This window comes from Pseudomonas sp. MF6747 (assembly GCF_963890955.1).
Classification (GTDB): Bacteria; Pseudomonadota; Gammaproteobacteria; order Pseudomonadales; family Pseudomonadaceae; genus Aquipseudomonas.
In genome coordinates this window covers 57672-114053 of sequence record NZ_CAWPSZ010000005.1, presented here as the reverse complement: position 1 = coordinate 114053, position 56382 = coordinate 57672, and the positions used below count along the sequence as shown (strand labels likewise).

54 protein-coding genes (2 of these 54 running past the window's edge) are annotated in these 56382 nt (G+C 61.6%); 26 read left to right on the top strand and 28 right to left on the bottom strand.

Going from position 1 to position 56382, the window contains the following annotated elements:
• The 3 genes from AACW30_RS06790 to rlmF all read left to right on the top strand — a co-directional run.
• Positions 1–156, top strand: the 3' portion of a protein-coding gene (locus AACW30_RS06790) for a DNA polymerase III subunit chi (protein WP_200624617.1). The gene continues 231 nt to the left of window position 1, outside the view; 156 of the gene's 387 nt are visible here — the last part of the coding sequence; its start codon lies beyond the left edge, outside the window; its stop codon occupies positions 154–156.
• A gap of 210 nt (positions 157–366) precedes the next feature.
• Positions 367–3213 carry a valine--tRNA ligase gene (locus AACW30_RS06785; protein WP_200624560.1) on the top strand — a complete coding sequence of 949 codons (2847 nt, stop codon included), beginning with the start codon at positions 367–369 and terminating at the stop codon, positions 3211–3213.
• 238 nt (positions 3214–3451) lie between these two features.
• A complete protein-coding gene (gene rlmF, locus AACW30_RS06780) occupies positions 3452–4471 on the top strand; it encodes a 23S rRNA (adenine(1618)-N(6))-methyltransferase RlmF (RefSeq protein ID WP_179678145.1) in 1020 nt (339 codons plus the stop codon).
• A 116-nt stretch (positions 4472–4587) separates the two neighbouring features.
• On the opposite strand, the gene AACW30_RS06775 is transcribed toward rlmF, so the two are convergent.
• On the bottom strand, positions 4588–4869 hold the full coding sequence (locus tag AACW30_RS06775; protein ID WP_003188840.1) for an HU family DNA-binding protein: 282 nt from the start codon (positions 4867–4869) through the stop codon (positions 4588–4590).
• Positions 4870–5263: 394 nt separating this feature from the next.
• Between AACW30_RS06775 and yejK the strand changes: the two genes are divergently transcribed.
• Both yejK and AACW30_RS06765 read left to right on the top strand, forming a co-directional pair.
• Positions 5264–6268, top strand: a complete 1005-nt coding sequence (gene yejK, locus AACW30_RS06770) for a nucleoid-associated protein YejK (protein WP_106579474.1) — start codon at positions 5264–5266, stop codon at positions 6266–6268.
• Positions 6268–6618, top strand: coding sequence for a glutaredoxin family protein (locus AACW30_RS06765; protein ID WP_119738521.1), 351 nt, complete (start codon positions 6268–6270; stop codon positions 6616–6618). The genes yejK and AACW30_RS06765 overlap by 1 nt, the downstream gene beginning before the upstream one ends.
• Before the next feature lie 138 nt (positions 6619–6756).
• Here AACW30_RS06765 and AACW30_RS06760 read toward each other — a convergent pair whose 3' ends face one another.
• The 6 genes from AACW30_RS06760 to AACW30_RS06735 all read right to left on the bottom strand — a co-directional run bounded on the left by AACW30_RS06760 (position 6757) and on the right by AACW30_RS06735 (position 13043).
• Entirely contained in the window at positions 6757–8997 is a 2241-nt protein-coding gene (locus tag AACW30_RS06760) for a TonB-dependent receptor (protein WP_106579476.1), read from the bottom strand.
• A gap of 285 nt (positions 8998–9282) precedes the next feature.
• Positions 9283–10260, bottom strand: a complete 978-nt coding sequence (locus AACW30_RS06755; RefSeq protein WP_200624559.1) for a FecR family protein — start codon at positions 10258–10260, stop codon at positions 9283–9285.
• Complete coding sequence (locus AACW30_RS06750) at positions 10257–10835, bottom strand: RNA polymerase sigma factor (protein ID WP_119738517.1); 579 nt, start codon at positions 10833–10835, stop codon at positions 10257–10259. The genes AACW30_RS06755 and AACW30_RS06750 overlap by 4 nt, the downstream gene beginning before the upstream one ends.
• A gap of 7 nt (positions 10836–10842) precedes the next feature.
• Positions 10843–11169: a DUF3325 domain-containing protein gene (locus tag AACW30_RS06745; protein WP_200624558.1), complete on the bottom strand. Its 327-nt coding sequence runs from the start codon at positions 11167–11169 to the stop codon at positions 10843–10845.
• On the bottom strand, positions 11170–12744 hold the full coding sequence (locus AACW30_RS06740; protein ID WP_200624557.1) for a PepSY-associated TM helix domain-containing protein: 1575 nt from the start codon (positions 12742–12744) through the stop codon (positions 11170–11172). It abuts the gene before it with no gap.
• The gene (locus tag AACW30_RS06735; RefSeq protein WP_200624556.1) at positions 12741–13043 is read right to left on the bottom strand and encodes a DUF3649 domain-containing protein; all 303 of its coding nucleotides are present in this window, start codon (positions 13041–13043) and stop codon (positions 12741–12743) included. Before AACW30_RS06735 ends, AACW30_RS06740 begins: the two co-directional genes overlap by 4 nt.
• 170 nt (positions 13044–13213) lie before the next feature.
• On the opposite strand from AACW30_RS06735, the gene AACW30_RS06730 reads away from it, so the two are divergent.
• The 3 genes from AACW30_RS06730 (at position 13214) to fecA (ending at position 17066) form a co-directional block, all read left to right on the top strand.
• Positions 13214–13702: a sigma-70 family RNA polymerase sigma factor gene (locus AACW30_RS06730; protein ID WP_106579482.1), complete on the top strand. Its 489-nt coding sequence runs from the start codon at positions 13214–13216 to the stop codon at positions 13700–13702.
• On the top strand, positions 13699–14640 hold the full coding sequence (locus AACW30_RS06725) for a FecR domain-containing protein (RefSeq protein WP_200624555.1): 942 nt from the start codon (positions 13699–13701) through the stop codon (positions 14638–14640). The genes AACW30_RS06730 and AACW30_RS06725 overlap by 4 nt, the downstream gene beginning before the upstream one ends.
• Positions 14641–14729: 89 nt before the next feature.
• A complete protein-coding gene (gene fecA / locus AACW30_RS06720; protein ID WP_200624554.1) occupies positions 14730–17066 on the top strand; it encodes a TonB-dependent Fe(3+) dicitrate receptor FecA in 2337 nt (778 codons plus the stop codon).
• A gap of 1142 nt (positions 17067–18208) precedes the next feature.
• Here the strand turns inward: fecA and AACW30_RS06715 are convergent.
• Positions 18209–19081 (bottom strand): LysR family transcriptional regulator, encoded by an 873-nt coding sequence (locus AACW30_RS06715; protein WP_200624553.1) that lies wholly within the window; start codon positions 19079–19081, stop codon positions 18209–18211.
• 105 nt (positions 19082–19186) lie between these two features.
• Here AACW30_RS06715 and AACW30_RS06710 point away from each other — a divergent pair, with 105 nt between their 5' ends.
• Positions 19187–20698 (top strand): MFS transporter, encoded by a 1512-nt coding sequence (locus AACW30_RS06710; RefSeq protein WP_200624552.1) that lies wholly within the window; start codon positions 19187–19189, stop codon positions 20696–20698.
• 58 nt (positions 20699–20756) lie between these two features.
• On the opposite strand, the gene AACW30_RS06705 is transcribed toward AACW30_RS06710, so the two are convergent.
• Positions 20757–21167 carry an HPF/RaiA family ribosome-associated protein gene (locus AACW30_RS06705; RefSeq protein ID WP_106579487.1) on the bottom strand — a complete coding sequence of 137 codons (411 nt, stop codon included), beginning with the start codon at positions 21165–21167 and terminating at the stop codon, positions 20757–20759.
• A gap of 213 nt (positions 21168–21380) precedes the next feature.
• A complete protein-coding gene (locus AACW30_RS06700; protein WP_179678153.1) occupies positions 21381–22328 on the bottom strand; it encodes a LysR substrate-binding domain-containing protein in 948 nt (315 codons plus the stop codon).
• A gap of 137 nt (positions 22329–22465) precedes the next feature.
• Between AACW30_RS06700 and AACW30_RS06695 the strand changes: the two genes are divergently transcribed.
• From AACW30_RS06695 to AACW30_RS06685, 3 genes are all read left to right on the top strand, one after another.
• Positions 22466–23842: an L-serine ammonia-lyase gene (locus tag AACW30_RS06695; protein ID WP_119738496.1), complete on the top strand. Its 1377-nt coding sequence runs from the start codon at positions 22466–22468 to the stop codon at positions 23840–23842.
• A gap of 62 nt (positions 23843–23904) precedes the next feature.
• Positions 23905–25197 (top strand): serine/threonine transporter, encoded by a 1293-nt coding sequence (locus tag AACW30_RS06690; RefSeq protein ID WP_119738494.1) that lies wholly within the window; start codon positions 23905–23907, stop codon positions 25195–25197.
• Between the two features lie 298 nt (positions 25198–25495).
• Positions 25496–25810: a DUF3509 domain-containing protein gene (locus AACW30_RS06685; protein ID WP_106579491.1), complete on the top strand. Its 315-nt coding sequence runs from the start codon at positions 25496–25498 to the stop codon at positions 25808–25810.
• Here AACW30_RS06685 and AACW30_RS06680 read toward each other — a convergent pair.
• Positions 25807–26295: a phosphate-starvation-inducible protein PsiE gene (locus tag AACW30_RS06680; RefSeq protein ID WP_200624551.1), complete on the bottom strand. Its 489-nt coding sequence runs from the start codon at positions 26293–26295 to the stop codon at positions 25807–25809. The two genes, AACW30_RS06685 and AACW30_RS06680, sit on opposite strands and share 4 nt — an antisense overlap.
• A 302-nt stretch (positions 26296–26597) precedes the next feature.
• Here AACW30_RS06680 and AACW30_RS06675 point away from each other — a divergent pair, with 302 nt between their 5' ends.
• Positions 26598–26858 carry a YebG family protein gene (locus AACW30_RS06675; RefSeq protein WP_016974596.1) on the top strand — a complete coding sequence of 87 codons (261 nt, stop codon included), beginning with the start codon at positions 26598–26600 and terminating at the stop codon, positions 26856–26858.
• 54 nt (positions 26859–26912) lie between these two features.
• Here the strand turns inward: AACW30_RS06675 and AACW30_RS06670 are convergent, their stop codons facing one another.
• Positions 26913–27932 carry a Glu/Leu/Phe/Val dehydrogenase family protein gene (locus tag AACW30_RS06670; RefSeq protein ID WP_200624550.1) on the bottom strand — a complete coding sequence of 340 codons (1020 nt, stop codon included), beginning with the start codon at positions 27930–27932 and terminating at the stop codon, positions 26913–26915.
• Positions 27933–28117: 185 nt separating this feature from the next.
• Between AACW30_RS06670 and AACW30_RS06665 the strand changes: the two genes are divergently transcribed.
• Entirely contained in the window at positions 28118–28921 is an 804-nt protein-coding gene (locus AACW30_RS06665; RefSeq protein ID WP_200624549.1) for a SirB1 family protein, read from the top strand.
• Between the two features lie 215 nt (positions 28922–29136).
• Here the strand turns inward: AACW30_RS06665 and AACW30_RS06660 are convergent, their stop codons facing one another.
• From AACW30_RS06660 to hmgA, 4 genes are all read right to left on the bottom strand, one after another.
• Positions 29137–30507 carry an MFS transporter gene (locus AACW30_RS06660; RefSeq protein WP_200624548.1) on the bottom strand — a complete coding sequence of 457 codons (1371 nt, stop codon included), beginning with the start codon at positions 30505–30507 and terminating at the stop codon, positions 29137–29139.
• A 136-nt stretch (positions 30508–30643) separates the two neighbouring features.
• The gene (maiA, locus tag AACW30_RS06655) at positions 30644–31288 is read right to left on the bottom strand and encodes a maleylacetoacetate isomerase (RefSeq protein ID WP_169368279.1); all 645 of its coding nucleotides are present in this window, start codon (positions 31286–31288) and stop codon (positions 30644–30646) included.
• A 12-nt stretch (positions 31289–31300) separates the two neighbouring features.
• Positions 31301–32587 carry a fumarylacetoacetase gene (gene fahA / locus AACW30_RS06650; RefSeq protein WP_169368278.1) on the bottom strand — a complete coding sequence of 429 codons (1287 nt, stop codon included), beginning with the start codon at positions 32585–32587 and terminating at the stop codon, positions 31301–31303.
• 3 nt (positions 32588–32590) lie between these two features.
• Positions 32591–33874 (bottom strand): homogentisate 1,2-dioxygenase, encoded by a 1284-nt coding sequence (gene hmgA / locus AACW30_RS06645; protein ID WP_200624547.1) that lies wholly within the window; start codon positions 33872–33874, stop codon positions 32591–32593.
• Positions 33875–33995: 121 nt separating this feature from the next.
• Between hmgA and AACW30_RS06640 the strand changes: the two genes are divergently transcribed.
• The gene (locus AACW30_RS06640) at positions 33996–34775 is read left to right on the top strand and encodes an IclR family transcriptional regulator (protein WP_106579499.1); all 780 of its coding nucleotides are present in this window, start codon (positions 33996–33998) and stop codon (positions 34773–34775) included.
• A 1-nt stretch (position 34776) separates the two neighbouring features.
• On the opposite strand, the gene dacB is transcribed toward AACW30_RS06640, so the two are convergent.
• From dacB to AACW30_RS06605, 7 genes are all read right to left on the bottom strand, one after another.
• Positions 34777–36234, bottom strand: coding sequence for a D-alanyl-D-alanine carboxypeptidase/D-alanyl-D-alanine endopeptidase (gene dacB / locus AACW30_RS06635; RefSeq protein WP_200624546.1), 1458 nt, complete (start codon positions 36232–36234; stop codon positions 34777–34779).
• A 291-nt stretch (positions 36235–36525) separates the two neighbouring features.
• Entirely contained in the window at positions 36526–38946 is a 2421-nt protein-coding gene (locus AACW30_RS06630) for a TonB-dependent siderophore receptor (protein ID WP_200624545.1), read from the bottom strand.
• A 109-nt stretch (positions 38947–39055) separates the two neighbouring features.
• A complete protein-coding gene (locus AACW30_RS06625; protein ID WP_119738472.1) occupies positions 39056–39991 on the bottom strand; it encodes a glutathione S-transferase family protein in 936 nt (311 codons plus the stop codon).
• A gap of 75 nt (positions 39992–40066) precedes the next feature.
• Positions 40067–40342 carry a GIY-YIG nuclease family protein gene (locus tag AACW30_RS06620; RefSeq protein WP_025855645.1) on the bottom strand — a complete coding sequence of 92 codons (276 nt, stop codon included), beginning with the start codon at positions 40340–40342 and terminating at the stop codon, positions 40067–40069.
• Positions 40343–40378: 36 nt separating this feature from the next.
• Positions 40379–40849, bottom strand: coding sequence for a nuclear transport factor 2 family protein (locus tag AACW30_RS06615; protein ID WP_106579503.1), 471 nt, complete (start codon positions 40847–40849; stop codon positions 40379–40381).
• Between the two features lie 91 nt (positions 40850–40940).
• Positions 40941–41576, bottom strand: a complete 636-nt coding sequence (locus tag AACW30_RS06610) for a response regulator transcription factor (RefSeq protein WP_106579504.1) — start codon at positions 41574–41576, stop codon at positions 40941–40943.
• A 205-nt stretch (positions 41577–41781) separates the two neighbouring features.
• Positions 41782–42612 carry a response regulator gene (locus AACW30_RS06605; RefSeq protein WP_234452621.1) on the bottom strand — a complete coding sequence of 277 codons (831 nt, stop codon included), beginning with the start codon at positions 42610–42612 and terminating at the stop codon, positions 41782–41784.
• Between the two features lie 398 nt (positions 42613–43010).
• On the opposite strand from AACW30_RS06605, the gene AACW30_RS06600 reads away from it, so the two are divergent.
• From AACW30_RS06600 to AACW30_RS06560, 9 genes are all read left to right on the top strand, one after another.
• Positions 43011–43640 (top strand): DUF1120 domain-containing protein, encoded by a 630-nt coding sequence (locus tag AACW30_RS06600; RefSeq protein WP_106579505.1) that lies wholly within the window; start codon positions 43011–43013, stop codon positions 43638–43640.
• A 73-nt stretch (positions 43641–43713) separates the two neighbouring features.
• Entirely contained in the window at positions 43714–44337 is a 624-nt protein-coding gene (locus tag AACW30_RS06595; RefSeq protein ID WP_119738468.1) for a DUF1120 domain-containing protein, read from the top strand.
• A gap of 46 nt (positions 44338–44383) precedes the next feature.
• Positions 44384–45004 (top strand): DUF1120 domain-containing protein, encoded by a 621-nt coding sequence (locus tag AACW30_RS06590; RefSeq protein WP_200624544.1) that lies wholly within the window; start codon positions 44384–44386, stop codon positions 45002–45004.
• 36 nt (positions 45005–45040) lie between these two features.
• Complete coding sequence (locus tag AACW30_RS06585; RefSeq protein WP_200624543.1) at positions 45041–45667, top strand: DUF1120 domain-containing protein; 627 nt, start codon at positions 45041–45043, stop codon at positions 45665–45667.
• Positions 45668–45695: 28 nt separating this feature from the next.
• Positions 45696–46394 carry a fimbria/pilus chaperone family protein gene (locus AACW30_RS06580; protein WP_442793520.1) on the top strand — a complete coding sequence of 233 codons (699 nt, stop codon included), beginning with the start codon at positions 45696–45698 and terminating at the stop codon, positions 46392–46394.
• Between the two features lie 125 nt (positions 46395–46519).
• Complete coding sequence (locus AACW30_RS06575) at positions 46520–48967, top strand: fimbria/pilus outer membrane usher protein (protein WP_325167566.1); 2448 nt, start codon at positions 46520–46522, stop codon at positions 48965–48967.
• Positions 48968–48975: 8 nt separating this feature from the next.
• A complete protein-coding gene (locus AACW30_RS06570; protein ID WP_200624541.1) occupies positions 48976–50103 on the top strand; it encodes a DUF1120 domain-containing protein in 1128 nt (375 codons plus the stop codon).
• 17 nt (positions 50104–50120) lie between these two features.
• A complete protein-coding gene (locus AACW30_RS06565) occupies positions 50121–50765 on the top strand; it encodes a DUF1120 domain-containing protein (RefSeq protein ID WP_179678163.1) in 645 nt (214 codons plus the stop codon).
• Positions 50766–50800: 35 nt separating this feature from the next.
• A complete protein-coding gene (locus AACW30_RS06560) occupies positions 50801–51421 on the top strand; it encodes a DUF1120 domain-containing protein (protein ID WP_200624540.1) in 621 nt (206 codons plus the stop codon).
• Between the two features lie 83 nt (positions 51422–51504).
• Here AACW30_RS06560 and AACW30_RS06555 read toward each other — a convergent pair whose 3' ends face one another.
• Positions 51505–52770 carry a CynX/NimT family MFS transporter gene (locus AACW30_RS06555; protein WP_200624539.1) on the bottom strand — a complete coding sequence of 422 codons (1266 nt, stop codon included), beginning with the start codon at positions 52768–52770 and terminating at the stop codon, positions 51505–51507.
• Positions 52760–53419, bottom strand: a complete 660-nt coding sequence (locus tag AACW30_RS06550) for a FadR/GntR family transcriptional regulator (protein ID WP_200624538.1) — start codon at positions 53417–53419, stop codon at positions 52760–52762. The genes AACW30_RS06555 and AACW30_RS06550 overlap by 11 nt, the downstream gene beginning before the upstream one ends.
• Positions 53420–53578: 159 nt before the next feature.
• Here AACW30_RS06550 and AACW30_RS06545 point away from each other — a divergent pair, with 159 nt between their 5' ends.
• The gene (locus AACW30_RS06545) at positions 53579–53890 is read left to right on the top strand and encodes a type II toxin-antitoxin system MqsR family toxin (RefSeq protein ID WP_200624537.1); all 312 of its coding nucleotides are present in this window, start codon (positions 53579–53581) and stop codon (positions 53888–53890) included.
• Positions 53887–54375 (top strand): type II toxin-antitoxin system MqsA family antitoxin, encoded by a 489-nt coding sequence (locus tag AACW30_RS06540; protein ID WP_200624536.1) that lies wholly within the window; start codon positions 53887–53889, stop codon positions 54373–54375. The genes AACW30_RS06545 and AACW30_RS06540 overlap by 4 nt, the downstream gene beginning before the upstream one ends.
• Positions 54376–54426: 51 nt before the next feature.
• Here the strand turns inward: AACW30_RS06540 and AACW30_RS06535 are convergent, their stop codons facing one another.
• The 3 genes in view from AACW30_RS06535 to AACW30_RS06525 are tightly spaced (at most 11 nt apart) and all read right to left on the bottom strand, a layout consistent with a single transcriptional unit that may run on beyond the window.
• Complete coding sequence (locus AACW30_RS06535) at positions 54427–55191, bottom strand: amino acid ABC transporter ATP-binding protein (protein ID WP_003171943.1); 765 nt, start codon at positions 55189–55191, stop codon at positions 54427–54429.
• Between the two features lie 11 nt (positions 55192–55202).
• Entirely contained in the window at positions 55203–56300 is a 1098-nt protein-coding gene (locus AACW30_RS06530; RefSeq protein ID WP_106579517.1) for an amino acid ABC transporter permease, read from the bottom strand.
• A 10-nt stretch (positions 56301–56310) separates the two neighbouring features.
• Positions 56311–56382: the final stretch of an amino acid ABC transporter permease gene (locus tag AACW30_RS06525; RefSeq protein ID WP_106579518.1), read on the bottom strand. The gene runs 1110 nt beyond the window's last position; the window shows 72 of its 1182 coding nt (coding positions 1111–1182); its start codon lies off the right edge, out of view; its stop codon occupies positions 56311–56313.

The following is a 56382-nucleotide window of genomic DNA, read 5'->3' as shown; positions in this document are numbered from 1 at the left end:
GACGCCTTGCTGCTGCATCTGGACAATGAGTTGCGCGCCGCTGCGCAGTTGATCATGCAGGATGTGATCGACGACTTTGCTCCGCATATCGAAACCGAGATCAAACGCCGCCTGGATGCGCGCATGGAGCGGTTGCTCAGCCAATATCAGTCCTGAGCCACACCTGGCTCTACCGTGGGAGGGGGCTTGCCCCCGATAGCGCGGGTCAGCCAGCTTATCCGTTACTGACCCACTGCTATCGGGGCAAGCCCCCTCTGACATTTGCTTGGCGTACGCCTCAAGCCTGTCTTCGCCTCGCCCTGCGCCCTATCCCCCGTTATACTTGCCGGCTTTCCTGAATTAATGCCAACTAGGGTCCCGCCGCGCATGGATAAGACCTACCAGCCGCACGCTATTGAAACTTCCTGGTACGAGACCTGGGAGTCCGAGAATTATTTCGCTCCGCAAGGCGCGGGTGATTCCTACACCATCATGATTCCGCCACCGAACGTCACTGGCAGCCTGCACATGGGCCATGGCTTCAACAATGCGATCATGGATGCGTTGATCCGTTTCCGCCGCATGCAGGGCCGCAACACCCTGTGGCAACCGGGCACCGACCACGCCGGTATCGCCACCCAGATGCTGGTGGAACGCCAACTCGAAGCCACCGGCCAGAACCGTCATGACCTGGGTCGCGAGAAATTCCTGGAAAAAATCTGGGAATGGAAAGACCAGTCCGGCGGCAACATCAGCCGTCAGATCCGTCGCCTGGGGTCGTCCGTAGACTGGAGCCGTGAGCGCTTCACCATGGACGACGGCCTGTCGGAAGCCGTGAAAGAAGCCTTCGTGCGCCTGCACGAAGACGGCCTGATCTACCGCGGCAAGCGTCTGGTCAACTGGGACACCAAGCTGCACACGGCGATTTCCGACCTCGAAGTGGAAAACCACGACGAGAAAGGCTTCCTGTGGAACCTCAAGTACCCGCTGGCCGATGGCGCCAAGACCGCCGAAGGCAACGACTACCTGATCGTCGCCACCACTCGTCCGGAAACCATGCTGGGCGACGCCGCCGTCGCGGTTAACCCGAACGACGAGCGCTACCAGGCGCTGATCGGCAAGTTCGTCGAACTGCCGCTGGTGGGTCGTCGCATCCCGATCATCGCGGATGATTACTGCGACCCTGAATTCGGCACCGGCTGCGTGAAAATCACCCCGGCCCACGATTTCAACGACTACGAAGTCGGCAAGCGCCACAACCTGCCGCTGCTGAACATCTTCGATAAAAACGCCGCTGTCCTGCCGGCCTGCCAGGTATTCAACCTCGACGGCACGCTGAACGAGAGCATCGACGGCAAGATCCCGGCCGAATACGCCGGTCTCGACCGTTTTGAAGCGCGCAAGCAGATCGTGGCGGCCTTCGACGCTGCCGGTTTGCTGGTGAGCGTTGACGACCACGCACTGAAAGTCCCGAAAGGCGACCGCTCCGGCACCGTCATCGAGCCGTGGCTGACCGACCAGTGGTACGTGTCCACCAAGCCTTTGGCTGAACCTGCGATTGCCGCCGTGGAAGACGGCCGTATCCAGTTCGTGCCCAAGCAGTACGAAAACATGTACTTCTCGTGGATGCGTGACATCCAGGATTGGTGCATCAGCCGTCAGCTGTGGTGGGGCCACCGGATTCCGGCCTGGTACGACGAGTCGGGCAAGGTCTACGTTGGCCGCGACGAAGCCGAAGTACGCGCCAAGCACAACCTCGGCCCGGACGTGGCGCTGCAACAGGACAACGACGTACTGGACACCTGGTTCAGCTCGGGCCTGTGGACATTCTCCACACTCGGCTGGCCGCAACAGACCGAGTTCCTGAAAAAATTCCACTCCACCGACGTGCTGGTCACCGGCTTCGACATCATTTTCTTCTGGGTTGCCCGGATGATCATGCTCACCATGCATTTGGTGAAGAACGAAGACGGCACGCCGCAAGTGCCGTTCAAGACCGTGTACGTGCACGGCCTGGTGCGTGATGGCCAGGGCCAGAAGATGTCCAAGTCCAAGGGTAACGTCCTGGACCCGCTGGACATCATCGATGGCATCGACCTGGAAACCCTGGTGCAGAAACGCACCTCGGGCCTGATGCAGCCGAAACTGGCGAAGAAGATCGAGAAGCAGACCCGCGACGAGTTCGCCGACGGCATTGCCAGCTATGGCACTGACGCCCTGCGCTTCACCTTCTGCTCGCTGGCGTCCACCGGTCGCGACATCAAGTTCGACATGGGCCGCGTCGAAGGCTATCGCAACTTCTGCAACAAGATCTGGAACGCCGCGCGCTACGTGCTGGATAAAGGCGAAGACTGCGGCCAGAACGGCGAAGCCTATGAGCTGAGCCTGGCTGATCGCTGGATCATCTCGCAGTTGCAGCGCACTGAAGCCGAAGTGACCCGCCAACTCGACCAGTTCCGTTTCGACCTGGCCGCACAAGCCTTGTACGAGTTCATCTGGAACCAGTATTGCGACTGGTACCTGGAACTGTCCAAGCCTGTGCTGTGGGACGAAAACGCGCCGATCGAACGTCAGCGTGGCACCCGTCGCACCCTGGTGCGCGTGCTTGAAGTGGCCCTGCGCCTGGCGCACCCGTTCATGCCGTTCATCACCGAAGAAATCTGGCAGCGCCTCGCGCCGCTGGCCGGTATCGAAGGCAAGACCATCATGTTGCAGCCTTGGCCGGTGGCCAACGAAGCGCGCATTGATGAGGCGGCCGAAAACGATATCGAATGGCTCAAGACCTTGATGCTCGGCACGCGCAACATCCGCGCCGAGATGAACATCGGGCCGGGCAAGCCATTGGCGGTGTTCGTGAAGAATGCCAGCGCCGAAGATCAGCGTCGCCTCACCGAGAACGACGCGCTGCTCAAGAAACTGGCAAAACTGGAGTCGATCACCGTATTGGCTGATGGCGCCGAAGCACCGCTGTCCGCGACTGCGTTGGTCGGCGACATGGAAGTGCTGGTACCGATGGCTGGCCTGATCGACAAGGGCGCGGAACTGGCCCGTCTCGACAAGGAAATTGGCCGCCTGCAAGGCGAAGTGCAGCGAGTGGGCGGCAAGCTGTCCAACGCGGCGTTCGTCGACAAGGCGCCAGCTGAAGTGATCGACAAAGAACGCGCCAAGCTGGCCGAGGCTGAACAGGCCTTGGGCAAGCTGGCGGAGCAACATGCGCGGATTTCCAGCCTGTAAGGTGAACCCCGTGTAAAAAAAGAGGCCTTCGGGCCTCTTTTTTTTGCCGGGAATTTTCCAATCCTTGCTGGCGATCCAGTCAATTTGGGGGGGGGGCTTGCCCCCGATGGCGGTGTATCAGTCTGAATATTTTTGACTCTCACACCGCAATCGGGGGCAAGCCCCCTCCCACATTTGCCCGAGAGGGTCTCAGGATGTGTGACAATGCCCACCACTTTGAGCCAACACCAGAATCAACATGACCGCCCCCAGCACACCTAAACCGTCGCGCAAGAAGCCTAAATCCGCCGCCCCGGCCAAACCCGTGGCACCGCGCAAAGAGGCAACCCTGCACCCGCGCAACCGCCACACAGGCCGTTACGACTTCCCGGCGCTGATCAAGACCACGCCGGAACTGGCGCAATTTGTGATCATCAACCCGTACGGCAAAGAGAGCATCGACTTTGCCAGCCCGGACGCAGTGCGGGTGTTCAACCGGGCGCTGTTGAAGGCGTTCTATGGCATCCAGCATTGGGACATTCCGGCGGACTACCTGTGCCCGCCGGTGCCGGGGCGCGCCGATTACGTGCACTTCCTGGCCGACCTGCTGGCCAGCGTCAACGACGGCAAGATCCCGCGCGGTTCAATCGTCAAGGTGCTGGACATCGGCATGGGCGCCAACTGCGTCTACCCGTTGATTGGGTATATGGAGTACCGCTGGAACTTCCTCGGCTCCGAAGTCGACCCTATTGCGGTGTCCGCCGCCAAGGCCATCGTACAGTCCAATGACCTGAGCAAAGTTATCCAACTGCGTCAGCAACCCAACCCCAAGCAGATCCTGCTGGGCCTGCTGGAGCCGGGCGAACGCTTTGACCTGACCATGTGCAACCCGCCATTCCACGCGTCCATGGAAGAGGCTACCAAAGGCAGCGAGCGTAAGTGGCGCGCCCTGGGCAAGGCCGACCCCAAGCGCAAGTTGCCGGTCCTGAACTTCGGTGGCCAGTCGGCGGAGCTGTGGTGTGAGGGCGGTGAAGCGCGCTTCGTCACGCAGCTTATCGCCGAAAGTGCGCACTTTGCCCACAAGGTGCTGTGGTTCAGCACCCTGGTGTCAAAAGCGTCGAACTTGCCCGCGATCCAGACAGCCCTCAAAAAAGCCGGCGTCCTTGAAAGCCAGGTGGTGGAAATGTCCCAGGGCCAGAAGCAAAGCCGCTTCGTGGCCTGGACCTTCCAGACCAAGAACGAGCAGCAGATCTGGCGTCAGCGCTGGGTGCGCGACTGAACCAGTGGCGAGGGCGCTTGCTCCCTCGCCCCGGCTGAACCGCCACTGCAGTCAAATCGCAGGCAACAAAAAACCGTGCCCGGATTGCTCCGGAGCACGGTTTTTTTTGCTGCGTCTTACTTGTTAACAGCGTCGGTCAGGCCTTTGGCCACAACCAGCTTGATAACTTTCTTGGCAGCGATTTCGATGGCAGCGCCAGTCGAAGGGTTACGGCCAGTACGGGCTGGACGCTCAGTCACTTTCAGTTTGCCAACGCCTGGCAGAGTGATTTCGCCGCCGTTTTCCAGCTGATCAGCAACAACTTGGCTCAGTTGGTCCAGCAGAGCGCGCACGGTAGTTTTCGGTGCGTCTACTGCTTCAGCCAGGTCAGCGATCAGTTGGTCTTTAGTAATAGCCATTGTGGTGTTCCTTCCCTATCAAATTCATATGGATTGCAGAGTGCAGTGTCAGCCGTCGAGCCTGACCGTCAAGGCCTGGCACCCCCGGCCATAACCACGGGATCGGGGTTATAGATGCTTGAAACGGGGATTGGTTCGACCTGACAGATGCTGAATGCACGCTTAACGCCGAGTCTTGGCGTAAGACGGGGCAAAACTAGCACAGAGACGGGGAAATATCCGCCTCAACATACCCATTTGGTCAGCTTTATCGCTCTAAACCGTGAAAAAAAGGCATATAGCCCGTGGGAGGTCGCCCAAAACAGCCTTCCAAGCGCGTCATGGCCAATGGGTGCGGTACACTGGCGACTTTTTGGGGAGGCTTACCGCTCCCCTTCAACCAGCCGAGAAGCCTATGCCGATCCGTCACTGCATCGTCCACCTGATCGACAAAAAACCCGACGGCACACCCGCAGTTCTGCATGCCCGCGATTCGGAGCTTGCCGAGTCGGCCGCCATCGAGAACATGCTTGCCGACCTCAACGAGAGCTACAACGCCAAACAAGGCAAGGCCTGGGGTTTCTTCCACGCCGAGTCCGGCGCGCACCCGTTCAGCGGCTGGTTGAAGGAATATTTCGACGGCAGTCAGGATTTCACCCGTTTCAGCCGCACGGCGGTCGAGCACCTGCAAAAGCTGATGGAGGAGTCCAACCTGTCCACCGGCGGCCACGTGTTGTTTGCCCACTACCAGCAAGGCATGACCGACTACCTGGCGATCGCCCTGCTGCACCACAGCGAAGGCGTGGCGGTGACCGATGAGCTGGACGTGACCCCCTCGCGCCACCTGGACCTGGGCCAACTGCACCTGGCGGCGCGAATCAACGTGTCCGAGTGGCAGAACAACAAGCAATCCAAGCAGTACATCTCGTTTATCAAGGGCAAAAACGGCAAGAAGGTCTCGGAATACTTCCGCGACTTTATCGGCTGCCAGGAAGGCGTCGACGGCCCGGGCGAAACCCGTACCCTGCTCAAGGCGTTCAGCGACTTTGTCGAGAGCGAAGACCTGCCCGACGAATCTGCCCGCGAAAAGACCAAAACCCTGGTGGACTACGCCAGCAGCCAGGCCAAACTCGGCGAGCCCATGGGCCTGGAAGAACTTTCGGGATTGATCGATGAAGATCGGCCGAAAGCGTTCTACGACCATATCCGCAACAAGGATTACGGCCTGTCGCCGGAAATCCCGGCAGACAAACGCACTCTCAACCAGTTCCGCCGCTTCACCGGTCGCGCCGAAGGCTTGTCCATCAGTTTTGAAGCGCACCTGTTGGGCGACAAGATCGAGTACGACGAAGCCGCCGGCACTTTGATCATCAAAGGCCTGCCGACCCAACTGACTGACCAGCTCAAGCGCCGTAACTGATGCTCGGCGGGGTCTTCAAGAAAGTCCTGTTGGTGTTGCTGGTCGTGGTGGTGATCCAGAACTGGGGCAAGATCGAGCGGCTGTTCAACCCCTCGCAGGTGGTTTCGGAGCAAGTGCGCACATCGGCGCGTGTGGTGCTGTATTCCACCGAGTGGTGTGGCTACTGCAAGCAGATCCGACGTTTTCTGGACCAGAAAGGCATTCCGTACCAGGCGCTGGACATTGAGAAGGATGCCCAGGCGCGCACAACCTATGAGGCATTGGGCGGTGGCGGGATTCCGTTTGTGGACGTGAACGGCACGCTGATTCGCGAGTTCAACCCTGAAGCGATCATGGCCGCGTTGAAATAGCTGATCTGCAAAACACTGCAGAACTAATGTGGGGACGGGCTTGCTCGCGAAAGCGGAGTGTCAGTTGTTACCTGTATTGACTGATCCACCGCCTTCGCGGGCAAGCCTGCTCCCACATTTTGCTCTGCGCAGCCTGAATTAGAAGTTGGCTTCCAGCGACACCATCGCCGTGCGCTCTTCCCCCACGTTGTAAAACGCCGTACTTGGCGCCAGGCCGTTAACCGGTACCGAGTTGAACGCCACAGTGCGCGCCGAGCTCAGGTATTCCTTGTCGAATACGTTGAGCATCGAAAACCGCAGGGTCGCCGACTTGATGACTTTCTTGTCCACCGGCAAGTAAATACCGGCGTTCAAGTCAAACACGGTGCGGCCTTCAATTTTTTCCTTGTTGGTCAAATCGCCATAAAAACTGCCGACGTATTTGCCTGCCGCGTTGGCGTAGAAACGCGAGTCGTCATAACCGAACACCAGGTTGAACATGTTTTCCGGCACGTTGGCCAATTGCTTGCCCGAGGTCGGCAACAGCACATTCTTGCTGAGCAAATCGTCTTGCTGCTCGGACTTTGTGTAGGTGTACGAGGCGTAGTAGTTGAAGTTATGCGGCAACAAACCGCTCCACTCCAGTTCCAGGCCTTTGTTATCCACGCTGCCGACGTTGAGCACCATGTAGTCGCCGGCAGAGTCGGTGGTCGACACCTGGCGATCCTTGAAGCTGATGTAGAACAGAGTCGCGCTCAACGCCATGTCATCTTCGGTGTAGCGCCAGCCCAGTTCCTGGTTCCAGCTCAACTCAGACTTGAGGCTGACCGAGTCGCCCTTGTTGTACAGCACGTAGTTGGGCGGCGTGCGCATGTTGCGGGTGACGTTGTAGAAGGTCTGGTTGCTTTCGTCGACCTGGTACTTGGCGCTGAAACTCGGCAGGAACTGGTGATAACGGGTGTTACGTTTTTCTGGCTTGTCGTACAGGCTGCCCAAGTTGTTACCGTCACGCTCGACGTATTGGTATGCCACGCCTCCGACAAAACTCAGGTCCGGCGTGGCCTGCCAGCTGTCCTGCACCCAGAGTTTCTGCGACGGGGTGACGGTGTAATAGTGGCGGCCCTGGACTGTCGCGCCGTTCTTGTCGACGACCTGCCCGCCGCTGTTGTAATCGCCCCACACATCATCGGGCGCGCCTTCGCGGTTGATGCCGATAAACGGCTGGGTCTGGCGCTGGCGTGCGCGTTCATACCAGTAGCCATAGTCCAGGCTGTGTTCTTCGTTGATGTCCCATTTCATTTTCGCGGTGACGCCAGGGCGCCAGGTTTCGGTCCACGATGGCCGGTAATAGTTGGCCGATTGCAGGTTGCTCAGGTTGTAGTTGCCGGCTTTATCAGACTTCGGCCCCAGGTTCGATGCGGTCTGGCCGCTGAAGCTGCCACCGTTGGCCCAGTAGTAATAGGGTGTGACCGTCAGCGCCAGGTTGTCCTGCAACTGCCAGCGCTGGGTGAGCGTGGCGTTGACGCTTTCGAACGGGTTGCGATTGAGCTTGTAGGACGACGACAGCAAGCCCGACTTGTACACCGGCGTTTGCGAGTAGTCCTTGCGGCGTCCGTCAGTCTCGAACTGCGACTTGCTCAAGGTGTTGTAGTTGTAGTTTTCCTGGTTGTTGTACTTCACTGTCGCCAGGGTCGAGTTGCCATTGCCGTCTTCGAACAGGCTGCTCCACTCGACTTTGTCACTGCGCAGCGTGCCTTTGCCGCGCCACTTGTCACCCTCCAGGTGAGAGGCCGACACCCAGCTCTTGAGGCCGCCAAAATCGCCCGTGTTCACCCGCACGAACGTCTTGCGCAGGTCATTGGCACCGACGATCTGTTTGGCGAACAGCCCGGACTCTTTGGTCGGGCGAATAGTGATCATGCCGATGTTGCCGCCACTGGAGCCGATATGCGGGCCATCCGCCTCGGAGGAGCCCTGGGTGGCAAATACTTCGGCGAGGTTTTCCGGGTCGCCGAGTTGGTTTGAATACACGCTGTAGTTGCCCGAGTCGTTGATCGGCACGCCGTCAACGGACACCCCGACCTGGTCCGAGCTCATGCCCCGCATGGTGAAGTTGGTGCCGCTGGTGCCGCTGGCGTCGTCGCTGGATACGTTGATGCCCGGCGTGTATTTAAGCTTGTCGATGGCGTTGGCGGTCGCGGACATTTCGTCCATGGCTTCCTTGGTTACCGTCGACCGCGCCTTGGCACTTTCTTCGCGAATCATGTGCCCATTGCCCAGGGTTTGTTTGCCGGCAACATTCACCGAACCGACATCCTGAGTGGTGTCTGCCAAAACCAGCGGCGCAAAGCTACCTAGGCCCGATGCTAAAAGCAGGGCAGAGAGTGTGTTGATCGTCACGAGTAGATCCCTTACGTGCATCTATCTGTTGTTATGGAGGGAGGTACTGGCTGTCAGAACCGGGTGAACGGCGACGCCAATCTTCCTGACCACCTGCTCAGGAATCCGGGGATCATCCTCGGCCCGTGTAACGGTTTGGTGACAAGTTTTGGCAATTGGGATGAAGGTTAAATGAACGATCTACAGGCACCGGGATACCTGGCCTACAGCGCCCTGTAAAAAACCGGCAAGAGGAATTTTTTGAAAAAATCGTCACGCTGAAAGTGACGATCGAAGCATTCGTGTCTAGCGCAATACAATCATGCGACCCAGCACAGCGTGTTGTTCAAAACCCAGAACGGCCTGCAAGGCACTCAAAACTGCCAACGGATCCTTGCTTGGGAAACTGCCACTGACGCGCCTGGCGCCCATCTCGTCGTTGAGCAGAAGGATCCGGCCCGGGTAGTAACGGCCAAGGTCCCTGACCACATCCGCCAACGGCACCTTGTAGTAGTTGAGCCAGCCATCGCGCCATGCCAGACGTGATTCGCTGTCGACCGTGTGCAGGGGATCGGCCACACCGTCGGCGTAGGCCACTTGCTGGCCTGCCGTAAGAATTTGCTGTTGGCCCTGGCGTGACGGTGTGACACCCACGCGGCCGGACAGCACCGTCACCTGAGCGCCGGCCGGTTGCAGGCGCACTTCAAACTGCGTGCCGAGCACTCGCGCTTCGCCACTGCCAGCCGCCACCACAAAGGGCTGGCCGGTGTGGGTCACGCTGAAAAACCCCGCCCCGCGGCGCAACTGAATGTGGCGCTCGCCGTGGCTGAAGTCGACGGCAATGGCGCTGTCGGCATCCAGAGTGACTTGGGATTGATCGGCCAGGGTCACGGTCTGCACCTGCCCCGGCGCCGTCACGTAATCAGCACCGAAGTCATCGACCCAGCGCGACGGCTGCCAGCCGGCGCCCATCGACACCATCACCAGCAGGCACGCGGCCGCGGCCAGGGCGCCGGACCAACGCACCGCACGCGAGCGCTTCGAGGGGTTCATCGCGTTGAGGTAGCCCTGCAAGGCCAAGGCCTCTTCGTCCGCCAGTTTGCGTGCCGGCACCTCGCTCAATTCCCACACCACCTGGGCCTGAGCATAGGCCTCGACATGCGCGGGGTCGGCACGCAACCAGCGGCTGAACGTGGCCTGGTCACCGCTGCTGGGCTGGTCATGCAACAAGCTCAACCATTCGAGTGCGGCCTGCTCCTGGGCGGGCGTGGGGGTGACGTTCACGGTGCTTTCCCTGGCGTGCGTGGGGACGAGGGTTCGCGAAGGCTGGCTTTGCAGGCTTCGAGGGCACGCATCATATGTTTTTCCACGGCACTTTGGGACAGCCCCATGGCCTGGGCAATTTGCGCATATTTGCGGCCGTGGATGCGGTTGAGCAGGAAAATCTGCCGAGTGCGCTCCGGCAGGCTGCGCAGGGCGGCTTCTACATGGCGCAGGTCATTGCCCGCTTCAAACGCCGCCTGGGGCTCGGAACCCTGGTTGTCTTGCTGCTCTGGCAACCAGCCCTCACTGCTGCGCACCCGGGCGCCTTCGCTGCGCAAGTGATCAATGGCGATGTTGCCGGCGCAGCGCAACAAGTAGGTGCTGAGTTCTTCGACCTGCACCAGCGGCCGGCGCCAGAAGCGCAGGAACAGGTCCTGCACCAGGTCGGCCGCCGTCGCCCGGCAGCCTACGCGTCGGCTGACCAGCGCTTCCATCTGCGAGCGCTGCGACAAAAACACCTGCAGGAAATGCGCACGCCCACCGGCCGCATCGGTGTGCTGGCTGTCCTGGGATTCCGGTGGAGGGCTGATCATCATGGGAAGCTCAGAGTAAGGCGAACGCCGCAACAGGGCTGGCCAGCAGGCCGACGCCCGCCAGAATCAAGGCCAGCCTTGGCCGATACGGCAACAGCAACACCAGCAACAGTGCGCTGAGCATCAAAACGGCGCACCACTCCACCAACCCCTGCGCCCAATTCGAGGCCGCCACGGCCGGCCACATCGACAGCGCCAGCAGCAGCCAACCGGCCACACGCAACGTGAGGCGTCGGGGTGGTGAGGGTTTGCTGTGCAGCAGTTCACCGTGATGGCGGTCGGTGGACAGGCACAGCGCGGTAAACCCGGCGTAGCACATCAACAGGGCGAGCAGCATTCAGTTCGCCTCCTGTTTGAGCGTCAGTCCACGTGCGCGTTCGGCCTTGAGCTGCGGCGCCGCGCGGCGCTGCATCTTCCAGGCCGCCCAGGTCAGGAACAGGCCGCTGGCCAGGCACGTCAGGTCGAAACCGGCCATGGCCCAATCACCGCTGGCCAGTGACACGCCCAAGTGCTGCGAGGTGGTCAATGCGTTGAGCAGTGGAATGGCCACAAACAGCAAGGCGCCAAGGCTCAGTTGCTCAACCCAGCCCTGGCGGCCTCGCCGCAGCACGGCATGCAACAGGCTCAGGCCCCAGGCAATAAAGAAGGTTTGCACCTCCCAGTCGGACCGCTCGGCGAAGCTCACCGGCAACAACCGGTTGGCCCAGAAAAACGCCGCGATGGCGATCATCAGCCCGGCCATACTGGCCATGTTCAGCACTTCAACCAGCCGCAGTTCAAACGGCATCGCAGCAGTTTTGGCGTGCTTGAGCTGGCGCTTGCCGAGCCAAATCACAAGGCCCGTGCCGATCATCGCCGTGCCCGCCAGCCCGCAGATAAAGTACAACCAACGCAGCACCGGGCCGGCGAAATGGCCCATGTGCAAGCCGTAGAAACTGCCGCCAATTGCCGCCGGCAACGACTGTTCACCGCTGACCCGCAACAACTCGCCGGTGGTGCCGTTGAACGACACGCTGCTGCCGAAATCGTGCACCACACGGTCGGCACCTGCGCGGACCACATTGACCGAGGCGTTCACATCGCCAGGGTTGTTGACCACCAAACGACCAACATGCCCACCCGCCCATTGCTGGCGCGCCTGCTCGTACATCGGCCCTAACGGCAGCAATACACCCGGCTGGCCGAGCGGCGGCGCGTTGTTGGTATTGGGGAACACTTCATTGAAAAACGCACGGCTGTCGTCGCCGTAGGAAGCCACGATCGGCGCGGGCATCACCATGCTCATGAAGATCACCAGACTGCTGTAGGTGATCATCAAGTGAAATGGCAGCACCAGCACGCCCACCGCGTTATGCCCGTCGAGCCAGGAGCGCTGGCCTTTGCGTGGGCGGAAGGTGAAGAAGTCCTTGAAGATTTTCTTGTGGGTGATGATGCCGGTGATCAGTGCGACAAACATCACCATCGCGGCGATGGTCGACAGCCAGCGCCCCCACGGGTAAGGCATCTGCAGCTGAAAGTGGAAGCGATAGAAGAACTCGCCGCCCATGCTTTCACGCGCCTGCACGGGCTGGCTGGTGACGGGATCGAGGACTTTCTGGATGAAGTTGCCGCGTTTGCCGGGGTCGACCTTGTCTTGCCACATCACCGACAGGCCGGGATCGCGGCTGTCCGGCAGGGTGATAAACCAGCGCGCGGCATTGGGCGCCTGTTGCTGCAGATAGGTTTGGGCGGCGGCGAGGCTACGCGCGTCATCCAACGGATAAGCCTGCACTTCGGGCTGCATCCAATGGGTAATTTCGTCCTTGAAATAGGACAAGGTCCCTGTCAGGAAAATCGCAAACAGCAGCCAGCCAAAGATCAGTCCAGCCCAGGTGTGCAACCAGGCCATCGCCTGGCGAAAGCCCTCTTTCATGTGCGCGTCATCCACAAACCGATGCCCGCCAGCGTGGCAAACACCGCACTCGGCAACATCACGCCAAACCAGGCTCGCCCTGCCGTGCGGCAGGCAAAACACCAGATTACCGCCAACAGGTAGAACACAAACGAACTCATCATCCCCGTGATCACCGCGTCGGCGCGGGACGCAGGCATCCACAACGCCAGGCAGACGGCTGCCAGGGACGCCATCAGGTAACCGCCGACCACGGCAGCCAGCACGCGCGAAGTTACGGCGAGGCGATAGACAACGGGAAGTGAGGGTTTGCTTTTCATGCGGGAGGCGCCAGGGTCATCAGCGCGCAATATTAATGATAAATATTCTCATAAGCAAAAGAGAACGGATGAATCACCGGTCCTGGCGGATTGCCGAACCTCGTCACGCGTCCTACAATGCGAACAATTCTTGTTCTCTAAAGCATGCCGATGCTCACGGAGTGATTGCGTTGCAGCCGTCCACCCTCGTTGAAGTTCTGTACAACGACCATCACCACTGGCTTACCGGCTGGTTGCGACGCAAACTCGGCTGCCCGGAAAGCGCGGCCGACCTGGCCCAGGACACTTTCATCCGTGTGCTTACCGCGCGGGACGCGCCAACGCTGATCGAACCCCGCGCGTTCCTCACCACCGTGGCCAAGCGCGTGCTGTTCAACTTCTATCGCCGTCAGGACCTGGAACGCGCCTACCTCGACGCACTGGCGCAGATGCCCGAACACGTAGCGCCGTCGGAAGAAGAACGCGCAATCATCCTGCAGACCTTGCTGGAGCTCGACCAACTGCTCGACGGCCTGCCCGTACAGGTCAAACGCGCCTTCCTGCTGGCCCAGCTCGACGGCCTGACCTACGCGCAAATCGGCGCCGAGCTGGGTATCTCCATCGCCACTGTCAAACGCCACCTGAATAAAGCCGCCATGCGCTGCTACTTCGCCCTATGAACTTCTCCACGCAAGTCGCCGAACAAGCCGTGCACTGGCTGATGGAAATGCAGCAAGGCGCACTCAACCCGCGCCAGCAAGCGGCCTGGCAGCAATGGCTGGACGCCCACAGCGAACATCAACGCGCGTGGGACCACATCCAGCGCGTCAACCAACGCCTGCGCGGCATGCCCTCACCCTTGGCGCACGCCGCCTTGAACGCGCCGAAATCCAGCAGCCGGCGCCAGGCCCTCAAACTGCTGCTGATCCTCGGCGCCGGTTCGGCCGCGGCCTGGAGCCTGCGCCAGCAACATATTCTGCCGCCGCTGAGCGCCGACTACCGCAGCCCCGTGGGCCAACGACGCAAGGTGCAGCTGGCCGATGGCAGCCAGTTGCAGCTCAACACCGGCAGCGCTGTGGATGTGCATTTTGACGGCAGTCAACGGTTGGTGCGCTTGCTCGAAGGCGAGATCTTGCTGACCGCACGCCCCGGCGATACGCCGCTGCACGTGCTGACCGGCCAAGGCCTGCTCAGCAGCCAGGCGGCGCGGCTGAACGTGCGTCAGTTCAACGACCACACGCAACTGGCAGTTTTCGATGGCCATGTCGAGGTAATGCCCAACCACTACAGCGGCCTGCCGCTGACCGTCGAGGCCTCGCGCCAAGTCAATTTCACCCGCAAAGGCTGGGACACCCCGCGCCCGACCGACACCAACAGCGGCGCCTGGGCCGACGGCATGCTGGTGGCCGCGCACATGCGCCTGGACGATTTCCTCGCCGAGTTGGGTCGCTATCGCCGAGGCCAGATCAATTGCGACCCGCAAGTGGCCAACCTGCTGCTGTCCGGCAGTTACCCGCTGGATGACAGCGAACGCATCCTCGACCTGTTGGAGGTCAGCCTGCCGGTGAAAGTACGGCGTTTTACCCGCTACTGGGTGACCGTCCAGGCACGCGCGTAAATTATTTTAAAAAATATGAGCCGTTTTCCACACCTCGCGTGACAGAGAAGGAAAGCCACCTTGATCCTACCTTCTCAGGACCGCCCTTCATGCCCCAGCAACCGACGCTTCTTGCCCGCACCTTGCGCCAATTCCTACTGGGCGCCAGCCTGAGTCTTACCGCACTGCCCTCTGTAATGGCCGCGGATGCCAAGCCTTACCACATCGCCCCAGCAACCCTGGAAGCCGCGCTGAACCAATTTGGTCGCGAGGCCGGCGTGCTGATTTCGTTCGGCTCCCAGGTCACAGCGGGTATGCAGAGTCGGGGTTTGTCGGGCAATTACAGCGCCGACGAAGGCTTGCAAAAACTCTTGGAAGGCACCGGCCTGCAAGCGCGCGCCGAGGGCGATAACGCCTACAGCCTGCAACCGGCCAGCGCCCCGGCCACTCTCCAATTGCAAACGTCAAACGTGGTCGGCGACTGGCTCGGCGATGCGGCGCAAACCAACGTGTTCGAACACCCTGGCGCGCGTGATGTGATCCGCCGCGACGAGTTCGAGCGCCAGGGTGCCACCCAGGCGCGTGACGTGCTAAACCGCATTCCCGGCGTCAACGCCCCGGAAAACAACGGCACCGGCAGCCACGACATGGCGCTGAACTTCGGCATCCGTGGGCTCAACCCGCGCCTCGCCTCGCGCTCCACCGTCTTGATGGATGGCATCCCGGTGCCCTTCGCGCCGTATGGCCAACCGCAGCTGTCCTTTGCCCCAATCAGCATGGGTAACATGGACGCCGTGGACGTGGTACGCGGCGGCGGCGCGGTACGTTACGGCCCGCAAAACGTCGGTGGCATCGTCAACTTCGTGACCCGCGCAATCCCGGACGCCCCCACCGTCAAAGGCGGCTTGCAGACCGAGACCAGCCCGTCCTCCAGCCATGATGGCTTCAAAACCACCGGCAACCTGCTGGCAGGCGGGACGGCTGACAATGGCCTGGGCGGCGCCATTTTGTATTCCGGCACCCGTGGCGGCGACTGGCGCGAAAACAGCAACACGCGCATTGACGACTTGATCCTCAAAGGCAAATACCAGTTGGACGACGCCAACAGCTTCAACGCCATGGCGCAGTACTACGAAGGCCAGGCCGATATGCCCGGTGGTTTGAACGTCAAGGACTACAAGGCCGACCCATACCAGTCCACCCGCCCCTACGACAAATTCTGGGGCCGCCGTACGATGTTCAACGCCGGTTACCGCTACCAGGAAGATCGCCGCGAATTCACCGCCAACACCTTCTTCACCACCACGTTGCGTAATGGCTATCTGGATCAAGGCAACATCCTTTCGCTGTCGCCGCGCGAATATTGGGTACGCGGCCTCGAAACCCGCTTCGCCCAAGGCTTCGACCTTGGCCCCACCAGCCACGAAGTGGGCATCGGCTACCGCTACATCAACGAAGCCGGGCACGAGTTGCGCTACCGCACGCCGATCAGCGCCAGCCAGCAACTGCCCGACACCAACAGCCGCAACGACCGCGACACGCGTGGCGCCACCGAGGCCAACGCGTTTTTCGTCGATGACCGCATCGATATCGGCAAGTGGACCATCACCCCAGGCATCCGCTACGAGATGATCGAGTCCCAGCAGACCAACAACCTGACCAACGTCAAGTACAAGGGCGACTACAACACCGCGCTGCCGGCGTTGAACGTGCTTTACCACCTGACCGAAGACTGGAACCTCTACGCCAACACCGAAGGCTCGTTCGGCAGCGTGCAGTACAGCCAGATGCCGAACCGCGTGACCAGCGGCGAAGTGAAACCGGAAAAAGCCCGCACCTGGGAACTCGGCACGCGTTATGACAACGGCACCCTGCGTGCGGAAATCGGCGCGTTCCTGATCAACTTCGACAACCAGTACGACAGCAACCAGACCAACGACTCGGTGATCGCCCGCGGCGAAACGCGCCATCAAGGCATCGAGTCGAGCCTCAACTACGCCCTCGACGGGCTAAGCCCGGCGCTGGCCGGTTTTGACGTGTATGCCACCTACGCCTACGTCGACGCGACCATCCGCGAAGACGGCCCGAACAAGGGTAATCGCGTGCCCTTCTCCTCCAAGCACAAAGGCACCGTGGGCGTCGGTTACACCGAAGGTCGCTGGAAACTCAACCTGGATAGCAGCTACCAGAGCAGCCAGTTCGCCGACAACGCCAACACCCAGGCGGAAAGTGCCGACGGCAGTACCGGACGCATCCCAGGCTACATGCTGTTCAGCAGCCGCGCGGCGTACGACTTCGGCCCACAGCTGTCGGATTTGAACGTGGCAGTCGGCGTGAAAAATATCCTCAACAAGCAGTACTACACCCGCTCGTTCGACGATAACAACAAAGGTAAATACGTCGGTGAGCCGCGCACGGTGTATGTGCAGACGTCCATCGCGTTCTGATTGCCTGAGTCATAAAAGCACCGGCCAAGGACTGGGATCTTACAAACGACGCAACCCGCTGTGGGAGCTGTCGAGCCCCGACGAGGCTGCGAAGGCGGCGGCACAGGCGCTATCCAGGTGCCTGACCCACCGCTTTCGCAGCCTCGCTGAAGCTCGACAGCTCCCACAGGGGATAGCTTTTTGTCAGTCAAACCTCGGTTCACAAAAGTATCTCGCACGTACAAATATTGCCCGCAATAGAGACCAACTGTGGGAGCTGTCGAGCCCTGGCGAGGCTGCGAAGGCGGCGGCACAGGTGCTATCCAAGGTGCCTGACCCACCGCTTTCGCAGCCTCGCTAAAGCTCGACAGCTCCCACAGGGGATCGGGTTTGTCAGTCAAACCCCGGCTCACAAAAGCATCGCGACAAGTACACATCTCGCCCGCAATCGAGATCAACTGTGGGAGCTGTCGAGCCCCGGCGAGGCTGCGAAGGCGGCGGTACAGGCGCTATCCAGGTGCCTGACCCACCGCTTTCGCAGCCTCGCTGAAGCTCGACAGCTCCCACAGGGGATAGCTTTTTGTCAGTCAAACCTCGGCTCACAAAAGCATCGCGACGCGTACACATCTCGCCCGCAATAGAGATCAACTGTGGGAGCTGTCGAGCCCCGGCGAGGCTGCGAAGGCGGCGGTACAGGCGCTATCCAGGTGCCTGACCCACCGCTTTCGCAGCCTCGCTAAAGCTCGACAGCTCCCACAGGGGATCGGGTTTGTCAGTCAAACCTCGGTTCACAACAGCATCGCGACAAGTACACCTCTCGCCCGCAATAGAGATCAACTGTGGGAGCTGTCGAGCCCCGGCGAGGCTGCGAAGGCGGCGGCACAGGCGCTATCCAAGTTGCCTGACCCACCGCTTTCGCAGCCTCGCTAAAGCTCGACAGCTCCCACAGGGGATCGGGTTTGTCAGTCAAACCTCGGCTCACAAAAGCATCGCGACAAGTACAAATCTCGCCCGCAATAGAGATCAACTGTGGGAGCTGTCGAGCCCCGGCGAGGCTGCGAAGGCGGGGGTACTGGCGCTATACAAGGTGCCTGACCCACCGATTGTCGCAGCCTCGCTAAAGCTCGACAGCTCCCACATGGGATCGGGGTTGTTGGTCAGGGTCAGCTACCCGCCAGGCAACCTGGGGTGCCGGCGACCAGGGCATCGATTGCGCAACGCGTCTTCGCCGGCATGTGTGCAGCCGTGGGCCAAATCACATGGATCGGCGCAGGCTGGTCGCGGTGGCTCGGGAGTACCGCTTGCAGTTGGCCGCGCAGCACATAGTGCGCAATCAACCAACTCGGCAACCAGGCCAGGCCCACGCCGGCGATAGCGGCATCGGCCACGGCCTGGAGGTCGTCCAGCACCAACGGCGATGTCATCCCCGAGCGATACAAATTGTTGCAACGGTAGGCAATGCCTCGGTGGCTGGCGAGGTCATCAATACACTCAATTGGCCCGACACGTTGCAAGTACGCCGGTGAGGCGGCCAACCCCACGGACTGCTCGCCCAAACGGCGTGCGCTCAGGCGGTCGGTGTCCGGCAGCGGGCCAATGCGCACGGCCACGTCGAAGCCTTCCTGTGCCAGGTCTATCAGCCGGTCAGAGAACGAGATCTCGATCTCTAATTGTGGATAACGGTCCATCAAGCCCCACAAAGCAGGCGCCGCGTAGTGGTGACCAAACGCCAGCGGCAGGCTCGCCCTTAACCGCCCACGCGGCTGTTGCCGGCCACTCTCCAGCACCGACTCGGCGGCTTCCAACTCGGCCAGTGCGCGCAAGCAATGCTCGTAGTACGCCTGCCCGTCTTCGGTCAGACGCTGGCGGCGGGTGGAACGCTGCAACAGGCAGGTGCCCAGGCGGGCTTCCAGTCGCGCCAAACCTTTACCCACCGCAGAGCGCGTGAGGTTGAGCCGTTCGGCGGCCTCGGTCAGGTTGCCGCTTTCGACGATCTGCAGAAAGAGTTCAACGCCATCAAAACGCGGAGTGGTCATGATTCTATTGTCGCCCTTGATTCCCTTATCAAAGGAAAACTTATCACGAATAAGGAAATCTGTTCCCGCGAGAATAGGGTTTCACTCAACCGTAAGGAACACCCCATGCCGCCCGCCGCCGCTGTATCGGCCGTCAGCGCTCCGCGCACCGCCAGAGATAGCCTTGCCCTCACCGCCGTCTGCCTCGTCGCCCTGATGTTCGGCCTGGAAATCTCCAGCGTGCCGGTTATCCTTCCCACCCTGGAACAGCAACTGGGCACAGGTTTTCAGGATGCCCAATGGATCATGAATGCTTACACCCTGGCCTGCACCAGCGTGTTGATGGCAGCCGGCACACTGGCTGATCGCTTTGGCCGGCGACGCATGCTGGTGCTGTGCTTATGGGTGTTTGGCCTGGCCTCGCTGGCATGTGGCCTGGCAAACAATGCTTCCACGCTGATCGCAGCGCGTTTTGTTCAGGGCGTGGGCGCGGGCGCGATGATGATCTGCCAGTTCGCGATTCTTTCGCACCAGTTCCGTGAACCCACGACGCGTGCGCGTGCCTTCGCGATTTGGGGCGTGATCGCGGGCGTGGGCCTTGGCTTCGGGCCGATGGTGGGGGCGTTGATTCTGGCAATCGCGGACTGGCGCTGGGTGTTCCTGGTACATGCGCCGCTGACATTGTTGACCTTGGTACTGCTGCGTATCAGCGTGCAAGAGTCGCGCGACCCGGCCGGCCATCGTCTGGATATTGCGGGCATGCTGACCCTGACACTGTCGGTGTTCGCCCTGGTCTACTTCATCACTCAGGGCAGCGAGCATGGTTTCGGCTCACCGGCCATGCTGGGCTGGGCGGGCTTGTCGCTGATGGCGCTGCTGCTGTTCATCGCTGTCGAGCGCCGCAGCGCTCACCCGATGTTCGATTTCTCGGTGTTTCGTATTCAGCGCTTCAACGGCGCCTTGATGGGTTCGATTGGCATGAACTTCAGCTTCTGGCCGTTCATGATCTACCTGCCGCTCTACTTCCAGGCGGGCCTGGGCTACGACACCATGACCACCGGCGGCGCCCTGCTCGCCTACACCTTGCCCACCTTGCTGGTGCCGCCGCTGGCTGAACGCCTGGCTCTGCGCTATGGCGCCGACCGCATCATCCCTTTGGGCCTGGGCATGATGAGTGCGGGTTTTATGGCCATGGCGGCGGCCAATGGCGCCGAACATCCGAGCGTCGTACTCGTGCTTTTCAGCTGCGTGACGGCTGGCGTGGGGCTGGCACTGACCAATTCACCGACCACCAACACCACCACCGGCTCCGTCTCGGCCGACCGCGCGGGCATGGCCTCGGGCATTGACCTGAGTGCGCGACTGATCACGCTGGCACTTACTATCGCGCTGATGGGCCTGGTGCTGTTGCTCGGCATCGGTCATCACCTCTCTGGCCTGTTGCCCAATACCACGGCCCTGGATTGGCCCGCGATCAGCCAGAACATCGCTGCAGGCAAGTTGGACACGCCGATGCTCGCACCCGCAGATGCCCAGGCGGCCCTGCGCCATGGCGCCGGTTGGGCGATGCTTTTTGCCGGCATAGGCGCTTGTGGGTTGGCGTTGTTGAGCAGGTATTTCTTTCGACGCGGCAGCTAAACAAAAACGGGCCTGCAGATGCAGGCCCGTTTGATTGGATTGAAAAAACACTCAGCTATCAGCCGTTAAGCGCAGCCTGTTCGTTTTCCAGAAATTCCTCTTCGAGTTCGGCCTCATCGGCCTTGGTATCAGGCAGAGCTTGCCCAGCGGCGCGTGGTTTGCCGCGTAACTTTCCGTACAGATGCTCCAGCGCATGCTCAAGCTTGGTGGCTGCGCCATCAATTGCCTGTTCCAGGGTGTCGGCCTTGTGCAATACCGACAGTGGTTGATGGCCCTTTGGCCGTGCTTCCAGGCGGCAACTCAAATCGTGGGGACCAGGCTTGTCGCCATTTTCGTCTTTCAGGTAGACCTCGACGCGGGTCAGGTCTTCTTCGTAACGTTCGAGCGTGCTCTCAATGGTAGTACGTACCCACTCCTCCAGTCGGATGCTGCTTTCAATATGGTTATCGCTATTGACTTGGATTTGCATAGTTCTTCCCTTATTTCAGCTAGCTCGCAGGAGGTCACAAACTGCAACACCGGGGTGGTGAAACCATGACCTCTTGTTTACACAATTGAGCACTCAGAAGAACAATTCAACCCCTTTGCAAAGATAAATTCCATATTACGAATTAAGCCTGACGACGAGCAAAAACGCTGTTAGGGTGGGGAGTTAGTTACATCTTCTTACGCTTAGCCAACCTTATAATTGCCCCTCTCCCAACGGGTGCAATCCGCGAAAAATCCCCGCTTCCTCCACCAGCCAGTCATGCACCGCGCGTACGCCCGGATGGCTCAGCGCGCCCGGCGCATACAGCAGCACGTAGCGTTTGTGGTTCGGCACCGCGAGGCCGAACGGTACGATCAAAGTGCCACGCTCCAGTTCGTCATTGAGCAAGGTTCGCCGTGCAATCGCCACGCCCATGCCGGCAATGGCGGCCTCGATGGTCAGGTGATTGCGGTTGAACGTGTGCCCACGCCGTACATCGGCGTGGTGGTAACCGATGGCATTCAAGTAAAACTCCCACTCAGCGTATTCATAACTCCCACGCCAGGCGGTGATGTCGTGCAACAGCGGAAAATGCACCAGGTCGGCCGGGCCATGCAGTGGCGGACGCCCACGCAGCAAGCTGGGTGCGCACACCGGGAAAATCTGCTCATCGAGCAAGGCTGTGGATAACAGCCCGGGATAGCTGCCGTCGTTCAAGTCGATGGCCAAGTCGAAATCGCCCTCATGCAGGGCGACGCTGCTGTCTTCCGCGACCATGCGCAGTTGAATATCCGGAAACCGTTGCTGCAGACGCGGCAAACGCGGGGTCAGCCACTTACCGAGAAACGACGGGATGGACCGCAAGCGCAAGGTGCCGCTGATCATTCCCGCGTCCAACCGCTGCAACTCGGCATCAATGCTGCCGTAGGCCTCGCCCACCGTCGCCGCCAGCCGCTGCCCCTCGGCGCTCAGCTCTACGCCGCGCGCGCGTCGGTGAAACAGACGAAACCCCAAACGCTCTTCCAACTGGCGGATCTGTTGGCTCACCGCCCCCGGTGTGATGTGCAGTTCTTCGGCGCATCGGGTGAACGACAAATGCCGCGCCGCACAGGAAAAAACGTGCAACCAGACATACGTCTGGCCATGAAGGGGCCGGGTCATAGGGTTTAGTCCTGCTAAAGGGTGTCTTAGGATAATTCGTTGGTCAGTGCCGTTCCAGAGGCTCAGTATCGCGCCAATTCCGCTCGTCCTACAAAACATGGCAGCGATTCCTACTCCATTGCTTGTAAGGCTTTAGCATGGCTATCAGCGTTTTCGATCTATTCAAGGTGGGCATCGGCCCCTCCAGCTCCCATACCGTCGGCCCGATGCGGGCGGCGGCGACCTTTGCCCAGGCCCTCACCGACCAACAATTGTTGAGCCAAACACGCCGTGTCGAGGTGCGCCTGTACGGTTCGCTGTCTGCCACCGGTGTCGGCCACGCCACCGACCGCGCCTGCGTGATGGGGCTGATGGGCGAATGGCCAGACAAAGTCGATCCCACCTCGATCAATGCACGTATCCAGCAATTGCGCGAAACCGGCCAACTGCTGCTCGCAGGTAAGCAGGCCATCGCCTTCAACTGGCACACCGACCTCCTGCTGCTGGAAGAAAGCCTGCCCTACCACCCCAACGCCATGTCCCTGCACGCCTATGGCGACAACGGCCTACTGAGCGAACAGACCTATTACTCGGTGGGCGGTGGTTTCATCATCGAAGCGGCCGAAGCCGCTTCCGGCATTGCGCCGACCAGCGATGTTGAATTGCCCTACGACTTTTCCAGCGCCGTCGAACTGCTGGCCTTGTGCAACAAGCACGGTCTGCGGGTTTCCGAACTGATGATGGCCAACGAACGCGCGTGGCGCAGCGATGAGGACATCCGCAGCGGCCTGCTGCACATCTGGTCAGTCATGCGCGAATGCGTGGAGCAAGGCCTGCGCGATGAGGGCATCTTGCCGGGTGGCCTGGACGTGCCACGCCGCGCGGCGAAATTGCACCGCAGCCTGTTGGAAATCGGCAAGCCGAATGTCATCACTTCAACATTGTCGGCGATGGAATGGGTCAACCTGTTTGCCCTCGCCGTCAACGAAGAAAACGCCGCTGGCGGGCGCATGGTCACTGCGCCAACCAATGGCGCGGCGGGGATCATCCCGGCGGTGCTGCATTACTACATGAAGTTCAACGCCGACGCGTCTGATGACGATGTAGTCAATTTCTTCCTGGCTGCCGCCGCCGTCGGCATCCTCTGCAAGAAAAACGCTTCGATCTCCGGCGCCGAAGTCGGCTGCCAGGGCGAAGTGGGTTCCGCCTGCGCGATGGCCGCTGCAGGTTTGGCCGATATCCTCGGCGCCACCCCGGAGCAGCTGGAAAACGCCGCCGAAATCGGCCTGGAACACAACCTCGGCCTGACCTGCGACCCGGTCGGCGGGCTGGTGCAAGTGCCGTGCATCGAGCGCAACGCCATCGCCGCGGTCAAGGCAATCAATGCCACGCAAATGGCCCTGCGCGGTGACGGCAAACACTTCATTTCCCTCGACCGGGTGATCCGCACCATGCGCGACACCGGCGCCGACATGCATGACAAATACAAAGAAACTTCACGGGGCGGCCTGGCGGTCAGCTGGGTGGAGTGCTGATCGGAGCACTGCAACCCGTCCTAAACGTGAGCCCGCGCAAAAATAATAACGAGGCAATATCGATGACCGATGTACGTACACCTGCTGCTGAAAATCCCGCTGTCGCAATAGAGACCACCGTTACCAAAGGCTGGACCAAACACGACACCACCTGGATGCTGGGTCTCTACGGCACCGCCATCGGCGCGGGCACCTTGTTTCTGCCGATCAATGCTGGCGTCGGCGGCTTCTGGCCGCTGATCGTGCTGGCGCTGCTGGCTTTCCCGATGACCTTCTTCGCTCACCGTGGGCTGACGCGCTTTGTGCTGTCAGGCAAATCCGGCGACATCACCGACGTAGTCGAGGAACACTTCGGCGTCGGCGCCGGCAAGCTGATCACCTTGCTGTACTTCTTCGCCATCTTCCCGATTTTGCTGGTGTACAGCGTGGCGCTGACCAACACCCTGAGCAGCTTCATGGAGCACCAGCTGCACATGGCCCCGCCGCCTCGGGCGATCCTCTCGCTGGTGCTGATCCTCGGCCTGATGGCCATTGTGCGCTGCGGCCAAGGCGTGATCGTCAAAGCCATGAGCGTGCTGGTGTACCCCTTCGTCGCTGCCCTGCTGTTGCTGGCCGTGAGCCTGATCCCCAACTGGAACGGCGCATTCTTCGCCTCCGCCAGCGAAGGCATGCCGCTGCCGATATTCTTCAAGACCCTATGGCTGGCGATCCCGGTGATGGTGTTTTCCTTCAACCATTCGCCGATCATTTCCGCCTTCGCTGTCGACCAGAAACGTGTGTACGGCGCCCAGGCCGAGCGCAAGAGCAGCGGCATCCTCGCCACTGCGCACGGCATGATGGTGCTGACCGTAATGTTTTTCTGCTTCAGTTGCGTGCTGGCCTTGTCGCCCGCTGACCTGGCGGCTGCCAAAGCGCAGAACATCTCGATCCTGTCGTACCTGGCAAACCATTTCCAGACGCCGGTGATCGCCTACGCCGCGCCGTTGATCGCGCTGGTGGCGATCACCAAATCATTCCTCGGCCATTACATCGGTGCCAGCGAAGGCTTCCAGGGCTTGATCGTCAAATCCCTGCGCGGGCGTAACCGTACGCTGTCGTCCAAAGGGCTGGAACGCTGCACCGCGCTGTTCATGGTGCTCACCTGCTGGGCCGTGGCCACGTTCAACCCGAGCATTTTGGGCATGATCGAAACCCTGGGCGGACCAATCATCGCGTGCCTGCTGTTCCTGATGCCGATGTATGCGATCCGCCGCGTGCCTGCTCTGCGCCAGTATTCGGGCCAAGTGTCGAATGTGTTTGTAGTGGTTATCGGGCTGATTGCGCTGTCTGCGATCGTTTTCTCTGTGTTGCCCTGAAACAAAGCACTGACTTCAAGAACCACACAAAACAAATGTGGGAGCGGGCTTGCTCGCGAATACGGTGTATCAGCCAATAGATACTTGGCGGGAGGACCGCATTCGCGAGCAAGCCCGCTCCCACATTGAGATTTCACTGGCTCTGGGCGCTATACGGCACGGCCCTTGCTGTACAGCTCTTGAGGAAAACGGACCTTGTGAAAACCTCAGCGACGGAGTGGCCGGTGGTCAGGCAACGCGAACTAATCCAGACACCGGTCGTCAATGACTGCATGTTCTTATCAGGCGGTAACGCACCATGGACAATCCTTTTCAGATCATCACCGACACCTTTACGCCCAAATACCGCGTCAACCTGAGCATCCAACGGCTGGATGGCAGCATCATGCTCACCCTCTCGAACGAAGATGGCGTGGTCGCCAAACGCATGATCAGCGCCGAACAGCGCAACGACCCGCAACGGCTCAAACGGCTGGTGCAAAGCATTCAGTTCGGCATCGCCATCGAGCAGGGCCACAGCGCCATGGAGATTCTGACGGTGATGACGGACGGCGACCACAAACTGCTGCAGCAACCGCCCGCTCGCGCCCTGCCCTTCAGCGTCGGGCTTTAAAGCTCGCCCTTCTCGGTTTCCAGGCTCGCCTCGCCTTTGCGACGCGGGCCTTCGACTTTCACCGAAGGAAATGCCGACGAGGCGTAGCGCACCACCAGGATCGAGAATGCCAACAGCAGAATCCCGCCGCACAGGTAGATGATGCCGATGTCCGGCGGGTTGTGGTGGGAAACGTTGGAGATCAGCAGGCGCGTGAGCGCGGTGATTGCCACGTAGATCAGGAAGCGCACCGGCATGTGGTTGGTCTTGAAATAAATCCCGACCATGGCACCCAATTCCAGGTAGATGAACAGCAGCAAAATGTCATCGATCTTGATGTTCCCGGTTTCCAGCATTCCCAGAAACTCCATCACCGCCGCCCACGCGGTCACCGCACCAATGGCGAACAGCGCCAGGTAGTGGAATGTCTCGACAAACAAATTACCCAGCGACTCAGCCAGCCCATGGACGTTCTGGCGCAGTTTTTCGGCCCAGTTGATTTTCACGATAATGCTTCCTTAGGTCGGCTCGACCGGATAATGCGATTTGGACGTGACGGTTGTTCTGCATGCAGAAAAAAGGCCAGACAGTAGAAGTTGAGATGGTGGCCGCGTGATATGAGACACAAGGTCGTCACAGGTAAGGCGCCAGCCTCGACTACGTGCGCCTCGCGGCAGTGCTCAATGCCTATTTCCCGACTACATTAAAAAACTGCTACCCAAACCCCGTGGTTTGGCTTACCCTTTTCGCTGTATATAAATACAGTAGTCGCAAAAGACAACTATCGTGAAGGCATGTGAGGTGGTGAATGGCCGTCGAAGTGGTATACCGCAGCAGCCGAGATCTGGAGCGTTTGTTCATGGATAAAGCCGAAGCTGACCGTCATGACAAAATGCTTGAACTCGCTGAGTTGCTGGCAGAAGTGTTGCAAAAAGCCGTGCCGTCCCTGAGCGAGCAGCAGGTGGAAGAAGCCGGGATCTACATGGCGAAGAATCGCGATGTATTTGCCAAGGCGTTCAAGAGCCAACCGGACGCATTGTCCGAGTTGCTGAACCCAACGGCGGAATAAAGCCCGAATTGAACAGGCCCTGAATCCTTGATTCAGGGCCTTTTTAATGCCCGATTATGGGTAGAGCAAGCGTTCGGCCAGATCATCTGCCACCCGGGCGGGCGAGCGTTTTTCGGCTTGGGCGTGGGCGAAGATTTCCGTCAGGCGCGTGCCGATGTTCGCCAAGTGCGCGGTGATGCTCGGCAGCTCGGCGCCGCTATGTTTAAGGGCGACGTAGATCAGGCCGCCGGAATTGATCACATAGTCCGGCGCGTAAAGGATGCCGCGCCCTTCCAACTGGTCGGCGATGTCCAGGGTGGTGAGTTGCGCGCTGGCCGAACCCGCCACGGCGGCGCAGCGTAACTGGCCGACACTGTGTCGATTGAACACGGCGCCGACGCCGCAAGGCGCAAGAATGTCGCAGGGCGTGCTCAGCAAGGCGTCATTGGCGATGGGGTGCGCGCCGAGCTGCTCCATGGCCAGTTGCACCTTGCCATTATCGATGTCGCTGACCAGCAGTTCGGCGCCGGCCGCATGCAGTTGCTCGGCCAGTGCATAACCCACATTGCCCAGGCCCTGGACGGCCACGCGCAAACCTTCAAGGTTGTCGCTGCCCAGCCGGGCCATGGCGGCAGCGCGGATGCCGGTGAACACGCCCATGGCCGCATGCGGCGCCGGATCGCCCGCGGCAGTGGTGCTGGTGACGAAGCGGGTGTGCTGGGCGATGCAATCCATGTCTGCCACCGAGGTGCCGCTGTCGATGGAGGTGATGAAGCGGCCGTCGAGCTTTTCGATGCAACGGCCAAACGCTTCGAACAGCGCTGCGCGGCTTTCCACGTGTACGGGGCGGATGATGACCGCCGTGCCGCCGCCCACCGGCAAACCGGCCAGGGCAGCCTTGTAGCTCATGCCTTGAGCCAGGCGCGCGGCATCGGCCACGGCACTTTCATCGTCGGGGTAAGAAAGGTAGCGACAACCGCCCAAAGCGGGGCCCAGGCGGCTGTTGTGAATGGCTATGACCGCCTTCAGCCCGGTCACCGGATCGACGCTCAGGTGCAGCGATTCAAGGCGGGTGCTGTGCATGAGAGCAAACATCGTCAAGCTCCCGAATCACTTCTGGTAGAGGCCCAAGTATAGGCTGACGGTAGGAAACTGCCGAAGTGCGCTGGAATAAGCCGAGCCAATTCACAGACCCCGCGACATAAGCAGGCCGGATATTTCTTAATCACTGGACGAAAATTCACAGCAAGGCTAAAACGGGGCATCCGCCGGAGAACGCAATGAATCCCCGCACAGCCTTTTTCGCCTGCCTGGACCGTTCACCCCCAGCGCTGTTTGAAGCCGCGCTGTGGATTGCTGCCGAACACGACCCGGCCGTACAGCCGCTGTTGATCCTGCAAGAGCTGACCCTGCTGCAACAACAGGTCAGCGTGGGCATGCCCCTGTTGCCGTCGGATGAACTCGGCCAGCCGCTGCTGCGGCGCCTGAATGACCTGGGCTTCGCTCAGGATGACTTCACCCCACTGCGCCCCGCCGCGGCCCTTCTCGACAAGGTGCTGCAACGTAAACGCGGGCAGCCGTTGGCGATGGGCCTGATTGCGCTGGAGATGGCCCGGCGCCTGGACATTCCGATGGTCGGTGTGAATTTTCCGGGGCATTTCCTGCTGCGCGTGCCTGGTGCCGATCACCTGCTGGACCCCTGCGGCGGGCGGCGTCTGTACCCCAATGATTGCCGTGAGTTGCTGCACCGCCAGTACGGCCCCAACCTCAAGTTACAGGCCGACCACTTGCTCTCCGCCGAGCCGCGCTCGATCCTGCAACGGTTGTCACGCAACCTGCGCCAACTGCACCTCTCCAACGACAACCCGCTGGCCGCCTTGATCGACGCCGAGCGCGTTCTGGAATTGGGCAACGCCAGCGCCGCCGATTATCTGGCTCGGGCCAGCCTGTACCAGCGCCTGGATTGCCCCAGCGCCGAGCGCTTCGACCTGGAGCACGCGTTGTTGCTCAGCGAAGACCCGATCCAGCGCCTGCGCCTGACCGAGCGGCTGGGGCACTTGCCGCCCAATTCAGTGGTGCATTGAACTGGTGATTGCGGCTTATATGGCTTGTCGTGGCGAGCGGGCTTGCCCCGCGTTGGGCTGCGCAGCAGCCCCAATCCCCAATCCCCAATCAATATAGTCACCGCATCTCTCCAGACAAACCGCGGTGGCAGGTTCTTGGGGCCGCTTCGCAGCCCAACGCGGGGCAAGCCCGCTCGCCACAACACGCCATCACAACATCTACCCAGCCAACACCATCAGTGCTTGGCCGGTGCTTTGAGAATATCGCTGTGGAACGGCCCCTTCGCCGCAACTGTTCCAGGCGAACGCACCTGAATGATCAACAGCGCTGCGATCACCGCCGGAATCGCGCAGAAGAAGAAAATCTGCTGCACCGGGATATGCATGGCCAACAGCATGCTGCCAAACAGCGGCCCCAGGATTGACCCAAATCGCCCCACGCCCAAAGCCCAGCCGGTGCCCGTGGCGCGCACATGTGCCGGGTAGAAATTGCTGGCGAAGGCATTGAGGGTCAGTTGCCCACCGATGATGCAGAAGCCGGCCGCAAACACACAGGCCACCAGATAACGCGGGTTATCGTGATTCAAGCCGAGCAGGATGGTGCACACCGCAGCGGCGGCCAACACGCCGGACAACAGCCGCACTTTGCTTTTCAAGCGATCGGCGAACCAGGCCATGCCGATGGCACCCAAGGTGCCGGCAAACAGGAACATCGAGGTCACCAGATTGGCTTCCTTCAATGGCAGGCCGCTTTCCAGCAACAACGACGGCAGCCAACTGATCATGAAATACAGCAGGATCAGGCTGACGAAAAAGGTTGCCCAGATCAGCACGGTCGGGCGCGCGTAACCCTTGCGAAACAGCTCCACCACCGTCAGTTTGCTGCCCTGCTCCTGAAGGTTTTCAGCTTCACTCGCCAGCGGCGGCTGCCAACCCGGCAGCATGCACGCGGTGACTGTACGCAAGCGCGCATACGGCGGTGCATCGCGTAACAGCCGCGGCAGGGATTCCGGCAACAGCCACATCAGGAAAGGAAACAGCAGCAACGGCGTCACGCCGCCCGCCAGGAACACCGCCTGCCAGCCGTAGCCTTCGATAAACCCGGCGGCGACAAAACCACCGGCTGCGCCGCCAAACGAAAAGCCACACGCGGCCAGCGTCACCATCAAGGTGCGCATCCGCGGGGGCGAATAGTCCGACATCAGCGCCATGGCACTCGGCATCGCGCCGCCCATGCCGATGCCGCAGATAAACCGCGCGGCCATCAACGTGGTCAGGGAATTGGCAAACACCATCAGCACCGTGAGAGTGGCGTAGATCAGCACGCAGCCGAGCAGGATGCGGCGCACGCCGAAGCGGTCGGCCAATGGCGTCACCAGCAGCGAGCCGAGCGTCAGGCCCAGCAGGTTGGCGCTGAACACCGGGCCGAACGCGGCTTTTTCCAGGCCCCAATCCTTGGCCAATGCCGGCACCACATAACCCAGTACCTGGGCATCGTAGCCATCGGTGACCAGCAGCAACGCCAGCAACACGAGGATCAACCACTGATAGCGCGACACCGGACGGGCGTCGAGTGCCGCACGAAAGCTGGCAATCTGATTGTGCATCGCAAGGTACCTATTATTTTTATAAGGGTGACGCTGATCAACTGGCGGCGCTGGCTTGCCTGCGATGACGGCCTGTCATGTGCGCCATCACTGGCTGACACTGCGCTATCGCAGGCAAGCCCGCTCCCCCATTGATTTAGGGTGTGTCCGGGGTATCGGGTTGGTTAGCCGGGTGCGCCTGCACAAATGCCGGATGCTGCGCCGCCAACGCCGCCACGCGCGCAATGCGTGGGTACGCCGCCAGCGGCACTTTGAAGCGCTCCGCCGCATACAACTGCGGAATCAAAAATGCATCCGCCATCCCCGGCTGCTCGCCAAAACAAAACCCTTTATCCCCAATCAACTGCTCCACCGCGCCCAGGCCCTGGCTGATCCAATGCCCGATCCACTCCAGCAATTGCGCTTCATCATGCCCCCACTTGCGCAATAGGTTCTGGGTACTGGAGTTGTGCAGCGGGTGAATATCGCAGCCGATGATAGACGCCACTGCGCGCTCATGGGCGCGCGTCGCCAGGTCTTTGGAAAGCAGCGGCGCCTGTGGATAACGCTCCTCCAGGTACTCGATGATTGCCGGCGACTGAATCAACAGTTCGCCTTCGTCCGTGCGCAACGCCGGCACGCGGCCCTGCGGGTTGATCGCCAGGTAGTCCGGCTGGCGATTGGCACCGCCCGGCGGCACCAGCAAATTGACCGGCACCGCGGTGACGTCCAGCCCCTTGAGCGCCAGGGCGATCCGCACGCGGTATGACGAGGTGGAGCGGTAGTAAGTGTAGAGTTCCATCGCCCTGCCCTCTTAACGCGCCGCGACGACGGTGCCACGGCACTCGCCGAACCCGATGGAGGCAAACCCTTCGCGGCTGCAACGCGCGCGCAGGATGATTTCGTCGCCGTCTTCGAGAAACTTACGGACCTCGCCCGAGGCCAGTTCAATCGGCTTTTTACCGCCTTCGGTAATCTCCAGCAGGCTGCCGAACTGCCCCGGCTGCGGCCCAGACAATGTGCCCGAACCAAACAGATCACCGGCCTGCAACTGGCAGCCGTTGACGCTGTGGTGCGCAACCATTTGCGCCACAGTCCAGTACATGTGCTGGGTGTTGCTCAGGGTCAGACGATGGGCCGGCAGGTTTTGCTCGCGCATCGCGGCGGTGGTCAGCAGCACTTCCAGTTCGATGTCGAAACCGCCTGCGGCCTGGTCACGCTTATCCAGCAGGTACGGCAGCGGTTGCGGATCGCCCTCGGGGCGTGCCGGTTGGGCTTTGCGGAACGGCTCCAAGGCTTCGGCCGTCACCACCCAGGGCGAAATGCTGGTGATGAAACTTTTCGACAGGAAAGGCCCCAGTGGCTGGTATTCCCAGGCCTGGATATCGCGCGCCGACCAGTCATTGAGCAGGCAGAAACCAGCGATGTGCTCAGCCGCATCGCCAATCGCGATCGCGTCGCCCATGGCATTGCCCTGGCCGATCCAGATGCCCAGTTCCAGTTCGTAATCCAGGCGCGCGCAAGGGCCAAACGTTGGCTCGGTTTGGCCGGCCGGCAGCGTCTGGCCTTTAGGCCGACGCACCTCGGTGCCCGACGGGCGAATGGTGGAGGCACGGCCGTGATAACCGATTGGCACGTATTTATAGTTGGGCAGCAGAGGGTTGTCGGGACGGAACAATTTGCCAACGTTCTGCGCGTGTTCGATGCCGACGTAAAAGTCGGTGTAATCATTGATTTTTGCCGGCAAGTGCATCTGGCAATCAGCGGCGAAGTGCAGCACCTGCGCCTCACGGGTTTGCAGTTTGCTGCCTTCGGCAAGCAGCTCCAGCAGGCGTTCGCGCAAGGCCAAACGCGGGCCACGGCCAAGCTCGAAGAACGCATTCAACTGGCCGCCGACAGTCGCCTCGACCGCGCGGCGGGCTTCGCCGTCAAACTCATCCAGGGCCGCGTGCAGGTCGAGAATGCAGTCGCCAATCGCCACGCCGCTGCGCGGTGCCGAGCCATTGATACTGAACACGCCCAGCGGCAGGTTCTGCAGGGGAAAGTCCTGGTGACCGTTGGCGGAGGCCACCCAACTGCGGGCTAGGGTTGGTTGAGTCATGGGTTATCTCCGGTTCGGGTTGAAGGTGGCAGGCAGTGAGGCCCAGCACGCGTCGTAAGCGGGTTGCAGTTGCGGGCATTCCAGGGCGAACTGTGTGGGGCGAAGCACCTGGCTGGTCTCGAACATGAAGGCCATGGTGTTATCAATCTTGTGCGGCGCCAGCTCGACATTGATCGCCTTGGTGCAGGTTTCACCGTCCGGGCCGTGCGCGCTCATGCAGCTGTGCAGCGAGGCGCCGCCGGGCAGGAAGCCTTCGGCCTTGGCGTCGTAGGCGCCCTGGATCAGGCCCATGTATTCGTTCATCAGGTTGCGGTGGAACCACGGCGGCCGGAAGGTGTTCTCGGCCACCATCCAGCGCGGCGGGAAGATGACGAAGTCGAGGTTGGCCAGGCCGTGCACGCTGGTGGGCGAGGTCAATACGGTAAAAATCGACGGGTCCGGATGATCGAAGCTCACGGTACCAATGGTGTTGAAACGGCGCAGGTCGTATTTGTACGGCACGTTATTGCCGTGCCAGGCGACCACGTTGAGCGGTGAGTGATCGAGTTCGCAGCCCCACAGCTCGCCGAGAAATTTCTGCACCAGCGCTGTCGGCTTTTTGAGGTCTTCGTAGTGGGCAACTGGTGTGAGGAAGTCACGCGGGTTGGCCAGGCCGTTGCTGCCAATCGGGCCAAGGTCGGGCAGGCGCAGCGGCGCGCCATGGTTTTCCGCGATGTAGCCGCGTGCATGCGCGTCCAGCAGTTCGACGCGAAATTTCAGGCCCCGCGGCAGTACGACAATTTCCAACGGCTCCACGTCCAGCATGCCCAATTCGGTGGCGATGCGCAGGCGACCCTGCTCGGGGACGATCAACAGTTCGCCGTCGGCGTTGAAGAACACGCGCTCCATCGAGCGATTGGCGCGGTAGGTGTAGATGCTGATGCCAGACGGCTGCTGCGACCCGGCGTTGGCGACCATGCCCACCAGGCCGTCGATGAAATCGGTGGGCTCACTCGGAATATCCAGAGGGTTCCAGCGCAAGCGGTTGGGCGTCACTGCGCCCAACCGCCCACCGGCCAACTGCCGCTCAAGCTTGACGAACGCCGGGTGATTGGCCGACGGCTGAATGCGGTACAGCCAGGTGCGGCGGGCTTCGCTGCGCGCCATGGTAAAGGCTGTGCCGGAGAACAGTTCGGTGTACAGGCCGTACGGGGCTTTTTGCGGGGAGTTCTGGCCAATGGGCAGCGCGCCAGGCAGGGCTTCGCTGGCGAATTGATTGCCAAAGCCCGATTGGTATTCGAGGTTCATGGAGCATCCTCTGAGCGGAAGTTGTTTTTATCGTAATCCAGTTACGCATAACGTAATTTGATCACTGTCGACCGTCAAGCTATAAAGACGCCCATTCCCCCTCTCGGATTCTCGCTCCTCCATGGAAAAGCCCCGCGACACCGGTAAACAGAAAGTCCGCTCGGCCGAAGTGGGCACTGATATTCTCAAGGCTCTCGCCGAACTGTCGCCGGCCACGTCGCTGTCGCGCCTGGCCGAGCATGTGCAGATGCCGGCGAGCAAGGTTCACCGTTATTTACAGGCGCTGATCGCCTCGGGTTTTGCTGAACAGAACACCGCCACCAACCATTACGGCCTGGGTCGCGAGGCGTTGCGTGTGGGGCTGGCCGCGCTGGGCAGCATGGATGTGCTGAAAGTCGGCGCCCTGCCCCTGGCGGAACTGCGCGATGAATTGAATGAAACCTGCTTTCTGGCGGTGTGGGGCAACCAGGGCGCGACCGTGGTGCACATCGAGCCGGCGGTGCGCGCGATCACGGTGGTGACGCAGCTGGGTTCGGTGTTGCCGCTGCTCAGCTCGTCCACCGGGCTGGTGTTCAGCGCTTACCTGCCATCGCGGGAAACCGTGGAATTGCGCGAACGCGAGATCCAGGCGGGTATCGCCCATGCGTTGGCGGACGATCAGGCTTACGCCACCGCGTGCGAGCAGATCCGCAGCCGTGGCCTGCACTTTGTGCACGGTTTGCTGATGCCCGGCGTCGACGCGTTGTCGGCACCGGTGTTCAACGCGGTCGGCCAGGTAGCGGCGGTGATGACCGTGGTCGGCCCGACCTCACTGTTCCACGCCGATGAAGATGGCCCGGCGGCGCAGCGCTTGCTGGCGGCGACCCGGGCCGTGAGTTGGCGGATGGGCTATCAGCCCTGAATCAATCGTCCCAGCGAGACAGGGCCACGGCCACGCGGTTCTCCAGCGCCTTGACCTGCGCGCCGGCCACCACGTAGTTATTGCTCAGCATCGAGAACACCAACGTGCGCCCATGGGCGTCGTTGAGGTAGCCGCTTAATGACGAGACGCCGCCCATGGAGCCGGTTTTGGCATGCAGGTTGTTTTCAGCAGGCGTGCCGCGCAGGCGATAGCTCAGGCTGCCGCCGGTCATGCGGTCAGTGTTGCCGGCAATCGGCAGCGCGTTGTACCAGGCGTTGAACCACGGCTGTTTGCGCGCGGCCAGCAGCAGGTCGGTGAGGGTTTGCGACGACACCAGGTTCTGCCGTGACAGCCCGGAGCCGTCGACCTGGCGCAGTGCCGTGGTGTCCAGGCCCTGGCGCTTGAGGAAACCGGCGACGGCCACCACACCCGCCGCCGCCGTGCCGCTATTGGCGGTCTGACGGCCCATGGCCTTGAGCAAGGCTTCGGACATGTTGTTGTTCGAGAGTTTGAGCAGCGGCGTGATCAATTCCTGTAACGGCGCCGATTGATGCTCGGCCAGCACGGTCGCCGCAACCGGGCTTGCACCGCCCACCACCCGCCGCCCGAGCACCGTGATGCCCTGCTGCGCCAATGCGTGTTCAAACAGGTTGGCCACCAGTTGCGTCGGCTCCCAGACACTGACCAGCTGCGGGCTCTGCCTGCCCGGCGCCACCGCGCCGCTGAGCTGCAGAAGATTGGTGCCATGGCGGCGGTTGATGCCATACGTATTGCCCGGCCCACTGACGGCGCGGTTGCTCAGTTGCAGGTAGTCGGTGGGCGGAAAGATCTCGACACTCACCGGTTGGCCGACACGCGCCGGCGCCTTGGCCGTGACCAGCACGCTGCCCGCATCAAAATCCGCATTGGGTGACACGGTCAGCGCCGAAATCTGTGCGCCATAGTAGGTGGTCTCATCATCGTGGGACCAATCGACACCGAGCCGCTCGGCGTCAAACCAGGTGTCGTCAAACACCAGATCGCCCTGGACCTGACGCACGCCCTGGCTGGCCAACTGCGCGGCCAGGGCCTGATAGTCGGCGAATTGGATCGTCGGGTCGCCGAGACCACGCAGGTACAGATTGCCAGTCAGGCGATCGCCCTGGCGTATGCCGTTGCTCAGCAGTTGCGTGGAGAACCGGTATTGCGGGCCCAGCACGTCCATCGCCGCCGCCGTGGTCAGCAGCTTGAGATTGGACGCGGGGACCAGACGCGTGCGCGGGTTGTGCTGATAAAGCGTGGCGCCACTGCGCGCGTCACGCACCGTCAGTGAAACCGTGGCGCCGTGCAGCGCCGGGTCGGCCAGCAGTTGGTTCAGGGTCGCCTGGGTGGAGGTCTGCGAAACGCTCGCGCAGCCGCCCAGCAAGAAGCTCAAGCCAACCAGCATCGCGCTGGTGTGTATCCATCTGCCCAAGTGCATCAGTAGCGTTTTCCCGCAAAGTTCTCAGTGGCGGCAACGCTACCAGCTCAATGCCGTTGTGGCGAGCGGGGCTGTCGTGGCCAGTGGGCTTGCTGCGGCCACCGGGTTTGTTGTGGCGAGCGGGCTTGCCCCGCGTAGGGCTGCGAAGCGGCCCCTGGCAAGGCCACCGCGTATTTCCTGGCACACCGCAGTGCTTGGTTTTGGGGCTGCTTCGCAGCCCTACGCGGGGCAAGCCCGCTCGCCACAGCAGCCCACAGCAGCCCGCCCGCGACTGAATGCCCGCCAGGCACGTTAAAACTGAAGCGTGCTGGACACCGACACCTGCCGCGCATCGCCGAGCGACACAAACACCCGGCTCGCGGCCGAGGTGTAGTACGTGCGGTCGAACAGGTTCTTCACATTGAGCTGGAACTTGACCTTCTGGCCTTCGATCTTGGTGTCGTAGGTGGCAAACGCGTCGGCAACGGTGTAGCCCGGCAGGTTGAAATCGTTGGCGGCATCGCCTGCGCGCTCGCCGACATAGCGGGCACCTGCGCCCAACCGCAGCTGATCGCCACCAAAAATAGTGCCGAAATCGTAGACCGCCGACAGCGAGCCCGTGTGCTTGGCCACGTTTTGCAGGCGGTTGCCCTCAAGCGTCGGGTCTTTGTCCTTGGTGTCGAGTGCATCGGTGTAGGCGTAGCTGCCGATCACGCTCCATTGGTCGGTCAACTGGCCGGTGGCATCCAGTTCCAGGCCACGGGAGCGCACCTGCCCGGCAATGCTGTAAACGGTGTTGGCCCCTGATCCCACCGAGACCAGCACGTTGCGTTTATCGATATTGAACAACGCCGCGCTGGCGGTAATACGCCCTGGGATGTCGAGCTTGGCCCCCAATTCCCACGACTTGGATTCCTCAGGCGTGAGGTCGCCGGTCAACGTGCTGCCGTCAGCCAAGGCGGCGATGGTGGAGTTGGGTTTGAACGACTCGGTGTAGCTGCCGTAGAACGACAACTCATCCGTGTAGCGGTACACCAGGCCGGCGCGCGGCACCCACGCCTGGCCATTGCCGTTGGTGTTGGCCGTGAACGGCACACCCTTGCCGGCGTACTGGTCGTACATCTGATAGCGCACACCGCCCACCAGGATCCACTGATCGGTCAGGTGAATGGCGTCCTGGAAAAATAGTGAGTCGCTGCGCAGCAGGTCCGTCTGAGCGCTGTCCTTGGCACTGACGGTGGTGCCTTGCACGTCCTTGCCGTAGACCGGATCGAGGTAGCTGAAGGCGCTGCGTTGCGCCTGGCGGATCAAGTCGGCGCGGTAGATCTTGCGGTACTCATCGTCCAGGCCGAACACCAGGTCATGCTGCATGCCACCGACGTTGACGCTGCCTTCCAGGCTCATCGTGGCGAAGCGATCGGTGGTCAGCGCCCCCCGTGTGCCGTCCATGCTGCGGGTCAGGGTGCCATTGGGATTGACCGAAACCGTGCGCACCTGGCTGGCATCATAGGTCTCGCGGTTCCAGCTGTAGCCGAAGTGCGCCTTCCAGTCGTCGTTCAAGTCGTGGTCGACTTCCAGGCGATACAGGTCGGAGCGGCCTTCCATGTTGTTGAACGGCTCATCCAGGCGACGGGTCGTGGGGATGTTCAGCGGGTGATTGGTCTTGGGGTCGATGGCGGTGCCCCGGTCGAACGGCGAGAGGAATTCGCGGTGCTCGTAGGCAAAGACCACTTTGGTGGTGTCGCCGTACCAGGCCAGGGACGGCGCCACCAGCGTCTCGCGGTGGGTGCCGAAATTGCGCCAGTAATCTTCGTCTTCATGGTCGACGATCAGTCGGTACGCCAGGCCGCTGTCGCCAATCGGGCCGGTGGTATCGAGGTTACCGCCACTGCCGTTCTTGCCGTCGCCGAAGGTCGAGCCACGGGCGGTCAGGGAGGTGGATTGGGTCAGTTCCGGCTTTTTGCTGACGATATTGACCACGCCGCCCGGGTCCTGAATACCGTACAACAATGAAGACGGCCCCTTGAGCACTTCAACGCGCTCAGCGGTGGAGTTCAGCGCACGCCCCTGCACCACGGGCATGCCGTCTTGCATGATCGAGCCATTACGGTTATCGCCAAACCCGCGCAGCATCACCGCGTCCTGGGTACTGGCCAAGGTGTTGGCCTGGGTGATGCCGCTGATATTGGCCAGAGCGTCGTCCAGGTTACGCGGGGTCTGGTCGCGCAGCACTTGGGCGGGCACCACGTTGACGGTTTGCGGGGTTTCCAGCAACAGGCCATGGGAGCGCATCACCGAACTGGTGGGTGGCGGCTGGTAACTGGTGCTGTCCTGGGCCTGGCCGGCGCCGCTGATGGTGGTGGCGCCGAGGTTGACCGCGCCGTCGGTGGGCACAGGTTCAAGGGCCAAGGTGCGGGCGTCGATCTGGCGGAAGGTAAAGCCTGAGTGGCCGAGCAGGCGTTGCAGGGCCTGGGTCGCGCTCATCTGCCCGCTGACGGCAGGGGCGCTGAGACCGTAGGGCGCTTCATCGGTATAGATCACGCTGATCCCGGTGACGCGGCTGAAATCACTCAGGGCCTGAGGCAGTGGCTTGGCTGCCAGCGCAAAATTGAACTGGGCGCTTTGCTGCTCCTGCGCCTGCGCGACGGCCAGGGGCAGCAACGCCAGCCCCGACACCGCCAGTACCGAGGCTCCCAACCACTGTTTTACCCAACCGCCCGCCGTCGATTTCATGCTCTGAGAACCCGTGTAGAAAACGCTGTTAATGCGAATAGATCGCAGTTTCAAGCACTACACGGATGGGCGGTGGATTTACCTCACGTTGTTTTGAAAATAATTTGATTTACTGCGCCTGAATGCGAAAACCCAACCGTGGGAAATGCACATGCACGGTGCCGCCGCGTTCGTCGGTACGCCGCAGGATCAATTCCTCACGCCCGGCGAACAGCAACTCGCCGGCCACCAGGTCGGTGCCGTAATCGGTGGCGCAAATGGTCACCTGCTGGCCAGGCTTGAAGCCGTTCAAGTCCTCGAACAGTTCATCCGGCAAGGCCGCAGGTGTCGCGTTACGCGCCACGTCCAAGGCCTGTTCGGCGCTCATCTCGCTGGCGGTGCCATGGCCAAAGCTCAGTACACGGTCCAGCCAGGCAGCGACGGCGGGATAGGCATCCACCAGCGGCGCCGTCACCGTGGAGCCCTTGAGGAACCACAACGGATGCGCCAGGGCAAAGTCTGCAATCGACGGCTCGCCGAACAGGAAATCCCCTGCCTGGTGCTGCAATTGCTGATCGATGCGGCTGATGATCGTCGGCCATTGGTGCTTGGCCCGATCCAATTGCACGCGGGTCGCAGTGCCGCCGCTGAACAGTTTGGCGCGGTCCGCCACCAGCACGTCAAGCATCTGCGGCGGCACCTTGGCGAACTTGACGGCCAGGGATTCGGGCTGGAACACCAGCGCAACGGCATGCGAGAACACCAACGAATCGGCCCACGCGGCGAAGCTTTGCGTGACCAGCTCCAGGCCTTGGGGAAACAGCGCCGGCGCGGACTTTTCCTGCTCCAGGCGGTGGGCGATCAAGGCAGTGTCGCAGTAGATATCGGCGCCAACTTGCAGCACCGGCGTCTTGCGATAACCGCCGGTGAGGGCCGTGAGGTCAGGCTTGGGCATCACCGGCGAGATAAACACCGAGCGCCAGGACAAGCCCTTGAAGCCCAGCATCAGGCGGGCTTTTTCAGCAAAGGGGGATTGCGGGTAGTGGTGCAGGATCAACTCAGACATGCCAGGCTCCGCTCAAGTAAGTGAGCCGCTAGCTTAGCCTGCAACACCCCACGTGCGGGCGATGGAACCCATCAGTCAAATCAATGAACCGCTCGCCGCCAGGCACTCCTTGGCACTCTTCTTGAGCTTTTTGATCAGCCGCTCCTGGCGCAGCGCCTCGCCCTTGCTCGCGCATTGCTCGGTGTACACCAAAGCCACCGCGGGGCTGGACAAAAAGAACCGCGCGCCCTTGCCGCTTTGGTGAGAAGCAAAGCGGCGCACCGGGTCATTGCTGATGCCGCAATACAGCGAGCCATTGGCGGCGCGCACCAGGTAGACAAACCAGGGTTTGGGTTCAGGAAGATCAGTCACAGGTCGTTTCGGCAAACCAGAGGAGCGCCAATCTTATCAACGACCGGCCTGAAATGCCTTCAGGCCTTTAAGCGCCTGGGCGCGCACGGCGTTTTTCAACGCAGGCGACCAACCCAGCAACAACCCCTTGAGGCCCAGTGCCTGGCGCGACCAGCGCCACAGGTCGAAGTGATCGTGGTGCTCGCAGATCCTGCCATCGCGAAACACAAACCGCGCGCCAATGTCGTTGACTACCGTGTTGCCGGTGGCGCTGAACAGGTACGTCGCCACCCAATGCGCGCTGCCGGTGGTTTCATCGCTGCGCACATGGTCGAAGGTCAGGGAAAAATTCTTCGCGCGGGTGGTGAGCATGCGCCACATGTCACCTGCGTCACGCCCGCGCAGCTCGCCGAACGCGGGGTCGCTGAACACCACATCGTCGGTGTAGCAGGCGGCCATGGCTTCGGCATCCAGGCGCTGGAAGGCACTGTAGAACTCGGTGATCAGGGCGTTGTGGGCATCACTCATGGGCAGGCTCCGCAGGCGTCGAAAAGGTAGGCGCACGATAAGCCGCCAGCGCCGGTAAGGCTACCGACATTCGCCGCGCAAATGACCACGCTTACGGCACCATGCCACTGCTGCGGGCATAGGCGAACAAATCCACGTCGGTGGAGATGCACAACCGGCTCATGGCCGTGCTTTTTTGTTTGCTGATGGTCGAGATGCTGCGATTGACCCGGGCGGCAATCTGGCTGACGGTCATACCGCTGGCGAGCATGCGCACCACCTCGCGTTCTTTGCCGGACAACTGCGGCACGGCTTGCTGGTCGCCGGGGCCAGCTTCCACCAACTGCACCCGCAGGCTTTCGCTGACGAAGGTATGGCCTTCGCTCACCGCCTTGATGGCCTGCGGCAACTCCCTGGCCGAGGCACTCTTGGCCACGATGGCCCGCGCGCCCTGTGCGAAGGAAGCGCGCAGCGTGGCGATGTTGGCGAACATGGTCACCAGAATCACAGGCAATCGCGGGTATTGACGTTGCATCAGGCTCAACAGGCCGTACCCATCAGCCTGCTGATTGCCCGGCATGGCAAAGTCGGTCACCAGCAGGTCACACGGCGTGCTGTCGAGCACCGCCAGCAGTTGATCGGGGCCGTCGGCCTCGCCGACCACCTTGCACTTTCCACTGGCCTCGATCACGACTTTTTGGCCGATACGCACAATCGGATGATCGTCAGCAATTATTACGCGAAGCATGAGACCCACCATGATGGCAACTTGACCTACGCAAAATAGCGCCGGATGTGGCCGGCAACAACCGCCAAGAAAAGCAGCCAGGGCAGCCCGTGCAGCATTCTTGGCTACCGAGATTTATACCTACAAAACAAACAGAGCAGGCCGTCAGAAAGGAGCTACAGCTCAGGGCGAAATCTTCCTTCACCCCAGATGAAAGCCTGCGTCTTCACAGTGCCGACAAGTACGCCAGGTAACGCATCAGGTCCTGGCGCAACCGGATCAAGTCGCGGGCATGCGTGGCTACGCCGTCGCCACTTACCCGTGTCATCAGTTGCAGGCCGCGTTTTTCCAGCGAGGTGACGCCCAGAAAGGCCACGCTGCCAATCAACCGGTGCAGGTGTTGAACGGTGTCGGCGCCATCGAGGCGCACCACCGCGCCCGAGAGCGCGCGCAGGTCTTGCCGGGCTTCATGGATCAGGCTGCCAAGCATGCTGTCCACCACTTCGCTGCGGCCAAACATCTGCACCAGCGTCGTACGGGTTGGCCAGCCTTTTTGCCCGACCAATGCCTGTGCCTTCGTGCCCTGCTCGAATGCGCCCACGTGGGCTTGGTCCAGCCAATAGACCAGGACGTGGTGCAGCTGCAAAAAAGTCAGCGGTTTGATCAGCCACGCGTCCATGCCGGCTTCCAGGCATAGGCGGACTTCGTCAGGGCCCAGGTTTGAGGTCAGGCCGATGATGGGCAGTCGCGTCGACAGCGCCTCACGTTCGCGGCGGCGGATTTCGCGCGTCATGGCATAGCCGTCCATGAGCGGCATCTGGCAGTCGGTCAGGATCAGATCAAAGTGCTGCACGTCCATCGCAGCCAGTGCGGCACGCCCATCCCTGCACGCTTTGTGGCCCAGGCCGAGGCGGTCGAGAATTCCGCTCATCAGCAGGCAGTAGGCCGGATGGTCGTCAACCACCAACACCTTGAGCCGTTGCCAGCAGGCAGGCGCGGCGGTCAACGCCCGCGGCTCATCCCCACCCATGCTGCCTGGGGGAGTGCCTGATGACATGACTACCTCAACTTACCGTATCGACGGACGATGATGCACGCCATGCGTGCAGGAAACGGCCGCGCTCTGGCCGATCGGGCGCGGCATTCTGAAGCATCTTTTTGATGTTTTTATGACGGTTCAGCGGCGCAAAACGTATTCGAATGACTGCGCCTGGACGATACAAAAACTACGAAACCTCACAATTCCTACGTAAACAAAAGCCGGTTCTGACATGAACGAATACTCCTTTGCCCTATCCGCTTACTCTCGTATTTGTTGTATTTCCCCAACTCGCCCCCTCTATAAATTCGCCGCACCCCAACAAGGGGCGCGGCCTGTCCTCTCCATGGGTCGCAACACACATGGCTGTTTGCCCCAAGGCACAGTCAGCAATCCTTGCACCGGAACCTCACGACATGAATAAGTCCCTAGCAGCACTCGCCCTCTTTTTAGTGGCCGCTCATCAAGGCCAGGCTGTTGCCGCAAGCTCGGTGGAGTTGATCGTCAAAGGCCTGATCACCCCGAGTGCCTGCACACCGACCTTGTCCGCCAACGGCATCGTCGATCACGGCAAGCTTTCCGCCAAGGACCTCAATCAAGGCACCCCCACTGATCTGCCAGCCGTGACCTTGCAGATGAATGTGAACTGCGATGCCCAGACCTTGTTTGGCTTGAACGGCAACGACAACCGGGCGTCCTCAGCCATCGTCGCGACGGGCTATGGGCTGGGCTTGATCGATAACACGCAGAAAATCGGCACCTACCACCTTGAGCTTGTGAACCCGGTTGCGGACAACGTCGCCGTCATACCCCTGGAGTCCAACAACGGTGGGCAAACCTGGAGCGCGATTGATGGTGAATATTGGTACAGCGGCAACCTGGCCGGTTTCGGCGGTGTTTCCGGTGGCCTGTATGTACCCGTGCCGATTCAGGACCTGACCACTGACTTGGCCGTGATGACCCAGATCGCGCCCGCGCAAGACTTGAACCTGAGCAATGAAGTGTCCCTCGACGGCTCCGCCACGATCGAAGTGAAGTACCTGTAAACAAGGCTCGCTGACCCGGTGCCACGACGCATCGGATCAGCCTCGCGCGTATCGCCCTACTTGGAGGTTTTACATGATCCATCGCACCCTCGCCCCAGTGTTCATGGCGCTGATGGCCGTCATTCCCCAGGCATTTGCCTCCAGCGCCACTGACCTTAGGATCACCGGCCTGATCACGCCCAGTGCCTGCATGCCCAACCTGTCCAGTGGCGGTGTGGTCGATCATGGCAAGTTGACGGTGAAGGACCTCGATCCCCAACTGCCTACTCGCCTGGAGACCGTCAACCTGCAATTGGAGGTCACCTGCGAGGCAGAAACCCTGTTCACCCTGACCACCGTCGACAACCGCTCCGGCACCTCGGCCATCCACCCGGCGAGCCATGGCCTGGGCCGGGTCAATGACGACCAGATGCTGGGCAGCGTGGCGTTCAACGTACTGGATGCGGTTGCCGACAATGTGCCGGTGCGCACCCTCTTATCCAGCAACGGCGGTGCCGACTGGCGTCCTTCGACGTACCTGGGCCATGCCGGGCTGACCGCTTTCGCCGCCGCCGACAACCTCAACGTCCCGATTGCGGTGAAGGTGTTGACCGCCCGACTCAGCGCCTTCACCACCCTGGTAAAAGCCACCGACCTGACCCTGGTGGACGAAATGCCCATCGATGGTCATGCCACGCTGCAAGTGAAGTACTGGTAAGCCCGACCTTGCTCTTTTACCTACCAAATCAGGAGTGGGCCGCACGATGAACAGCCTGCGCAATGCCCTTGCTATCGCCCTGCTGCTGGGCACCAGCACCAGTACCTTCGCCGCCTCCACAATCGACCTGACGGTCAAGGGCCTGATCACCCCCAGCGCCTGCACACCCACTCTGTCGGCCGCAGGAACCGTCGATTACGGAAAACTCTCGGTCAACGATCTGCACCCGACCTACAGCACTGACCTGCCGCAGGTCACCCTCAACCTGCAGATTGCCTGCGAAGCCACCACGCCAATGGCCTTCAAACTCATCGATAACCGCCCTGGCACCAATACCATCGGCGCCAACATGGGGCTTGGCCTGACGGACGCGGGGGAAAAGATCGGCTCTGCCTGGCTTTACTTCCACAACCCGGTGGCCGACGGCACACCCGCCGACGTGAGCGTTTCGCTCACCAATGGCAGCAGCTGGATCAGGGCCATCAACCTGGATACGCGAGGCCTGTATGCCCCCAGCGCTGCCGCCGATTTCAGCGTGCCGATCGCCATCAAGCACTTCGCCACTGAACTGCAAGTGGGCGGCGTCATTGCGCCCACCAGCAGCATGACGTTAACCCGCGAAGTGGTCATCGATGGCAATGCCACCGTTGAAGTGCTGTACCTGTAACTGGCGCCACCCAACCCCCACGGTGATAACGACGCAATGAACCCATCGACCATCACCCGGGCGCTCACGCTGTTCGCCTTGCACCTGACGCCGGCCTTCGCCGCGTCAACCGTAGACCTGAGCGTTACCGGCCGGATCACGCCCCAGGCCTGCACTGTGTCGCTGTCCGACAGCGGCCTGATCGATTACGGCAAGATCCCGGCGCGCACTTTGAGACCGAGTGAGTTCACGCCACTGCCCAGCCGGCAAATGGGCCTGGGCATCAACTGTGAAGGGCCGACGCTGTTTGCACTGGTGGGTATCGACAATCAGCCGGATTCCTCTGTGAACCCCGAGGTTCTGTACGGCTTGGGCATGAACATTCACGCGCCGAGCGAACGCCTGGGCTCGGTAGGTTTGTCATTGCGCGGGCCGGTGGGCGACGGCAGCGCCCTGCAGGTGATCAGCTCCGCGGACGGCGGGAGCACCTGGCACCCAGAGCCCAATGCACATCCCAGGCAGTACATGGGTTTCGCCCGGGTCGACACGCTGCTGCCCATCCCCATCAGGCAACTGGTTGCCAGCCTGCGGGTGGACACCGCCATCAGCCCGGCCAATAGCCTGACGCTGAAACAAGAAGTGCCTTTGCAAGGTTCGATCACCCTGGACCTCAAGTACCTGTAACCCTTAGTGAATGAGTCCTCAGATGACGATGCATGTTTCCTGGATACGCGCCGGTTGTGCCGGCCTCGCTGTATGGTGCTCCGCCGCGGCGCTGGCCGATGGAATGGTGCCAGACACCTCGGTGGTGATCGTGCACGAGGCGGACGGCGAAGCGGCCGTGTCTGTGACCAATACCGACAGCAAGCTGGCCCTGTTGCACGTGACCCTCGAAGACGTTCCCGAAGACCGGTCCACCTTGCTGTTCGTCACTCCGCCGCTGTCACGGGTGGAGCCCGGCAAGCGTCAGCTGGTGCGGTTCATCCTGCAATCGGACGAGCCGCTTAAAACCCAACGGCTCAAACGGGTGGTCTTCGAAGGCATGCCCCAGCAACGCACCGGCGCCGAAGCCGGGCGTGCCCAAGTGGGCGTCACGGTGCGCCAGAACCTGCCGGTGATCCTGCACCCCAAGGGTCTGGCACCCAACCGTGAGCCGTGGCTGGGCCTGACCTGGCACCTGGACGGCGACCGGCTCAGCGTGCGCAACCCCACACCGTACGTGGTGCGCCTTGCGCAGGCATTGCGGCTGTTGCCCGGCAACGGCTCGACCTTGCTGCCGCGCACGTATGTGTTGCCGGGAGAAACCCTGACGGTCGCGGCCCAGGGGACGGGGGCGACGTCAGTGCGCCTGCAGCCGGCCACGGTGTATGGCTTTGCTGTCGCGCCCTACGAGGCCCCCATCACGCCTTGATCCAACCGCGTCGAACCCTGCCGACGCCTCTATAAAACGAAGTGACCCCTGCGAAGGTCACCGGGAAGACCGCCTGGCGCGTCCGCAAACCTTGCCTCGGGCTTCCCTCAAAAGAGTGTAATTGTGTGAACACAATCATGAATTACCGTGACGGCGAAGCCCTGTCCGGCGTTATGCCGCGCCCGTCACTCGTGCAACTGGGCGGCATCGCCTGGGCGCTCAGCCATCTGCTGCTGGCCGAAAAGGCCTGGGCAGACGACGCGCCGTCAACCGGTTCGTTCGACCACCAGACCCTGCACCAGCGTGGCATCGACCCGCAACTGGCCAGCCTGCTGCTGGAAACGCCACGCTTTACCCGCGGCCGCCACGCCGTCAACCTGGAGGTCAACGGCCAACGGCGCGGTCGGGTCGACGTCAGCTTCGATGACCACGGCGCGGTGTGCTTTGACGCTGCTTTATTGCAAGCCGGTCAGTTGGTCGCACCGCCACGCCGCGTCGACGCCTGCCACGCCTTTGTCGAGCACTACCCGCAAACGGTGATCGAACCCGACCCGGCCGGCCTGGCCCTGTCACTGGTAGTGCCTACGCAGGCGCTGCGCATTGCGCCGCAGGACGTTTCCGGCTACAGCACCGGCGGTTTCGCAGCCTTGCTCAACTACGATGTGACCGGCCTGCACAACGAATACGGCGACAGCAGCAGCCGGTTCGGCTCGGCCAACACCGAAGTCGGCTTTAACGCCGGCGACTGGATCGTGCGCAGCCGCCAGGTACAGACCTGGCAGGACGGCGTCTCGCGCAGCAACCACCTGGATGCCTACGCCCAACGGACCTTTGCCAGCCAGCAGGCGGTGTTGCAGGCCGGGCAGATCAACCTCTACAACCCGGTGCTGGCGGGAGCCCCGATCACCGGCGTGCAAGTGCTCACCGAGCAGGCGCTGCAAGACCAGGATCAGGGCGCGACGATCGATGGCATCGCCAACGGCCCGGCCAAGGTGGAGGTGCGGCAAAACGGTGCGTTGGTTCACTCCACAGTGGTCCCCGCGGGGCCGTTTTCCCTCAGCCAAGTGCCGCGCTTGAACGGGCGCTCCGATGTCGAAGTGACGGTCAAGGAAGCGTCCGGCGAAGAACGGCGCTTCAGCGTGCCGGCGGCGATGCTGGGGCTGGGTCTGCCGGCACCGGGTTACGCCGTGGCAGCCGGCACAGTGCGCAACATCGGCGACAGCGATGGCGCCGCCCCCTGGGTGGTCAGTGCCGGGTGGACGGCTGCAGTCCACCCACTGATCACGCTGGGCAGCGGCCTGCTGGTGGCCCAAGACTATCGCTCGGTCGGGGCCAACCTGGGTGTGCTGCCCTGGCAGGACAGCCAGCTGCAATGGGCGGTGGTCGCCGCCGAGGCAACTCGCCAGGCGCAAGCGCGCGGCGTGCAGGTGGACCTCTCGTGGTCCCAGCAAATAGGTGAACGCTGGGCCATCAGCGCCGCCAACACGTGGCGCAGCGAAGGCTATCGCGACCTCACCGAATCGACCTACGCCGCCCATACCCGCGAGCAGCAGCGCTCACGCTACCGCGACCAGCAAAGCGCCACGGTCTCCTGGGCGCATCCATGGCTGGGAGCCTTCAGCGCCGGCGTGTCGCGCGTCGCCTCCTTTGCCGGCGACAGCAGCAGTCGCGCACTGGCGTCGTGGGGCACGCAAGTGGGCGGGGTATCGCTGTCCGCCACCGCCGAATGGCAAATGGGCGGCCGCCGTTACAACGATGACAGCCTGTACCTGAACCTCAGCCTGCCCTTGGGCGAAAACCGTCGAGGCCGCGCCTGGGTACGAAACTCCGGGGGCGAGCACCGCATCGGCATCGGCGTCAACGAACCGCTCAACGATCAACTGGCCTATCGGGTGGGCGTTGAACATGACAGCCGCGACCGCGAGGTGGAGTCATCCCTCGGGGTTTCGGCCCTGCCGTTCTACAGTCAGCTGGACTTCAACTACAGCCGCTCCAGCGACGCGCGTTCCAGCTACCAGGGCGGCGCGCGCGGCGGTGTGGTGGTGCATGGCGACGGTGTGACCTTGTCGCCCTACCCGGTGCGCGACACCTTTGCGCTGCTGTCGGTGGGCCAGATGCCCGGCGTCAAGGTCAGTACGCCAAGCGGCCCGGTGTGGACCGACTGGCAAGGCCAGGCCGTGGTGCCGCAGATCAGCGCCTATGGCCGTAGCCCGGTAGAAGTGCAGACGCGCTCGTTGCCGCGCAATGCCGACATCAGCAATGGCCTGGCCGTGGTTTCGGCAGGGCGCGGCGCCGTCGACCGGCTGGCGTTCGGCGTGGCCCTGACGCGTCGGGCCTTGCTGACCCTTGACCGGCCGGTGCCGCGCGGCGCGACGGTCACCACCGACGACGGCGAGTTCGTCACGCTGGTGCAGGAAGGCAACCAGGTATTCCTGCCCAATGTGCTCGACCCTCGGCCGCTCTGGATCCAGGGCCCCGGGCAGCCGCGTTGCGCCCTGCGCTTTGACCTGCCGCAAAAGGCCGACCCCGACGTGTATTTCGAAACCGCACCCGCCCGTTGCGTGACTCTGTGAGGACTCTCTTGAAACGTCATTACTGCCTCGCCGCCCTGCTACTGACGGGCGCCGCCCACGCCCACGCCCAGGACGATTGCCGACTGGACGTGAGTGAGTCGCTGCTGGATTTTGGCTCGATCCGCCGCGCCATTGACCCGGCACCCGGCCCTGAACGACTGCTGGGTGAACGGCGCCTGAGCATGACCTTGGACTGCCCGCAGAGCAGCGACCTGAGCGTGTTCTACCGCGGCCTGGCCGCCAGCGCCGAGCGTTTGCGCTTCACCCAGGGCGGCAGCTACCGCGTGCACGTACACGCTGGCCTGCTGGACGGCCGCGCTGTAGCGCTGGGGCTGCTGGCGGCCAGCGGCCAGCCGCCGATTGCCAGCGCCCAGGCCCTGGACTGGCGCCCCGAGCATGGCATCGTACCGATGCTCAACGGCCTGCCCGCGCATGGCCGCAGTTTCTCCCTGCAACTGGCAGTCAGTGCCTATGCCGAGGAGCGCGCCACGCCTGTGCGCGATGCCGTTACCTGGGACACCACCGGGCGAATCGAGGCTGCCGGCTCCGGGCGCTCGCGGGCGCTGCGCCTGCAGGCGCATTTTGCGCCGGCGGCCTGCACGCCCGGGCTGTCCAACGGCGGGACGGTGAGCTTTGGCAAGCTGTCGATCAACGACTTGAGCCGCGATCAGGACACACGCCTGCCGGCCCGGCCGCTGACGCTCACGGTGGCCTGTGACGGGCCGACGCCGTTTGCCCTGGTCATGAAGGACAACCGCGACGGCTCCGCCACCGGCGGCCTGGATGAAACCGCCTATGGCTTGGGCGTGGATGCACGCGGGCAGAAAATCGGGCGCTACTACCTGACGGTCGACCCTGCCCAGATCAGCGCCGACAACTTCTCCCGGGTGTATCGCACCGACTCCACCACGGGCGGCTCGGCCTGGAGCATTGCCAACAGCAGCCCCATCGACGTCGGCGCGCGCAGCCTTCTGGGGTTTACCCCGGCGGCCGGCAGCACCCAGGGCCCCGAGGCCCTGCAAAACCTCAGCGCTTTACTGAGCCTGAAGGCATTTATTGCACCACTCGACAGCCTGGACCTGAGCACTGAGGTTCGGCTCGACGGTTCGGCCACGCTCGAAATTACCTACCTGTAAGCGCTCCCGGAGCCCTCATGACCCTTCGATATCTGATTCTCGCGCCCTTGATCTTCTTCAACCCGCTGAGCCTCGCCGGTTCCAGCGTAGAGCTGAGCGTCGATGGGCTGATTACGCCGATGGCCTGCACGCCAACCCTGTCAGCCGCAGGGTTGGTCGACTTCGGCAAAATCTCCCAGCAAGACCTTAACCTCACAACCGGCACACGGCTGCCGCTCAAGTCCCTGAACCTGACCGTCACGTGCAACGGCGCCGCGCGCTACGCCTTGCGCATGCGCGACAACCGCGACGGCACGGCGCACGTCAACAGCGAGATTTACTACGGGTTGGGCCTGGACGGCAGCGGCAACAAGGTCGGTGTGTATTCGGTCAAGTTCGACCCCAAGCAGACCGTGGCCGATGCCGTGCCTTATCTGTACGGCACCGAGTCCACCACCGGCGGCGTGGCCTGGCGCACCTCCAACCGCAACCCAATCGACATCGGCGCCAACAGCCTGTTGGGCTTTACCGATCTGGAAGGCAGCACCGCGGGCCCCTCCGGCATCCAGACCCTGAACAGCACACTGACCCTGGAAGCGGTGATCAACGCCAAGCAGAACCTGGACTTGAGCAGCGACATTCGCATGGATGGCTCCGCCACCCTGGAAGTGACTTATCTGTAGCACCGACGTTTTCCAACCCAAGGAGTACCCGCTAAATGAACAAGCTTTTCCCTGTCTTGACCACCGCGCTATTACTGGCCGCCTCCACAGGTGCCTGGGCGGCATCCACTGCCGAGTTGACCGTCAAAGGCCTGATCACGCCCAGCGCGTGTACGCCGAGCCTGTCCAATGGTGGGGTGATCGACCACGGCAAGATTTCCGCCAAGGACCTGAACCCGACCCAATACACCATCATCGGCAACCATACGCTGAGCCTGACCGTTACCTGTGAGGCCGCAACGGCATTCGCCCTGTATGGCGTGGATAACCGCGTCGGCTCGACCGACAACCCCAGCGACTACGGCCTGGGGTTGATCAATGGCGATCAGAAGCTTGGGTATTACGTTTTGATGCTGAGTAACCCGCTCGCCGACAATGTGCCGGTGCAGACTATCGGCTCCACTGACCAGGGAAGTTCGTGGAACAAGGAAAGGTTCCTCGATCCGGGTCTGTACATGTCCATCGCCGCCATGAGCGACGCCAGCCAACCGCTGCCAACCAAAGACCTGGTCGCCGACCTGGAGGTGCAAACCCTCATCAACCGCACCGACGGGATGGACCTGAGTAACGAAGTGCTCATCGACGGTTCGGCCACCCTGGAAATGCGCTACCTGTAACGCCTGAAAAGCGCAGGGCTTGGGGTGACGCCCAAGCTTGCCTGGCACGGGAGCAGGTTTACTGCCCCTCACAGGCTATCTCGCTATACCTTCTCGCTGCGCACGCCCACGTACAACGCACGGCCCGCGCCCAACCCGGCGACGATGGCGCCCAGGCCGATCACGGCAAAAATCCAGCCTACGGCCGTCCAGCCGCCCGTCCAGTCATGCACCAGCCCGACCGCAAACGGCCCGAGGGATGCCAGGGTGTAGCCAAAGCCCTGGGCCATGCTCGACAGGTTGGCCGCGACATGTGAGTCGCGCGAGCGCAGCACGATCAAGGTCAGCGCCAGGCTGAAAGTGCCGCCCTGGCCTAGGCCCAGTAGGATCGCCCAGCCCCACAGGCCATCAAGGGGCGCGTACAGGCAGCCGAACAAGCCGCCGAGGGTCAACACCATCACCACCACAATCGCCAGGCGCTGGTCCTTGCCGCGCGTGGCCAGCCAAGGTGCGGCGAGGGAACTGGCCAACTGCACGATGACCGAGCCGGACAGCACCAGGCCCGCCTGGGTCGCCGTAAGGCCGCGACCGATCAGAATCGACGGCAACCAACCGAACACGATATAGGCCAGCGACGATTGCAGGCCCATGTACAGCGTTACCTGCCAGGCCAGCGGATCACGCAGCAACCCCCTCACGCGATACGCAACTTGATGGGCGCCGTGTTTTTGCCCCACCTGTGGCAACCAGAACGCCGCCGCCACCAGCGCTGGCAGAATCCAGAAGCCCAGGCCGATGCTCCAGCTATCCCCGAAATGCTTGCTCAGCGGCACCGTCGAGCCGGCAGCCAAGGCGGCGCCCAGGCACAGCGCCATGGTGTACACGCCGGTCATGGTGCCGGCCTGTTTGGCGAAATCACGCTTGACGATGCCCGGCAGCAACACGCCGATGATGCCGATACTTGCACCGGCAATCAGGCTACCGGCGAACAGCCCGACCTCGCCGAAAGCACTGCGCAAAATGATCCCGGCAGCCAACGTCAACAGAATCCCCAGCACCACGCGCTCAGCACCGAAGCGCCGCGCCAGGATCGGCGCCATCGGTGCGAACAGGCCCAGGCACAGCACCGGCAAGGTGGTCAGCAAACCGGCCTTGGCTGCCGACAACCCCAGGCTCTGGGAGACTTCAGCCAGCAGCGGCGACATGCTCGACAATGCCGGGCGCAGGTTCAGCGCCACCAGAATCAGGCCCAGCAGTAACAGCCAAGGCCGCGCAACGACCGGCGGGGTGTGCTGCACCAGGTCGTCATCGGCTTCGGCGTCGATTAATAACTCTTCGAGTTCAGTGGGGCGTTTGGTTTCAAGGTTCATTGATCAACTGCCGGCAGAGGGATTTGGCGCGTTCCGGATCTTGCTGTTCCACCGCGTCGAGCAGGGCGATGTGCAGATCAAACACGGCCTGGCGACGCGGTGAAATATTCAGGGTCTGGCGCAACTGGGCGGCGACGATGGCAGAGAAGTACTGGTACAGCTCGCTCAATGCCGGGTTGTGCGCCGCGTCCACCAAGTGCTTGTGGAACACCAGGTCGGCGCTGATATAAGCCTCCAGGTCGCCGTGATACAGCTCGGCGCTGGCCTTGAGTGCGTCACGCATCGCACTCAGATCAGCCTCGGTACGGCGCACCGCCGCAAGCCCGATGGCCTCCACTTCGAGAATCTGCCGGGTCTCCTGCGCCTGCTCCAGGGCGCAATGGGACAACGCCCGCATTGCGCCCAACGGATCGGTCATCGAGCGCAAATAACTGCCGTCGCCCTGACGAATGTCGATCAAGCCGGAAAACGCCAATACGCGCATGGCCTCGCGCACAGTATTGCGGCTGATGCCCAGCTCGGCAGACAGCTCGGGCTCGGTGGGCAGGCGCTCGCCGATGGCCCATTTGCCTTCAGTGATGCGCCGACGCAACTGCTCCAGGGCCTGATCGACCAGCGAGCGTTTGATCAAGGGGGCGATGTCTGTCATGGATTTTGCGCTTTCGTCCAATCATAGGATGAATTTTCCTACAGCCTATTCGGACTTGCCTACAAAGGCAACGCACTAGGGTTTTGAGGCAGCAGAAGGAACTGAATTTTCGATTGGTAAAATTACCCTTAGAGGGTAATTATTGAACTTGGGTGTCTTATGGAAAAGTACACACCTCATTACGATCTGGCGGTGATAAAGGCGGATGTCAGGCGGCTTGGTGCCAAGGCTTTCACACGGGCGGCAAAGAGAACCGCACAGGCTCTCGACCTTGATCTCACTGAGATGCAAGCGATCGTTTTCAAGCTGCAAAACAGGCTGTTGTACAAATCGATGACCACCTATGCCGATCACCGCGTCTGGCATGACGTCTACCACATCCATTCACATGGTCTGGAGATTTACATCAAGGTCACTTACTGCTCCGGCAGTAACCCGCCGGTGATCTCCTTCAAAGGGATGAATCCATGAAAACCCAGCATTGCTATATCTGTGGCGCACCCGACGCCATGACACGCTTTGAAGGCCGCAGCGAAACCCTGTGCATAAAAGGTATGGAGCGGCGCATTGATGATCTCTCGGGCTGGGAATGCCAGGTGTGCGAGGACGGCATGTATGACCCCGATAGCTGCGAACACCATGCCAAGGCCGGTGATGATCTGCTCCACGCCGCCCGGCGGATGATGGGCGCCGAATTGAAGCGTATCCGCCGCAAGCTGCACCTCACGCAAAAACAAACCGTAGCATTGCTTTCCGGTGGAGGGCACAACGCACTCTCACGCTACGAACGCGGTGAAATAACGCCGCCAAAACCGTTGATGGTTCTGATGCGCCTGCTGGATCGTTACCCCCACTTGCTCACCGACGCCACCGAACTGGCCGAAGGCGCGGACCTGCGCAACGCCTTCACCTACAGCCTCGACAACGAAACGCAGGAAGCCCTCAAGGCCTCCTGAAAGGCAAAAATAAACCCGGCACCAGGCCGGGTTTATCGTTTCAAACATCGATCAATGCAAAATCTGGCTCAAGAACAACTTGGTCCGATCATTCTGCGGGTTGTCGAAGAAGTCATTCGGCGCCGCCTGTTCGACGATCTCGCCCTTGTCCATGAAGATCACGCGGTTGGCCACGGTGCGGGCAAAGCCCATTTCGTGGGTCACGCACAACATGGTCATGCCGTCTTCGGCCAGGCCGATCATGGTGTCCAGCACCTCTTTCACCATTTCCGGATCGAGTGCCGACGTCGGCTCATCGAACAGCATGATCTTGGGCTTCATGCACAGCGCACGGGCAATCGCCACGCGCTGTTGCTGGCCGCCGGAGAGTTGGCCCGGAAACTTGTGGGCCTGCTCCGGAATACGCACCCGCTCCAGGTAATGCATGGCAATTTCTTCAGCCTTGCGCTTGGGCATCTTGCGCACCCACATCGGCGCCAGCGTGCAGTTCTGCAGGATGGTCAGGTGCGGGAACAGGTTGAAGTGCTGGAACACCATGCCAACTTCGCGGCGGATCGCTTCGATCTGCTTGAGGTCGTTGGTCAGTTCCACACCATCGACCACGATGCGGCCTTGCTGATGCTCTTCCAGACGGTTGAGGCAGCGGATGGTGGTGGACTTGCCCGAACCCGACGGGCCGCACAGCACAATACGCTCGCCCTGCTTGACGTTGAGGTTGATGTCTTTCAACACGTGGAACTGGCCGTACCACTTGTTGACGCCCTGCATCTGGATAATGCCTTCAGGGCTCACAGGCTGTTTGATCGCTTCGCTCATAACAACAACTCCTAACGCTTGTGGCCTGTGTCGAGCTTGTGTTCCAAATGAATGGAATAGCGCGACATACCAAAACAGAAAATCCAGAACACCAGGGCCGCGAACACGTAGCCTTCAGTGGCCATGCCCAACCATTTCGGGTCGGCGGCGGCTTGCTTGACGCTGTTGAGCAGGTCGAACAGGCCGATGATGATCACCAGGCTGGTGTCCTTGAACAGCGCAATAAACGTGTTGACGATGCCGGGAATCACCAGCTTCAGGGCTTGCGGCAGAATCACCAGGCCCATGCTGCGCCAGTAACCCAGGCCCATCGCCGCAGCGGCTTCGTACTGCCCCTTGGGAATCGCCTGCAAACCACCACGCACCACTTCCGCCACGTAGGCCGACTGGAACAGGATCACGCCGATCAGCGCCCGCAGCAGTTTGTCGATGCCCATGCCCTCGGGCAGGAACAGCGGCAGCATCACCGAGGACATGAACAGCACGGTGATCAACGGCACGCCGCGCCAGAACTCGATGAAGGTCACGCACACCACTCGAATCGCCGGCATGTTCGAACGCCGCCCCAACGCCAGCACAATGCCCAGCGGCAACGCACCGGCAATACCGACGGTGGCGATGACCAGGGTCAGCATCAGGCCGCCCCACTGGCTGGTGGCTACGTTGGTCAGGCCAAAGATGCCACCGTGCAGCAGGAAGTACGCAATGATCGGGTACAGCACCAGAAAGCTCAGGCCGTAGACCGCCTTGCGTTGAAAACGCGAGATGAACAACGGCGCGACGCCGACGATGGCCAGCCACACGGTCAGGTCCACACGCCAGCGCAGGTCGCCGGGGTAGTAGCCGTACATGAACTGCCCGAAACGCTGTTGGATAAACACCCAGCAGGCGCCCTCTTTGGTGCAGTCTGCGCGCGTGGTCCCGACCCAGTTCGCGTCCAGAATCGCCCAGTGCAGGATTGGCGGCACGATCAGGTAGATCAGGTAAAACGCCAACAAGGTCAGCAAGGTATTCAGCCAGCTGGAAAACAGGTTGGCGCGCATCCATGCCATCGGCCCGAAGACTTTGTTCGGCGGCGGCATATCAGGTTTGAAAGTATGCGAAGTCATGTGCGTTTCCTCACCGCTCGATCAGCGCAATGCGCTTGTTGTACCAGTTCATCAGCAGGGAAATGCTGATGCTGATCGCCAG

Excerpts from the sequence above, each read along its gene's own strand:
- AACW30_RS06745 (WP_200624558.1), bottom strand. The coding sequence starts at position 11,169 with ATGCTGCTCGCCCTGTTGATGTGCTACGCCGGGTTTACCGCGCTGTGC.
- AACW30_RS06665 (WP_200624549.1), top strand. The coding sequence starts at position 28,118 with ATGAATCCCCGCACAGCCTTTTTCGCCTGCCTGGACCGTTCACCCCCA.
- AACW30_RS06675 (WP_016974596.1), top strand. The coding sequence starts at position 26,598 with ATGGCCGTCGAAGTGGTATACCGCAGCAGCCGAGATCTGGAGCGTTTG.
- AACW30_RS06605 (WP_234452621.1), bottom strand. The coding sequence starts at position 42,612 with ATGTCATCAGGCACTCCCCCAGGCAGCATGGGTGGGGATGAGCCGCGG.
- fahA (WP_169368278.1), bottom strand. The coding sequence starts at position 32,587 with ATGACTCAACCAACCCTAGCCCGCAGTTGGGTGGCCTCCGCCAACGGT.
- AACW30_RS06630 (WP_200624545.1), bottom strand. The coding sequence starts at position 38,946 with ATGAAATCGACGGCGGGCGGTTGGGTAAAACAGTGGTTGGGAGCCTCG.
- AACW30_RS06550 (WP_200624538.1), bottom strand. The coding sequence starts at position 53,419 with ATGACAGACATCGCCCCCTTGATCAAACGCTCGCTGGTCGATCAGGCC.
- AACW30_RS06765 (WP_119738521.1), top strand. The coding sequence starts at position 6,268 with ATGCTCGGCGGGGTCTTCAAGAAAGTCCTGTTGGTGTTGCTGGTCGTG.
- AACW30_RS06535 (WP_003171943.1), bottom strand. The coding sequence starts at position 55,191 with ATGAGCGAAGCGATCAAACAGCCTGTGAGCCCTGAAGGCATTATCCAG.
- AACW30_RS06585 (WP_200624543.1), top strand. The coding sequence starts at position 45,041 with ATGAACCCATCGACCATCACCCGGGCGCTCACGCTGTTCGCCTTGCAC.
- AACW30_RS06595 (WP_119738468.1), top strand. The coding sequence starts at position 43,714 with ATGATCCATCGCACCCTCGCCCCAGTGTTCATGGCGCTGATGGCCGTC.
- AACW30_RS06715 (WP_200624553.1), bottom strand. The coding sequence starts at position 19,081 with ATGACCACTCCGCGTTTTGATGGCGTTGAACTCTTTCTGCAGATCGTC.
- AACW30_RS06540 (WP_200624536.1), top strand. The coding sequence starts at position 53,887 with ATGAAAACCCAGCATTGCTATATCTGTGGCGCACCCGACGCCATGACA.
- AACW30_RS06660 (WP_200624548.1), bottom strand. The coding sequence starts at position 30,507 with ATGCACAATCAGATTGCCAGCTTTCGTGCGGCACTCGACGCCCGTCCG.
- dacB (WP_200624546.1), bottom strand. The coding sequence starts at position 36,234 with ATGCACTTGGGCAGATGGATACACACCAGCGCGATGCTGGTTGGCTTG.
- AACW30_RS06590 (WP_200624544.1), top strand. The coding sequence starts at position 44,384 with ATGAACAGCCTGCGCAATGCCCTTGCTATCGCCCTGCTGCTGGGCACC.
- AACW30_RS06785 (WP_200624560.1), top strand. The coding sequence starts at position 367 with ATGGATAAGACCTACCAGCCGCACGCTATTGAAACTTCCTGGTACGAG.
- AACW30_RS06700 (WP_179678153.1), bottom strand. The coding sequence starts at position 22,328 with ATGACCCGGCCCCTTCATGGCCAGACGTATGTCTGGTTGCACGTTTTT.
- AACW30_RS06710 (WP_200624552.1), top strand. The coding sequence starts at position 19,187 with ATGCCGCCCGCCGCCGCTGTATCGGCCGTCAGCGCTCCGCGCACCGCC.
- AACW30_RS06640 (WP_106579499.1), top strand. The coding sequence starts at position 33,996 with ATGGAAAAGCCCCGCGACACCGGTAAACAGAAAGTCCGCTCGGCCGAA.
- AACW30_RS06775 (WP_003188840.1), bottom strand. The coding sequence starts at position 4,869 with ATGGCTATTACTAAAGACCAACTGATCGCTGACCTGGCTGAAGCAGTA.
- AACW30_RS06690 (WP_119738494.1), top strand. The coding sequence starts at position 23,905 with ATGACCGATGTACGTACACCTGCTGCTGAAAATCCCGCTGTCGCAATA.
- hmgA (WP_200624547.1), bottom strand. The coding sequence starts at position 33,874 with ATGAACCTCGAATACCAATCGGGCTTTGGCAATCAATTCGCCAGCGAA.
- AACW30_RS06530 (WP_106579517.1), bottom strand. The coding sequence starts at position 56,300 with ATGACTTCGCATACTTTCAAACCTGATATGCCGCCGCCGAACAAAGTC.
- AACW30_RS06560 (WP_200624540.1), top strand. The coding sequence starts at position 50,801 with ATGAACAAGCTTTTCCCTGTCTTGACCACCGCGCTATTACTGGCCGCC.
- AACW30_RS06580 (WP_442793520.1), top strand. The coding sequence starts at position 45,696 with ATGCATGTTTCCTGGATACGCGCCGGTTGTGCCGGCCTCGCTGTATGG.
- AACW30_RS06600 (WP_106579505.1), top strand. The coding sequence starts at position 43,011 with ATGAATAAGTCCCTAGCAGCACTCGCCCTCTTTTTAGTGGCCGCTCAT.
- AACW30_RS06545 (WP_200624537.1), top strand. The coding sequence starts at position 53,579 with ATGGAAAAGTACACACCTCATTACGATCTGGCGGTGATAAAGGCGGAT.
- AACW30_RS06740 (WP_200624557.1), bottom strand. The coding sequence starts at position 12,744 with ATGAAAGAGGGCTTTCGCCAGGCGATGGCCTGGTTGCACACCTGGGCT.
- AACW30_RS06565 (WP_179678163.1), top strand. The coding sequence starts at position 50,121 with ATGACCCTTCGATATCTGATTCTCGCGCCCTTGATCTTCTTCAACCCG.
- AACW30_RS06625 (WP_119738472.1), bottom strand. The coding sequence starts at position 39,991 with ATGTCTGAGTTGATCCTGCACCACTACCCGCAATCCCCCTTTGCTGAA.
- AACW30_RS06555 (WP_200624539.1), bottom strand. The coding sequence starts at position 52,770 with ATGAACCTTGAAACCAAACGCCCCACTGAACTCGAAGAGTTATTAATC.
- AACW30_RS06685 (WP_106579491.1), top strand. The coding sequence starts at position 25,496 with ATGGACAATCCTTTTCAGATCATCACCGACACCTTTACGCCCAAATAC.
- AACW30_RS06705 (WP_106579487.1), bottom strand. The coding sequence starts at position 21,167 with ATGCAAATCCAAGTCAATAGCGATAACCATATTGAAAGCAGCATCCGA.
- maiA (WP_169368279.1), bottom strand. The coding sequence starts at position 31,288 with ATGGAACTCTACACTTACTACCGCTCCACCTCGTCATACCGCGTGCGG.
- rlmF (WP_179678145.1), top strand. The coding sequence starts at position 3,452 with ATGACCGCCCCCAGCACACCTAAACCGTCGCGCAAGAAGCCTAAATCC.
- fecA (WP_200624554.1), top strand. The coding sequence starts at position 14,730 with ATGCCCCAGCAACCGACGCTTCTTGCCCGCACCTTGCGCCAATTCCTA.
- AACW30_RS06610 (WP_106579504.1), bottom strand. The coding sequence starts at position 41,576 with ATGCTTCGCGTAATAATTGCTGACGATCATCCGATTGTGCGTATCGGC.
- AACW30_RS06750 (WP_119738517.1), bottom strand. The coding sequence starts at position 10,835 with ATGATGATCAGCCCTCCACCGGAATCCCAGGACAGCCAGCACACCGAT.
- AACW30_RS06725 (WP_200624555.1), top strand. The coding sequence starts at position 13,699 with ATGAACTTCTCCACGCAAGTCGCCGAACAAGCCGTGCACTGGCTGATG.
- AACW30_RS06615 (WP_106579503.1), bottom strand. The coding sequence starts at position 40,849 with ATGAGTGATGCCCACAACGCCCTGATCACCGAGTTCTACAGTGCCTTC.
- AACW30_RS06695 (WP_119738496.1), top strand. The coding sequence starts at position 22,466 with ATGGCTATCAGCGTTTTCGATCTATTCAAGGTGGGCATCGGCCCCTCC.
- AACW30_RS06670 (WP_200624550.1), bottom strand. The coding sequence starts at position 27,932 with ATGTTTGCTCTCATGCACAGCACCCGCCTTGAATCGCTGCACCTGAGC.
- AACW30_RS06735 (WP_200624556.1), bottom strand. The coding sequence starts at position 13,043 with ATGAAAAGCAAACCCTCACTTCCCGTTGTCTATCGCCTCGCCGTAACT.
- yejK (WP_106579474.1), top strand. The coding sequence starts at position 5,264 with ATGCCGATCCGTCACTGCATCGTCCACCTGATCGACAAAAAACCCGAC.